This is a genomic window from Cyanobium sp. FACHB-13342 (genome assembly GCF_014697415.1).
In the GTDB taxonomy this organism is placed as follows: Bacteria; Cyanobacteriota; Cyanobacteriia; order PCC-6307; family Cyanobiaceae; genus Cyanobium_A.
The window spans coordinates 105,955-160,236 of sequence record NZ_JACJRT010000009.1 but is presented as its reverse complement, the minus strand read 5'-3'; the positions used below and the strand labels follow the sequence as shown (position 1 = coordinate 160,236).

Sequence of the window (54,282 nt, the reverse complement as noted above, 5' to 3'; positions counted from 1 at the left end):
CCCTTCCCGCTCGACGACTTCCAGCTGGAAGCGATCGACGCCCTCAACCAGGGCCACTCGGTGGTGGTGAGTGCCCCCACGGGCTCCGGTAAAACCCTGGTGGGGGAGTACGCCATCTACCGCGCCCTGGCCCATGGCCAGAAGGTGTTCTACACCACGCCCCTGAAGGCCCTTTCCAACCAGAAACTGCGCGATTTCCGCCACCAGTTCGGCGCCGACAAGGTGGGCTTGCTCACCGGCGATCTGAGCCTCAACCGGGAGGCCCAGGTGGTGGTGATGACCACCGAGATCTTCCGCAACATGCTCTACGCGGAAGCCGATTCAGGCGATGACCCCCTCGAGGGCGTGGAAGCGGTGGTGCTGGACGAGTGCCACTACATGAACGACTCCCAGCGGGGCACCGTGTGGGAGGAATCGATCATCCATTGCCCGCCGCCCATCCAGCTGGTGGCCCTATCGGCCACGGTGGCCAATGCCGGTCAGCTCACCGATTGGATCGAGCGGGTGCATGGCCCCACCCGGCTGGTGTTCAGCGACTACCGGCCGGTGCCCCTGGCCTTCAGCTTCTGCAGTGCCAAGGGCCTGCACCCCCTGCTCAACGACGAGGGCACGGGGCTGCACCCCAATTGCAAGGTGTGGCGCGCCCCCAAGGGCAGCCACCGCAAGGGCCCGAAAACGCCCAAGCCCCCCCAACCCGAAGCGCCGCCGCTCGGTTTTGTGGTGGCCCAGATGGCGGAGCGCGACATGCTGCCCGCCATCTATTTCATCTTCAGTCGCCGCGGCTGTGACAAGGGGGTCAAGGAGCTGGGCAAGGCCACCCTGGTCACGCCGGCGGAGCAGGCCCGCATCAAGGCCAGGCTCGATGCCTTCGTGGCGACCACCCCCGAGGCCGTGCGGGAGGGTGGCCACGCCGAGGCCCTGCTGCGGGGCATCGCGGCGCACCACGCCGGTGTGCTGCCGGCCTGGAAGGAGCTGATCGAGGAGCTGTTCCAGCAGGGGTTGATCAAGGTGGTGTTCGCCACCGAAACCCTGGCCGCCGGCATCAACATGCCGGCCCGCACCACGGTGATCTCGGCCCTCTCCAAACGCACCGAGCGGGGCCACCGGGCCTTGATGGGCAGTGAATTCCTGCAGATGGCCGGCCGGGCCGGCCGCCGTGGGCTCGATTCCCAGGGCTATGTGGTGACGGTGCAGAGCCGCTTTGAGGGCGTGCGCGAGGCGGGCCAGCTGGCCACGGCCCCCGCCGATCCCTTGGTGAGCCAGTTCACCCCCAGCTACGGCATGGTGCTCAACCTGCTGCAGCGCTACGACCTGGCCAAGGCCAAGGAGCTGGTGGAGCGCAGCTTTGGCCGCTACCTGGCCACCCTGGATCTGGCCGAGGACGAGGCCCGCATCGCCCAGCTGATGCAGCAGCTCGAGAGCCTGGAGGACGGCTCCGGCGAGGTGCCCTGGGACGACTTTGAGGACTACGAGAAACAGCGGGGCCACCTGCGCGAGGAGCGCCGCATCCTGCGGATCCTGCAGCAGCAGGCCGAGGAAACCCTCGCCCACGAGCTCACCCTCGCCCTGCAGTTCGCCAGTGAGGGCACCTTGGTGAGCCTCAAGGCCCCCCAGCTGCGCGGTCGGGTGACGCCGGCGGTGATCGTCGAGAAGGTCAAGGGGCCAGGCCAGTTCCCCCTGCTCAAGTGCCTCACCGACGACAACGTGTGGCTGTTGCTGCCCTGCGGTGCCGTGGTGGCCCTCCATGCCGAGCTCAGCTGCCTGCAGGTGAGCCAGGTGGACGCGCCCGAGCTGCGCCATGCCGGCGAGCTGCGCCACGGTGACCAGGCCAGTGGTGGCCTGGCCCTGGCGGTGGCCTCCATGGCCAGCCGGCATGACATGGTCACTCCCCAGTACGACCTGGCCGGCGAGGTGCAGGCCCATGCCCGGCTGGTGCACGAGCTGGAGGAGCAGCTGGAGTTGCATCCGGCCCACCGCTGGGGCGACCGGCGCCAGCTCAAGAAGCACCGCCGGCGCATGGAGGAACTGCAGCTGGAGATCGACGAGCGCCAGCGGCTGCTGCACTTCCGCTCCAACCGCCACTGGGACACCTTCCTGGCCCTGATCGAGGTGCTGCGCTTCTTTGGGGCGCTGGCGGGGGCCGATGGCCTGGAGCCCACCGAGGTGGGCCGTACCGTGGCGGCCCTGCGCGGCGACAACGAGCTGTGGCTGGGGTTGGCCCTGATGAGCGGCCATCTCGATGAGCTCGATCCGCCCCAGTTGGCGGCCGTGTTTGAGGCCATCTCCACCGAGGTGAATCGGCCCGATCTGTGGTGCGGCTTTCCGCCGCCCCCCGCCGCCGAGGAGGCCCTGCACGATCTGCGCGGGCTGCGCCGCGAGCTGGAGCGCCAGCAGGAGCACGCCAAGGTGACCTTCCCGCTCTGGTGGGAGCCAGAGCTCACCGGCCTGGTGCACGCCTGGGCGAAGGGGGCCAGCTGGAGCGACGTGATTGCCAACACCTCTCTCGATGAGGGCGATGTGGTGCGGATCCTGCGCCGCACCGTCGACCTGCTGGCCCAGGTGCCCTACTGCGAGGCGATCAGCGAGCAGCTGCGCACCAAGGCCCGCGCCGCCCTCAAGGCGATCAACCGCTTCCCGGTGTGCGAGATCGAGGATCTGCTGGCCAGCGGAAACGGTCAGCTGGATCCGGCGATCGAGCGCCCGATGCCGTGATCAATCCCGCCCGGATTCGCATCATTGCCATCGGCAAGGTGCGCAAGGGCTGGGTGAGCGAAGGGGTGGCGCTTTATCTCAAGCGGTTGCCGGGGCTTGAAGTGTTGGAGCTCCGCGATGGTGGCATGGCCCGCGAGGCCGAAGCGATCACCGCTGCCCTGCGGCCGGAGGAGCAGCTGGTGGTGCTCACCGAGGAAGGCCAGAGTTTTGATTCAGTGGCCTTTGCCCAGCGGCTTGAGGGCTCAGGTTCCGTGCGCCTGGCCTTGGTGATCGGCGGCGCTGATGGGATTGATCCAGCCCTCAAGGCCCGTGCCAGCTGGCGCCTCAGCCTTTCACCGATGACCTTTCCCCACGATCTCGCCCGCCTGCTGCTGCTTGAGCAGCTCTACCGGGCCCTCACGATTCAACAGGGCGGGCCTTATCACAAGTGAAGCGTCCTTGATCCTGTACAGAACGCACGGAATCAAGAACGGTGTTCGGGTGGCTTCGTTGGTTTGGGAGGGCGCCTCTCGGTTGACGCCCTCGCTCACAGCTCGTGCGTCGCTGCCTGCTCAGATCCCCAGCCGCTGCCAGATCACGCCCAGGTTCTCCTGGTGCAGGTCGGTGGAGAAGCACTCGGCCAGTTGCTCGGCGTTGAGGCGGCTGGTCACCTCGGTGTCGGCCTCGAGGTTGGCGCGGAAGTTGCCCCCCTCGGTGTTCCAGGCGGTGTGGGCGTTGCGCTGCACGATCCGGTAGGCGTCTTCGCGGTTGATGCCGCTCCCCACCAGGGCCAGCAGCACCCGCTGGCTGAACACCACGCCGCCGTAGACGTTCATGTTGCGGCCCATGTTGGCGGGGTAGACCCCCAGGCCCTTCACCACGTCCGTCATCTCCCGCAGCATGAAGTGCAGGGTGACGGAGCAGTCGGGCAGCATCATGCGCTCCACGGAGCTGTGGCTGATGTCGCGCTCGTGCCACAGGGCGCAGTTCTCCAGGGCCGCCACCACGTAGCTGCGCAGCACCCGGGCCAGGCCGCCGATGCGTTCGCTGCGGATCGGGTTGCGCTTGTGGGGCATGGCCGAGCTGCCCTTCTGTCCCTTGGCGAAGTTCTCCTCCACCTCGAGCACGTCGGTGCGCTGCAGGTTGCGGATCTCGGTGGAGAACCGCTCCAGGGCGGCGCCCACCAGGGCCAGGGTCTGGATGTATTCGGCGTGGCGATCGCGGGAGATCACCTGGGTGCTGGCCGTATCCGGCTCCAGTCCGAGCTTGGCGCAGGCGATCGCCTCCACCTGGGGATCGGTGTTGGCGTAGGTGCCCATCGCCCCGGAAATCTGGCCCACGCTCACCACCGTTTCGAGGCGCTCGAGGCGCTCCTGGTTGCGCACCACCTCCGCCAGCCAGCCGGCCACCTTGAACCCGAAGGTGATCGGTTCGCCGTGGATGGCATGGGAGCGGCCGATCATCACGGTGCCCTTGTGGGCGCGCGCCAGCTCCCGCAGGGCATCGGCCAGCTTGTCGAGCTCCGTGCGCAGCAGCTGCACCGAGGCCTTCATCTGCAGGGCCACGCCGGTGTCGAGCACATCCGAGCTGGTCATGCCTACGTGGATGTAGCGGCCCGCATCGCCCACGTGCTCATTCACGTTGGTGAGGAAGGCGATCACGTCGTGCCGCACCTCGGCCTCGATCTCGAGGATGCGCTCCACGCTGAAGGAGGCCTTCTCCTTGATGGTGGCCACGGCTTCGGCTGGCACCCGGCCCAGCTCGCAGTTGGCCTCCGTGGCCGCGATCTCCACATCCAGCCAGCTCTGGAACTTCGCTTCCTCGCTCCAGATGGCGCCCATCTCGGGCAGGGTGTAACGCTCGATCAAGGCCGCGCCTGGCTCACATCCAGACCAATGTATGGGGGCGCCCCCTGGAGTCTGGTCAGGCCGCCGTGGTGAGCTGGCGGTGGGAGACTTCCCAATGCACCAGTTGGCCCCAGGCCTGCTGCCGCACCCAGCAGCGGCCCCCGCGGCACTGGATCAGCTGGAAGGGCGGCAGGTCAGGTGGTTGGTTGCGCAGTTTGACAAAACTGCCGGGGTAGAGCAGCTCCAGCACGTTGTTGGCCATGGCCGCTGCAGATCGTTGGGGACCATCCTCTGACGGGTTTTGGTGGGAGTGCCCCGTTGCTTGGAATGTGTTCCGTTTGCGTTGTGGTTTGATCACAAAAGCGCGAGTGCCATGGCCCGCAAGCAACGTCTGGATCTGGAGCTCGTGGCCCGCGGCTTGGCCGTCAGCCGTCAGCAGGCCCAGCAGCTCATTCGCGCCGGACGGGTGCGCCTGGGTGACCGGGTGCTCGACAAACCCGGCACGGAGGTGCTGCCGGAGGCGGAGCTCCAGGTGCAGCGGCCCCCCCGATTCGTCTCCCGCGGCGGTGAGAAGCTGCTGATGGCCCTCGACACCTTCCCCCTGACGGTGTCCGGGCGCGTCTGCCTGGATGGGGGCATCTCCACCGGCGGCTTCAGCGATTGCCTGCTCCAACACGGGGCGTCCCGCATCTACGGCATTGATGTGGGGTACGGCCAGACCGCCTGGAGCCTGCGCAGCGATCCCCGGGTGGTGTTGCGCGAGCGCACCAACCTGCGCCATCTCAGCCCCGCTGATCTCTACGGGGCCGACGACCCCTGGCCCGACCTCGCGGTGGCCGATGTGTCGTTCATTTCCCTGGCCCTGGTGCTGCCAGCCCTGCTGGGGTTGCTTCAGCCCGATGGCCAGGCGGATCTGGTGCTGCTGGTCAAGCCCCAGTTTGAGGTGGGCAAGGCCCGGGTGGGCAAGGGCGGGGTGGTGCGCGATCCCGCTGCCCATGGCGATGCCATTGCGGGCGTGATTGGGGCGGCCGCGGCCCTGGGGCTGCACGCCTGCGGGCTGGTGGCGTCGCCGATTACCGGCCCGGCGGGCAACCATGAATATCTGCTCTGGCTGCGGCGCCGGGATGTTGGATCTCAGGTTGATGAGCAGGGCGCCACGGTGAGTCCTGACCACATCAAAGCCCTGGTGGCCAGCACGCTGGCCACCAGGGCGACTCCCTCTGACCGTTGAAACCGGCTCAGATGGCTCCGCTGTCGCGGTCGCCGGTGCGGATGCGGATCACCGAGTCGATCGTGCTCACAAAGATCTTGCCGTCGCCGATCTCGCCGGTGCGGGCGGCGTCCTGAACGGCCGTGACCACGGTGTCCACTTTGTCGTCGTCAACGACGATTTCCAGTTTGAGTTTTTGGAGGAATTCCACGGTGAACTCCGAGCCGCGGTAGCGCTCCACCTGGCCCTTCTGACGGCCAAAACCGCGCACCTCGCTCACCGTCATGCCAACGATCCCCGCATTCACGAGCGCGATCTTGACGTCCTCGAGCTTGAAGGGACGAATGATGGCCTCAACTTTTTTCATGGGAACAGCTCGGGCTGAATAGACAGTCTCTCAGGAAATCCCTGCCGTTGGGAGGGAGTTGCTCCATTAGGCCCGAGCTTTGCGGGGGTCGTCGTAGCGGTTGTTACAGGCCTGATCAACCGGTGGTGCGTGGTGTTCTCCCTAGGATCGCCGCCTGGCTCTGGCCGACTTGGCCTTTCCGTTCCCATGTCCTCCAGCCCCGCCACTGCCGGCGCTTCCTCCCTCACCCAGACGCCCCTGTACGGCGAGCGGGCCATCGCCGACGCCGCGTTGATCTGCTTCGACAATCCCAGGCCCGGCCGGCCTTACGAGATCTCCATCGAACTGCCGGAATTCACCTGCAAGTGCCCCTTTTCGGGCTATCCCGACTTCGCCGTGCTGCGATTGCTGTACCAGCCCGGCCCCCGGGTGGTGGAGCTCAAGGCGATCAAGCTCTACGTGAACAGCTACCGCGACCGCGCCATCTCCCATGAGGAGGTGGCCAACCGGATCCTCGACGACCTGGTGGCGGCCACCGATCCCCAGTGGATGCAGCTGGAGGCTGATTTCCATCCCCGCGGCAACGTGCACACGGTGGTGCGGGTGAGCCATGGATCCAGATTGCCCTGTTAGAGCTGGGCCAGCAGCTGGGGGAGTTCCGCCGCAAAGCCCGTGAGGTTGCGGTTGCAGAGCCCGGCCACGTGCAGTTGGCCACCCTGGCCGGAGGGGGCCTCGGCAATGGCCCAGAGCTGGCGGGTGGCGAGCAGGCTGAGGCCGCCGCCGGCCAGGGCGATGGCGAAGCCCGCGTAGACCAGCGGCACCCCGGGGTCGCGCTTGAGCAGGATGCCGCTCGCGGGAAGCACGCTCTCCACCCGGATGGGCAGACCCTTCACCTCCACCGGTTCACCGCCGGGGGCGATCTGGCTAAGCAAGCTGCCGTCGGCGCCGTAGACATCCACGGGGCCCTGTTCACTGCCCAGGCTGAGCAGCACGGGCTCGCTGCCATCGGGGCGGGTCGGCAGCACCAGCCCCCACACCTGATCGCCCAGTTGGGGGAAGCTCTGCAAGGGCAATTGGAGCAAGGGGCTCTTGCCGAGCTGCACCGTGATCGCGGCCAGGGCCCAGTCGGCCTGGTACAGGGTCACGCCCTGGAACCGCAGGGGGTGGTTGACGCTGATCTCGGCCTGCTTCAGCAGGGCCCCGTCGCTGCCGTCCCCGTCGAGGATGCGCAGCTGGGAGGTGAATTGCTCAGGCCTTCCGGCCGGATCCCGCTGGATGGAAAAGCCATCGAGGGCCAGGGTGAGCTGGCTGCTGCCGCGGCTGTCCATCAGTTCCAGGCTGCGGCCAGGGGCCAGGTATTGCTCGGCACGCTGGCCGGCCACGGCCCCCCAGGCCGCCCCCAGCATCAGCACCACCATGCCGGCATGGACCAGCAGGGGACCGACCCGGCCCAGCACGCCCTTGCGGGCGGCAAGGCGCCCGTCCTGGAGTTGGATCTGCCAGCCCTCGTTCTGCAGCAGGGTGGCCAGGTTGTTCAGGCTCGTGCCGGGGCTCTGACTGGGCAGGCTTTCGGCCACGCTCAGCTTGCTGAGCTGGCGCGGTGAGCGGTAGTCGATCCAGCGCAGGGCGGCCTGCAGGGCCGGCCACTGGCGCCGCCAACTGCACAGCAGTAGGGCCAGGGCCAGCCAGGCCAGCAAGCCCAGAAACCAGCCACTGGAATACACGTGGTCGAGTTGCAGGGCCATCACCCCATCGCCGTTCAGCACACCCAGCCAGGGTTGGGGGTCATAGAGCCGGTGGTAGAACGCGGCCGTTTCCCGCTGGGGAATGGCGGTGCCCACGCCGCTGGCGATGGCAATCACCAGCAGCAGCACGATTGCCAGGCGCAGATCGGAGATCCAGCCCAGCAGCCTGGTGAAGCCTTTGGTGAAGCCCGTCATCGCCAATTGGCCACCAGGGTGAGGGCCCCGGTGGTGACCAACACCACGCCACTGATCGGCGGCACCCATTGGCCGATGCGGCGCAGGCTGAGCAGGCCCGGCAGGCTGGCGGCGGCGGTGCCGGCCAGCAGCAGGGGCACCACCTGGCCCGCTCCGAAGCTGGTGAGCAGCACCATGCCCACCAGGGGCTTGCCGTTCTGCGCCATCCAGGCCAGCAGAACCGCCAGCACCGGGGTGGTGCAGGGGGTGGCGGCCAGTCCGAAGGCCAGGCCCGCGGCGATCGGGGCCAGGGGGGCCGGCACCTTGCGGCGCCAGAGATCCGGATCAGGTCCGGCGGGCAGGCGCAATTTGAGCAGGCCGAGCAGGTTGAGTCCCATCAGCAGAGCCAACACCGCCACGACGGTGGGAATCAGGCCCGGAATCTGGCCATAGATGCGGCCTAGCAGCCCACTCACCAGACCCAGGAGCACCAGGGCACCGACGATGCCGGCGGCAAAGCAGAGACTGCGCTGCCAGGGGGGCTGGCTGGGCCGACTGGCGTCAGGGGCGGCACTCGCCCCAAAGCCGGCCAGATAGGCCAGGGTGACCGGCAGCAGGGACAGGGAACAGGGACCCAGGCTGGTGAGCAGCCCACCGGCGAACACCACCGCCAGTGTGGTGGGCGTGGGACTGGCCAGGGATTGCTGCAGCAGGGCTTCGCTGCTGCGGGCCCAATCGGCCAGTTGGGGCCCGAGGCTGATCATGTCCCCAGCCTATCGGGCAGCTGCGGTGCGCCGGCGTCGGGGGGTGGGGGCGAGGCCGCCAGCTTCCAGGGAGCAGCGGATCAGCAGACCGCACACCAGCAGGCTGGCCATCAGGGAGTTGCCCCCGTAGCTGATCAGCGGCAGGGGCAGGCCGGTGGTCGGCATGGAGCCACTGGCCACGGCGATGTTGAGGATCGACTGGCCCACCAGCAAGGTGGTGCAGCCGATCGCGATCAGGCGCTGTTGGTTGCTGCGGCAGCTCAGGGCCACCCGCAGGCCCACAAAGCCGAAGAGCAGGAGGAACAGGAGCAACACGACCGAGCCCACAAAGCCGAACTCCTCGGCGAACACCGCGAAGATGAAGTCGGTGCTTTGGATCGGCAGATACTGCAGCTTCTGGGTTGACAGTCCAAAGCCCTCCCCCAGAAATCCTCCTGAGCCGATGGCCATCAGGCTCTGTACCAGTTGGTACCCATCGCCCTGGGCATCGCGCCAGGGATCGAGGAACGACACCACCCGCAGGCGCTGGTATTCGTTCACCAGGATGCTGGCGGTGCCCAGCACTCCCCCCCCAGCGGCGGCCCCCAACAACAGGGGCAGGGAGAGGCCAGCGGCCAGGGCCATCAGCCAGAGCAGCAGGCCGCTGAGGGCGGCCGTGCTGAGGTTGGGCTGTTTGAGGATCAGCAGGATCAGGGCCCCAAACACACCGAGCCAGAGCAGTTTCTGGTCGGCCCCGATGCGCCGCCAATGGGCGAAGAGGGCAGCTCCCTGGAGCACCACGAATGGTTTCACGAGCTCGGAGGGCTGTACTTGGATCGGCCCAACCACCAGCCAGCGGCTGGCCCCATTCACGGTGCTGCCCATCACCAGGGTTGCGGCAATCAGCACGATGCCCACCCAGAGCCCCAGGGGTGCCAGGTGCAACCAGCGGCGCAGGCTCGTGCGCAGACCCAGCCAGAGCAGCCCCCAGCTCGCCCCCATCCAGATCAGCTGGCGTTTGAGATAGAAGGCCCCATCCCCCATTTCCCGCTCGGCCACCCACCAGCTGGCAGAGGTGAGCACCAGAAGCCCGATCACGCTCCACAGGGCCACCATGCCAAGCAGGAGGCGTGCTTCTGCGGGCCACTGGTGCCAGGGAAGGGGCAGCAATCCGGCGCCATTGGCCCCCCGGCTGGGGGGGCGCTTGTTGGCTGGGGCGCTGCTGCGGGAGGGGTCTGCGGTGCGGGCCAAAGCAGGGAGTGGGGGTGGCCTGGGCGGCACCATCCTGAGGCCCCATTGAGCCGTGTCCGGGGGGTGGTTGTCGACCCCTGCGCCGCAATCGGTGGCCAACAAAAAAGCCCGGCCGGAGCCGGGCTTGAAGGGTTTGTCGTCGCGAACGTCGCTGAACGAGTGCTCAGTTGCCGACGTTTTGCTGGCGCCGGCCCGTAGCCAATTCCACTTTGAGGATCTTGCCGCCCTGCTTCATGATTCGCTGCTGCTCAGCGAACCAGCTGTCGAACGGCACCCACTTGGTGAAGTAGGTGTTCTGAAGCTCGCGCTGGGAGCGGCTTTTCTCCGGGCAGGGGATGCAGGCCGTGATCTTGAACAGACGCATGGGAGTGATCCTCGGGGTGTGCCGATGGCAGGGATCAGTTGCCCAGGCCGGAGCAGATGTAGTCGAAGTAGACGGCCATTTCACGACCGGCATCAGGACCCACCAGGGCGGCGGTGGTTTCCTTCATGGCCTGAATCGACTGCACGGTGGCACCGATGGGCACACCCAGGGAGTTGTAGGTCTCCTTGAGGCCGTTCAGCACCCGCTCATCGAGAATCGAAGTGTCACCCGCCAGCATGGCGTAGGTGGCGTAGCGGAGGTAGTAGTCGAGGTCGCGGATGCAGGCCGCATAGCGACGGCAGGTGTACATGTTGCCGCCGGGACGGGTGATGTCCGAGTACAGCAGCGACTTGGCCACGGCTTCTTTGATGATGGCCGAACCGTTGGCGCTGATGGTGGCAGCAGCCCGCACCCGCAGCTCACCGCTGGCGAAGTACTGCTCCAGGCGGCCCATGGCTGAGCCGTCGAGATACAGGCCTTGAACGTCGGCCTGGTTGATGACGTTGGTGATGGCGTCTTGCATGAATCCTGCTGGGTGCGGAGAGGCGAAGTGCGGAGAAGCGGACGTGCTTAGGAGAGGGCGCCGACGACGTAGTCGAAGTAGAAGCCAGCCTCTTCGGCGTCAGAGCCGGTGAGCAGGCCCATGGCCGCCGACTTCATTTCACGCACGGATTCCGCCATGGCATCGAGGGGCACTCCCAGGGAGCGGTACATCTCCTTGGCGCCGATGATGCCGATCTCCTCGATGGGCGTCACGTCACCGGCAATGATCCCGTAGGTCACCAGGCGCAAGTAGTAGTCCATGTCGCGCAGGCAGGACGCGGTCATTTCCTCGCCATAGGCGCTGCCGCCAGGGGAGATGACGTCGGGGCGCCTCTGGAAGAGGGCGCCGCCCGCGGTCTTGACGATGCGCTCGCGGCTCTCGCTGAGAACCTGAGCAACGCGGAGACGACGTTGACCAGCGCCCACGAAGGACTTGATCTGGTCGAGTTCGCCAGGGCTGAGGTAGCGGGCTTCGGCGTCCGCGTTGATGATCGAGTTGGAGACGATGCTCATGCAGTTCTGCCTCGAAACAAGCGGCCGCCTTGACGGAGACCGGTATCCGGTGGGTAAGGGAGTGATCGACTCGCGCCGATCGCCCAAGCATTCTGTGGCAACGGGTCGCGCAGCCTCGGGGTGCGGTAACAGTTCTTCACGGCGTTAGCGGGCGGGAAACCCCTTGTCCCGCAATGGCTTTGGCGCCTGTTGCTGATAGAGCGCCGCCGCAGCAATTGTTCACCATTCAGTCGCGCTGATTGGCTCGCTCGTTTCACGATGCGACCCGATCTTTGCGGCCATTGTTATTTCTTTTCATCAAAAAACCTCCCGGTTGGTATCCGGGAGGTTTGCATTGCCGATGGGCTGGCTGGCGGCGGGCCTGGGGCTCAGATGGCCGCCTTGGGACCGGGGGTGAGGCCGGCGTTGCCGCCGTAGAGCTGGGCGGTTCGATTCACGGTCGCCAGTGGAATGCCATCGGCGGTGGCCAGTCCTCGGATGTAGGGCACCGTGTCCTGACCGAAGGCTTGCGCGTATTCCTGGCTGCTGAGCAGAGCATCAATCGCTGCCTGTTGGCCGCGGTTGGCTCTGGTGGCTAGGAAGACGCTGACTTCCTGGGGCTGGGCGGCCCGTCCGAGCAGGGCAAGGTAGGCCGCTGCCGCTGCCCGCAGCGGTGCCATGCGGTTGAGGCGTTGCTGGAACAGGTCGCTGCCGGCGATCTGGGTGACCAGCTCCGCCACCGTGAGCTGCTGGTTGCGGAATTGGGATTCGGCATCATTCAGCCGTTCAGCGGCGAAGGGAACCCGGTTGAGCAGTTGCTTGTACACCGTCTCGAGGGCTTCTTGAACCTGGGTTTCGGTGGTGGTGCGGCCGAGTCGGACGGGGCGTCCGACGCTTTGGCGCCGGCCGAAACCTTGGGGCCGGCCCGGTTGAATCGCCTTGGCCATGGCGGCACCGGGCTGGCTGGCGAGACCGCTGGTCTGGCCACTGCTCACGGCCGCCCGCCATTCGCCACTGATCAGGGGCCGGGTGGTGGAGGTGGAGGGAGCACCCGCCGGGGTGGAGCTCCAGAAGCCGGTTGAGGTGGCCGGGGTCTGCTTCCAGCGGCGGTTGGGCGCCGGAGCCTGGCGGACACTGCCGGGGCCTGTTGGAACGGGGGTGGTCGGCGCTGCCATGGTTTCGCCGCCGGCGATCTGGGCGCTCCAGCCCCCCATCACCACGCGCGGCCGATCAGCCAGGTTTCTGGACACCACGTCCGTCGTGGTTCGCAGGCTTTGCGGCGCTGCCACGTCGGGACGCTTTCCGGCGCTGAGGTCGGCGTAGGCCGCCGCATTGAAGGGGCGGTTCAGGCCAGGCACCTTCCGGGCATTGCGGTCTCCAGCGGTGATGAACCGCTCATAGGGCACCGTGTCTTCGCCGAAACAGTCGTTGTATTCACGGCTGGACAGCATTTTGTCGACCACGCCGTAGAAGCCAGAGCGGGCGGCGGTGTCGAAATAGGCGTCGATTTCCCAGCGGCCAAAGGTGGGACGCCCCAAGATCCTGCGGTGCATCACCTCGATGGCTTTGGTGATGTAGAGGCCGCTCCAGTAGCGGCGCCGGAACGCGGTGGAACGGGCCACCTGACGCACAAACTCGCGCAGGCTGATGTCGCCATTCTCGAGTTTGATCTCCTCCACCTTGTTGCGTTCGCCGGCGTAGCCGGCGTTGCCCAGGATCTGCACGTACACGGCGTTGATGACCGCCTGGGTGCTGGCTTCGGTTCCGCGGACGCTGGGTTGGCCGCCGCGGCGGGGCACGGAGCTGCCGCCGGTGGCGATCTGCTGCAGCCGTACCACCTTCGGACCCACCCGGCGGGGCTTGGCTTGGCGGAACTGGACGCTGTCCATCTGGCCAGGCTGGGAGAGGCCGTTGCCGATCAGGATCCGACGGCTGTCATAGCCGTAGGGCACGGGGCGGGTGGCCACCGATGCGGTACCTGAGGGGAAGATGGCGCCGTAATTGAGGGCGAGGGGATCGTTGCCGCCGCCATAGGCGTGCTGATCCGGGAAGGGCTGGCGGTAGGAGGCGTAGAGGGTGACGTACTGGGGTGCGCCTTCAAACGGGGCACTGAAACGGAACAGCTTCCGGTTGGAGCCCCAGCCGGCGCTCTCCTGGGCCTCTTCGCCCAGATCGCGCAGGTAGGGAACGGTTTCTTCCCCGAAGACGCGGGCGTATTCCAGGGTGTTGATCAGGGAATCCACCAGACCGTTGAGGCCCTGGGCGCTGACGATGTCGAAGTAGCGGGTGAACTCCTCCCGGGAGCTGATGCCCCGACCCAGGAAATGGCGGAAGGCCAGCTCCACGGCCCGGCTGTTGGAGAAGCGGCCGTAGAACTGCTGGCGGTACTCCTTGCTGTGGCCGAGGGCGCGGATGAATTCCCGCATGGAGAGTTGGCCCTGGCGCACCTGGGTGGCCTCCACCGGGCAGGGCATCTGGCTGTAGGCCTTGGCGATGTCGCGCTCAAATACCTGGCGGTAGGCGGCCCGGATCACTTCGGCCTTCTGGGCGCCGCTCAGCCGCGGACGCATGATGAAACGCTGCTTGCCATCGGCAGCCAGGGCGTAGGTGGCGGGCAGTTGCAGGCCCTGGTTCTCTGGGCTGCCGAGGCGCTGACGGGTGGAGGGGGTGGCCACCTCCAGCTCGGCGATCAGCACGTTGAAGTACTGGATCACCAGTTGGCGGGCCTGGGGATTGTCCTTGCAGAGGCCTGCCGCTGCAGCGCGCATCTCCTGAAGGGCCACGTTGGTAGCGGCTAGAGAGCAGGCCTTTTCCAGCACATCGCGAAGGCCGCGGGTGTTGACCGCCAGGATGCTCGGATCGCCGGCCACCAGGGCATAGCCCACGTAGCGGAGGAACCAGGCCATGTCGCGCAGCGACTTGCGCATCCGGTCGGTGCCGTAGCGCCCCACGGCGATCGGACTGAAGCCCGTGGGCAGCACGACGCGCACGTCCGCATCGCCACCGGCACCCTCCAGCAGCCGCGAGATCAGGTTGCCGTTGGAACTGCCCGTGCCCTGGGCAAAGGTCTGGACCGAGCGCTGGAAGGCGGCCTGGTCAGCGGCGAGGGGCGTGGCGTCGCCGCCGCCGCCGCTGGCACCGATGCTCAGGGGGGCATCGAGATAGGAGAGCGGCGTACCGCCGGAGAAGATCCGGTTGGCCGCCTTGGCCACGATGAAGTCGGCGTTTTCCGAAATGCGGCGAGCGGCTTCGAGCCGCTGCTGTCCGCTCTGGAAGAACGCGATCAGGGTGTCGAGTTCCCCGCCGTCGGGGAAGCGGTCCTGTTGCTCCGCCTGACGGACGCTGGAGAGCGGCAGGGTGTCGTAGCGCTGGGGTGAAACCCTGGTGCTGCCGCTGCTGGCGGTCACGGTCATTGACGAGAGCGAACCGGGCTGGGCCACGTTACGGCTGCCCCTCTGGGCCTTCGTCGGGCCATGAACAAATGTTTGCAGCCGCTTTGGCCGCTGGGCCGTCGAGGGGGCACCGGGTCGTGAAAAGCTCGGCCCGTTCCCGCTGATGCCCCCGTGCCCGCCAGTGATGCCGCCACGCCGGTGGTGAGCGCCTTCTACGACCGCTTCCCCTATCCGGGCGACCCCCTCCAGGACGGGCCGCCCCCCGGCTACAACTGGCGCTGGTGTGTCGATAGCGCCTGGGTCGCCGCCTTCGGCGCCCTGCCGCCCCGTCCGGCGACGGGCCGGCGCACCTGGCGGATCCTGGATGCCGGCTGCGGCACCGGCGTCAGCACGGACTACCTCTGCCATCTCAATCCGGGCTCCTCGGTGCTGGCGGTGGATATCAGTCCCGGCACCCTCGAGGTGGCGCGGGAGCGCACCCGGCGCTCCGGAGCCGCCGCCCAGGTGCACGAGCTGCGCGTGGAGGAGCGCAGCCTGCTGGATCTGGCGGGCGAGGGCCCGTTCGACTACATCAACTCGGTGGGGGTGCTGCACCACCTGCGTGAGCCGGAAGCGGGTCTGAAGGCCCTGGCCGGGCTGTTAAGGCCGGGTGGGCTGCTCCATCTTTTTCTCTATGCAGACGGCGGCCGCTGGGAAATCCATCGCACCCAGAGGGCCCTGGCGCTGTTGGGGGCGGGCACGGGCGAGGACGGGCTGCGTCTCGGTCGTCAACTGCTGGCGGAGCTGCCCGAACCCAATCGACTGCGCCGCCATCACGAGCAGCGTTGGGCCCTCGACACCACGGCCGACGCCAACTTCGCCGACATGTATCTCCACCCCCAGGAGACGAGCTATAACCTCGAGCGGCTGATGGCCTTCGTGGCCTCAGCGGGGCTGGACTTCGTCGGGTTCTCCAATCCCGAAGTCTGGTCGCCGGCCCGTCTGTTGAGGGGCGAGCTGCTGGACCGCGCTCTGGCCCTCTCCCCGCGCCAGCAGTGGGCGCTGGTGGAGGAGCTCGACCCCGACATCAGTCACTTTGAGTTTTTCCTCAGCAAGGGCCCGGTCGCCGTTGCGGATTGGAGCTCCGATGCGGCCCTGCTCGCGGCCCGGGGTGAGGTCAACCGCTGTCTCTGGGGCTGGCCCTCCACCAGCCTGATGGGCCCCGACCTGATGCCGCTCAGCCTCAGCGAGGAGGGGCTGGACCTGATGCGGGCCCTGGAGGCGGCCCCCGCCCTGGCGATTGGTCAGCTCCCCCTGGAGTGGCCCATGGCGCAACGGCTTGCGGTGGCGCGAGAGCTGTTGGAGCAACGGGTGTTGCTGCCGGTGCAGTGACCCGAGCGTGATAAATTCCGCTCGCCTTTTCAGGGGTTGAACGCACTTGCCGGTTTCCCTCCCCTGTTCCTCGATTCCCGACCCCGGGCCAGCCGCCATGGCTGCTCCCCTGGTGACGGTGGATCTGGTTCAGATGGATGGCCCCAGCACCGCGTCTCCCCTGGCTGTGGTTCCTCCCGCAGCTGCCGATCGGGCCACGCCCGATCCCAGTAACGGCATGGACGACTACTTCCGGCTGCAACGCCGGCTGTTGTTGGCCACCCTGCTGCTCTCCGCAGTGGCCGTGGTCGCCACCGCCGTCGTTGGGTCCCTCGCAACGGCCTTCAGCCTGTTCGTGGGTGCCATGGCCGGCCTGCTCTATCTGTGGCTGCTCAGCCGCAGCGTCACCCGGTTGGGAGAGAATTCCCGCCGCATGAGCAAGGCCCAGCTCTTGGTGCCGGTCGCTCTCGTGCTGGTGTCGTCCAGGGTTCCCCAGCTCTCGACCCTGCCGGCCCTGTTGGGCTTCCTGCTCTACAAGCCGGCGGTGATTTTGCAGGCAGTCTTCGACACCTGACGCTCCATCCCGTTCCGTCGCCCCGGCGACCCCGAACCCCCCTCGCTGGCTCCGATGCCTCTCCTTCTCCCCTTTGCCGAACTGGAGGTTGGTCAACACCTCTATTGGCAACTCGGCAACCTCAAAATCCACGGCCAGGTCTTCCTGAGCTCCTGGGTTGTAATCGGTGCCCTGTTGGCCCTGGTGGTGGTAGGCACCCGCAAGCTGGAGCGGGATCCCCGCGGCACCCAGAACTTGCTGGAGTTCCTCTGGGACTACATCCGCGACCTCTCCCGCGAGCAAATCGGTGAGAAGGCCTACCGCGACTGGATGCCCTTCATCGGCACCCTGTTCCTGTTCATCTTCGTGAGCAACTGGGGCGGTGCCCTGGTTCCTTGGAAGCTGATCCACCTGCCCAGCGGCGAACTCGGTGCGCCTACCGCGGACATCAACACCACGATTGCCCTGGCTCTGCTGGTCTCCCTGGCCTATTTCTATGCCGGTCTGAGCCGCAAGGGTCTGCGCTATTTCGAGTACTACGTGGAGCCGACGCCGATCATGCTCCCGTTCAAGATCGTCGAAGATTTCACCAAGCCCCTCTCCCTCTCCTTCCGTCTGTTCGGAAACATCCTGGCCGACGAATTGGTGGTGGCGGTGTTGGCGTTTCTGGTGCCCCTGATCGTGCCCCTGCCGGCCATGTTCCTGGGACTGTTCACCAGCGCCATCCAGGCTCTGATCTTCGCCACCCTCGCCGCCTACTACATCGGCGAGGCGGTGCACGAAGAGCACCACTAGGCGCTCTTCGTCTGGCGGAGCTGCTCCGGCGCTCTGCTAAATCTCCCTCGCGCAGGTCCGGATGCACCCCGGGCCCATTCCTTCGGGGATGTCCCAGGCGCAGGGTTTCAATCCCGGTCCACTACGCGCTGTCAAGGCGCCTCCCATCCCCCACTCCACCATGGATTCCATCACCTCCGCTGCGTCTGTTGTGGCCGCTGGCCTGGCTGTCGGCCTCGGTGCCATCGGCCCCGGCATCGGTCAGGGCACCGCAGCTGGCGGCGCCGTTGAAGGCATTGCACGTCAGCCCGAAGCCGAAGGCAAGATCCGCGGCACCCTGCTGCTGTCCCTGGCCTTCATGGAAGCTCTCACCATCTACGGCCTTGTGGTCGCTCTGGTGCTGCTGTTCGCCAACCCCTTCGCTGGTTGATCGTTGCGTGAGTGGACGGAAGGTGGGGGCCTGAGCCCCTGCCCTCCCAATCTCACCACCGCCCATCCCGCCCGACCGTTCCAGCGCCCTCGCCCCAATGACCAGCTGGCTTCTGCTCGCCGAAGCAGGTGTCCCGGAGGGAGGTCTGTTTGACCTCGATGCCACCCTGCCGCTGATGGCGGTGCAGGTGGTTCTCCTCACCTTCATTCTGAATTCGCTGTTCTTCCGCCCCGTTGGCCGGGCCGTGGAGGAGCGCGAGAGCTTCATTTCCACCAGTCGTGCCGACGCCAAGCAGAAGCTGGCCCAGGTTGAGCGGCTGGAATCCGACCTCAAGGAACAGCTCAAGGACGCGCGCCAGCAGTCCCAGAAGCTGATCCTGGAGGCCGAACAGGAGATGGATCGTCTCTATCGCGATGCCTTGGCGGCTGCGACGGCCGATGCCAATGCTTCCCGGGAGCAGGCTCGCCGCGAGATCGATGCCCAGCGGGATCAGGCGATGACCCAGCTCATTAAGGATGCCGACAAGCTCGGTGACCTGATCGTGTCCCGCTTGCTGGCCACCTCATGACAGTCCTGCTTCCCACCCTGCTCGCCAGCCATGGCGGTTTTGGTCTCAATCTCAATCCCTTTGAGACCAACATCATTAACCTGGCGATCGTCATTTTCGGGCTCTGGAAGTTCCTGCCCGGATTCCTCGGCAGCATTCTGGAGCGCCGTCGCAACGCCATCTTGAGCGACCTCCAGGACGCCGAGCAGCGTCTGGTGTCGGCCACCTCTGCTCTGGCCAAAGCCCAACAGGATCTGGCCGCCGCCCAGCAGAAAGCTGACCAGATCCGCGCCGATGGCCAGGCCCGTGCCGAGGCCCTACGCCTCGAAAGCGAGAAGCGGACCATTGAGGAAATGGCACGCCTCAAGCAGGGTGCCATTGCCGACCTCAGCGCCGAGGCAGCCCGGGTGACCGACCAGCTGCGCCGTGAGGCTGCCAACCGTGCCATCGCCAAGGCCCTCTCCACCCTTCCTGGAAAGCTCGATGCCGATGCCCAGGCACGGTTGATCGACCAGTCCATCACGACCCTGAGGAAAGCCTGATGCCCCTCCTCAACTCCATCGCCACCCCCTACGCCGAAGCGTTGCTGCAGGTGGCCGAATCCCGCAAAGAAACCGACGCGGTGGCTGAGCAGGCGAAGGATCTGCTGGCTGTCCTCAACTCCAGCCCCGAACTACAGGCCGCCCTGTCCTCCCCGGTGTTGGAGCCCGACGCCAAGAAGGCCGCTCTGGCAACCCTCTTCAACGACCGGGTCACCCCGACGGTGCAGAACCTGCTCAAGCTGCTGGCCGACCGCCAGCGCCTGCCGATGTTGGATGCGGTGTTGATCCGCTTCCTGGAGCTTTACCGCGAGCTTCGCAACATCACCCTGGCCAAGGTCACGTCGGCCGCCGTGCTCACCGAAGAGCAGCAGGCCGAGCTCAACAAAAAAGTGCAGGCGATCGCCGGCTCCAAGGCCGTGGAGTTCGACCTTGTGGTCGACCCCAGCCTGATCGGTGGCTTCATCGTCAGCATGGGATCCCAGGTGATCGACGCCAGCCTCTCGGGCCAGGTGCGCCGTCTCGGCCTGGCGCTGGCCCAGGTGAGCTAGCTCCGCTGCAACACCGGCCCTCCGGTCCCCCTTCTCGCTTCAACGCCTTCCCTTCCATCAGCTCCCCCTGTGGGGACTTCCTCCCATGGTTTCCATCCGCCCCGACGAGATCAGCGCCATCCTCAAGCAGCAGATTGAGGACTACGACAAGTCGGTTTCGGTCAGCAACGTCGGAACCGTGCTGCAGATCGGCGATGGCATCGCCCGTGTGTACGGATTGCAGCAGGTGATGGCCGGCGAGCTGGTCCAGTTCGAAGACGGCACCGAAGGCATCGCCCTCAACCTCGAGGACGACAACGTCGGTGTGGTGCTGATGGGCGAAGGCCGCGGCATCCAGGAGGGCAGCACCGTCAAGGCCACCGGCAAGATCGCCGCCGTGCCCGTGGGCGACGCCATGCTGGGCCGGGTGGTCAATTCCCTGGGTCAGCCCATCGACGGCAAGGGGGACATCGCCACCACCGAGACGCGCCTGATCGAATCGATGGCGCCTGGGATCATCCAGCGCAAGTCGGTGCACGAGCCCATGCAGACGGGCATCACCGCCATCGACGCCATGATCCCCATCGGTCGGGGCCAGCGGGAGCTGATCATTGGCGACCGCCAGACCGGCAAAACCGCCATCGCGATCGACACGATCATCAACCAGAAGGGCGAAGACGTCGTCTGCGTCTACGTGGCCGTGGGTCAGAAGGCCGCTTCCGTGGCCAACGTGGTGGAGGTGCTGCGCGAGAAGGGTGCCCTCGACTACACCATCGTGGTGGCCGCCAGTGCCTCCGAGTCGGCCGCCCTGCAGTACCTGGCTCCTTACACCGGCGCCGCGTTGGCGGAGTCGTTCATGTACAAGGGCAAGGCCACCCTGGTGATCTACGACGACCTCACCAAGCAGGCCCAGGCCTACCGCCAGATGTCGCTGCTGCTGCGCCGTCCCCCCGGTCGTGAGGCCTACCCCGGCGACGTGTTCTATTGCCACAGCCGCCTGCTCGAGCGCGCCGCCAAGCTGAGCGACGCCATGGGCAAGGGCTCCATGACCGCCCTGCCGATCATCGAGACCCAGGCCGGTGACGTGTCGGCCTACATCCCCACCAACGTGATTTCGATCACCGACGGCCAGGTGTTCCTCAGCTCCGACCTGTTCAACTCCGGCCTGCGCCCCGCCATCAACGTGGGCATCTCGGTGAGCCGGGTGGGTGGTGCCGCCCAGACCAAGGCCATCAAGAAGATCGCCGGCACCCTGAAGCTGGAGCTGGCCCAGTTCGACGAACTGGCTGCCTTCTCCCAGTTTGCCTCCGACCTTGATGCCGCCACCCAGCAGCAGCTGGCCCGAGGCAAGCGCCTGCGCGAGATCCTCAAGCAGCCCCAGTTCAGCCCCCTGATCCTGGCCGAGCAGGTGGCCGTGGTGTATGCCGGCGTCAAGGGCATGATCGACGAAGTCCCGGTGGAGTCGGTGGTGCAGTTCTGCCGTGAGCTGCGCGAGTACCTCAAGACCAACAAGGCCGACTACATCTCCAAGGTCCAGACCGAGAAGCAGCTCAGCGACGAAGCTGAAGCCATGCTCAAGGATGCGATCAACGAGGTGAAGTCGACCATGCTCGCCTCCGTTTGAGGAGGGGCATTACCGATGGCAAACCTCAAGGACATCCGCGACCGGATCAGTTCGGTCAAGAACACCCGCAAGATCACCGAGGCCATGCGTCTGGTGGCTGCCGCCAAGGTGCGGCGGGCCCAGGAGCAGGTGCTGCGCAGCCGGCCCTTCGCCGACCGCCTCGCCCGCGTGCTGGAAAACCTCCAGTCGCGCATGCGTTTTGAAGATGCCGATGCTCCCCTGCTGGAGCAACGCGACGTGGGCACGATCACCCTCCTCTCGGTGACCGGTGACCGCGGCCTCTGCGGTGGTTACAACGCCAACATCATCAAGCGCACCGAACAGCGCTACGCCGAGCTCACCGGCCAGGGCTACAAGGTGGACCTGGTGCTGATTGGCCGCAAGGCGATCACCTATTTCCAGAACCGGGCGAGCCTCTACACCATCCGGGCCACCTTCACCGGCCTGGAGCAGGTGCCCAAGGCCAGTGAGGCCATGGGCATCGCCAATGAGGTGTTGGCTGAATTCCTCTCCGGCACCACCGACCGCGTCGAGATCATCTTCACCAAGTTCATCAACCTGGTGAGCTCCAAGCCGGTCATCCAGACCCTGCTGCCCCTGGATCCCCAGGGCATCGCCATCCCCGAGGACGAGATCTTCCGTCTCACCACCCGCGATGGCCAGCTGGGCGTTGAGGTCGGTACGGCCTCCAACGTGCAGCCCAAGCTGCCCTCGGACATCGTGTTCGATCAGAGCCCGGATCAGCTGCTCAACGCGCTGCTGCCCCTGTATCTGGAAAACCAGTTGCTGCGCTCCCTCCAGGAGGCGGCGGCGTCCGAGCTGGCCAGCCGGATGACGGCCATGAACAACGCCAGCGACAACGCCAAGGCGCTCGCCAAGACCCTCACCCTCGATTACAACAAGGCCCGCCAGGCCGCCATCACCCAGGAAATCCTGGAAGTGGTGGGCGGTGCGGCCGCGATGAGCTGAGCGAGTCCAGCGCGCGGGGCGCTCCCCCAACCCCGGATCTCCTACCCCGGATCTCCCCAGTGGTTGCGCACGCCCTGCGTGTGCCACAGCCAGGGATTTTCGGGGCTTTTTGCTGGCTGACCGGGTTGGGGATCGGCGCCCCCGAGCCTTGTTCAGGCTGGCTGGGATGCTGGATCCGAACGCCTGTGCTTTGGAGGAGCCCATGTTGTCGCCGTTGCCTGCCGGCATGGGCCTGACGGTCGAGCCCCTGTTCCCTGTGGCCCTCGGCCGGGTGCAGCTCCAGCCCGACCCCCTCGATACGGCGTTGCAGATCCAGGCTCTGCATGGGCTGCGGGGCGAGGCCGGCTCGAATCCCGATCCCGGCTCCGCCTGGACCGGCGATCTCAACGGCGTCTGGCAGCTGCATCGGCACCCGGTGTTTGCCCCCTTGATTGCCGAGCTCGTGGATCAGGCGGAGGCCTATCTCCAGCAACTTGGTTTTGATCGCTCCCAAGTGGCCCTGCACATTCAGCGCTGCTGGCCGGTGCTCAGTGAGGAGGGGCAGGTGGTGGGGCGCCATCACCATCCCAACGCCCACCTCAGCGCCATCTACTACCTCAATGGGGATGGCAGTGGCCGCAGCGGTTGTCTGCGCCTCTGGCCCCAGCGGCAGGCCAATGAGCTGGTGCCGGGGATGGCCGTGGGGCACGGTGGTCCGCTGGGCCCCTCCACCTGGACGCTCCCCTGGGTCGATGTGGCCCCCAGGGCCGGGCTGCTGCTGCTGTTCCCCAGCTGCCTCGATCATGCGGTGCTGCCCAACGGGGATCCCGATGATCTGCGCTGTTCCCTCAGCCTCGATTTCTTCCTGACGGCCCCCCCGGCCGAGGCCGGCTCCCCCCCGCCGGAATACCTCGCGCCCCATCCCAGCCAATGGCAGGACTGCTGAGGGTCGCTGCAGGGCGGGTGGAGGCGGGCTGGGAAGATGGGGCATCGCTGTTCCGATCCGGCCCTCCCGTGACCGAACCCCACACCTTCACGATCACCGCCGAATTCGAAGGCTCCCAGCACACCTTCCCCTGCCGCAGCGACCAGACCGTGCTGGCGGCGGCCGAGGCCGCCGGCGTGCCCCTGCCCAGTTCCTGCTGCTCTGGGGTCTGCACCACCTGCGCGGCCCTGATCAGCGAGGGCAGCGTGCACCAGCCCGACGCCATGGGCGTCAAGGCGGAGCTGCAGCAGCGGGGGTTTGCCCTTCTGTGTGTGTCCTTCCCCCTGGCTGATCTCAAGCTGAAGGCGGGCCAGGAAGACGCCCTCTACGAAGCCCAGTTCGGTCAATACCAGAAGTGAGTCGATCGGCGGTGCGATTGCAGCCCGTCACGCTGCGTCTGCAGCGGGTCCCTGGTCCCCTGATGCCCCAGATCGAGCGGGCTCTGGAGATCCATGGCGATCCCCTGCGCTGGGCTATCACCGGTGTGGAATCTGGCGAGGAGCCGCTGCTGCCGGGATCGGTGCTGCTGATCGAGGCGGTGGTGCTGGCATGACGGCGGGCCGACCCCTGCCCACCCTGTTGGTGATTCCCACCGGCATCGGCTGCGAATTGGGGGGCTATGCGGGCGATGCCCTGCCTTCTGCCCGGCTGCTGGCGGCCGCCAGTGGCTGCCTGATCACCCATCCCAACGTGATGAACGGGGCGGCCCTTTATTGGAGCGACCCCCGCATCCACTACGTAGAGGGTTCGGCCCTGGATCGTTTCGCCCGCGGCACGATCGGTCTGCGGCCGGTGCGGCGCCAGCGGGTGGGGCTGCTGCTCGATGCGGGGATCGAGGAGGACCTGCGCTGGCGCCATTTGCAGGTGGCGGAGGGGTGCCGGGCCAGCCTGGGCCTGGAGATCGGCCCGGTGGTGACCACCGAGGCGCCCCTGGACGTCAGCTTGAGCCAGGGGGCCAGCGGAGCCAGTTGGGGCCAGCTGGGTCGTCCGGAGGTGCTGCTCCGGGCAGGTCAGCAGCTCAAGGCGGCCGGGGCCACGGCCATCGCCGTGGTGGCCCGCTTCCCGGACGATTCCGGCAGCGAGGCGCTGGCGGCCTATCGCCAGGGCTCCGGGGTGGATGCCCTCGCCGGGGCTGAGGCGGTCATCAGCCATCTGTTGAGCCGGGAGCTGGGGCTCCCCTGCGCCCATGCACCCGCCCTGAGCGCGCTGCCCCTGGATCCGGCCCTGGATCCCCGGGCGGCGGGCGAAGAGTTGGGCTACACCTTCCTCGCCTGTGTGCTGGTGGGGCTGAGTCGGGCACCGGATCTGGTGCCGTTGCTGCCCGGGGTGTCCGAGTCTTCTGGTCTGCCGGCCCCCGCCGCGGACCTGCTCCAGATCGGTGCGGTGGGAGCGGTGGTGGCGCCGGCGGGAGCCCTGGGAGGGGCCGCCGTGTTGGCCTGCGCCGAGCGGGGCATCCCCCTGATTGCCGTCCACAATCCCTGTGTGCTGGACGTGTCGGCGGAAGCCCTCGGGCTGCCGGCGCTGAAGGCCGGCTGCTATGCGGCAGCGGCGGGGTTGCTGGTGGCCCTGCGTGAGGGGATTAGCCCCGCGGCCCTGCAGCGCCCCCTGGCCCGGTTGGTCTGAGCGCTGGGCTCCCTTCGGGGCGGCGGGGCGTCAGCGCAGGCAGGCCATGGGATGGCGGGGAGCCACCCCCAGGGCCCGGGCCACGCCGGGATGGCAGACCGCCCCATCCACCGTGTTGAGGCCCGAGAGCAGCTCCGGTCGGTCGGTGATGGCCTCCACCAGCCCCCGCCCGGCCATCACCAGGATGTAGGGCAGGGTGACGCTCACCAGCGCTTCGGTGGAGGTGAAGGGCACGGCGCCGGGCATGTTGCCCACGGCGTAGTGCTGCACCCCGTGCAGGGTGTGCACCGGCTCGGTGTGGGTGGTTTCGCGGCTGGTGGCGATGCACCCCCCCTGGTCGATGGCCACATCCACAATCACCGAGCCCGGTTGCATCTGCCGCACCAGGTCTTCGCTCACCAGGGTGGGGGCCCTGCCCCCGGCGGTGAGCACCGCCCCGATCAGCAGGTCGGCTTCCGGCACCAGGCGTTCGATCAGGCTGCGGTTGCTCACTAGGCTCACCAGGCGCCCGCTGCGGTGGGCTTCCAGGCTGCGCAGTTTCTGGGGCGAGCGGTCGAGCAACAACACCTCGGCGTCCATGGCGGCGGCGATCCGGGCCGCATTCCAGCCCACACTGCCCGCCCCCAGCACCACCACCCGGGCCGGCCGCACGCCGGTGCAACCGCCCATCAGGATCCCCCGTCCGCCGTGGGGTTGTTCCAGCAGGTGGGCCCCCACCTGGGCGGCCAGGCGGCCGGCGATCTCGCTCATCGGCGCCAGCAGGGGCAGGCTGCCATCTTCGAGCTGCACGGTTTCGTAGGCCACCGCCGTGGTGCCCGCCTCCAGCAGGGCCTGGCCCACCTCCGGGTAGGCCGCCAGATGCAGGTAGGTGAACAGCACCAGGTCGGACCGCAGGTAGCCGAATTCCTGCGGCTGCGGCTCCTTCACCTTCACCACCAGGTGGGCGCCCCAGGCTTCCTCAGCGCTCACCAGCCGGGCGCCGGCCGCGGCAAAGGCTGGGTCTGCGAATCCGGCCCCGAGGCCCGCACCGGCCTGAATCCGTACCTCGATGCCCTGGCCCGTCAGGTCGCGCACCGCATCGGGGGTGAGGGCCACCCGCTGCTCATCGCGCTTGATTTCCGCCGGCACGCCAATGCTGGCCATCGGTGCCTTGAGGCCCGGGCCTGGGCTTGGGGCTGCCATGGATGTGCTGCGGAGATGTCCCTCCAGATTGGCCGCGGCGACCGGCATGCGCCAGCCACGGGCCTAGGCCCTGCCCGGGGGCAACACCCACCAGGCCCGCAGTGCCCCGAGCAGCAGCAGCCCGGCAACGGTGAGGAGCATGCCGTTCTGCTGACCCACCACGCTGGTGAGGTAGGCGGCGGTGATCGCCGTGACAGCCAGCAGGGAGGTGCCGCCCACCAGCCAGCGGCGGCCGCGGGAGTTGCCCGGCAGGGCTACCTGCAGGCTGGAGCAGGCCACCAGCCCGTACACCAGCAGGAAGCACAACACCGAAAAGCCACCGAACAGGCCGAAGATCTGGCTGATGCTCAGGTTGTGCTGCACGACCAGGGCACCCCCCGCCACCAGGGGCAGGCCGAGGCTCAGCAGGGCGTTGGCGGGCGCGCCGCTGCGCGGATGCACCCGGGCCAGCACCTCGGGCAACAGGCCCTGCTCCGCCAGCCCAAAGCCCAGTCGGGCCAGGGCGGTGAGTGATCCCAGGCAGGTGCCGAACAGACACAGCAGCGCCCCCACCTTGATCCACGCTCCCGCCCCCGGAATCCCCAGCTGCTCCGCCAGGGCACTGAGGGGATCCAGACCTTGACGCACGGAGGCCGGCAACCAGGCCAGCCCCTCCGGCAGAAAGGCACCCCAGATCACAAACAGCACTCCGGCGATCAGCACGGCAGTGCGGATGCTGCGCGGGATGGCCCGCTCCGGTTGCAGCGCCTCGCGGCCGAGGTTGGCCGCGCTCTCAAAGCCGATGAAGCTGAGCACGGCCACCATCAGGCCAGAGCGCACCTGGCCCGCCGTGTCGGCGAGGGGGTTGATCGCCCGCAGATCCGCCGCTCCCCAGCCCTGGTGCACGATCACCAGGGTGAGGGTCAGGATGATCAGCGCCGAAATCGACTCGGTGAGCAACATGGCGCGGGTGGAGAGCTGCACGTCCCGGCGCGCCAACTCCAGACAGCCCAGCCCGCCCAGCAGATAGGCCAGCAGCCGTGGCGCCTGCCAGCCGAGGTGCAGGACCAGCTGCTCGAGGAAGAAGCCAAAGAACACCAGGCAGCCGAGCAGGGTGGCGCCGTAGCCCAGCAGCAGGGCCCAGCTGGCTGTGGCGCCGATACGGAGGCCAAGCCCCGCGGCCACGTAGCCGGCGATGCCGCTGGGGCTGCCCGGCAGCTGGCGGAACAGCACCAGGGTTTCGCCCACCAGCACCACCAGCACCAGGGCCAGGGCGTAGCTGATCCAGGTGGCAGGCCCGGCGCTGCGCATCGCCTCCGGGATGTTGAACACGGCGGTGAGGGTGAGTCCCACCGTGCCGACGGCCTGGGCGGTCACCGCCACCGGTCCCAGGCAGCGCCGCAGCTCGTTCGTCACAGCGCGGCGATCGGCATCCGCCAGCCGCTGCCGAAGGCGCGGCTGCTCACCTTCAGCAGGGGGGCCGCCTGGCGCCGTTTGAATTCGGCCCGGCGCAGCAGCTGCAGGATCCGCTCGGCGTCGGCGCGATCCACACCCGTGCCATCGGCCAGGCCCTGGCTGGCGAGCTCCTCGGGGCTGCGCAGGTCTTCGATCAGGGCTTGGAGGATGGGGTCCAGCAGCGCGTAATCCGGGAGGGAGTCGCTGTCGCGCTGGTCGGGACGGAGCTCGGCGCTGGGTGGTTTCTCGCGGATGGCGCGGCCCACCAGCTCGCCCTGGGGCGGGAGGCCCAGCTCGGCGCGGCAGGGTGCGGCCGCTGGACTGTCAAGCCAGGCGCAGAGGGCAAACACCGTGGTTTTGTAGAGGTCCCCGATCACCGCCAGGCCGCCGTTCATGTCGCCGTAGAGGGTGCAGTAGCCCACGGCCAGCTCCGATTTATTGCCGGTGGAGAGCAGCAGCTGGCCCTGCTGGTTGGCCACGGCCATGAGCAGGGTGCCGCGGATGCGCGACTGCAGGTTTTCGGCGGTGAGCCCAGCGGGAGGCCCCGCCAGGGCGGGGTGGAGGGCGGCATCAAAGCCCGCCATCAGCGGAGCGATCGGCAGGGTGTGGGTGCCCATCCCCAGCCGCTGGGCCAGGGCCGTGGCGTCCGCGAGGGATCCGGCCGAGCTCCAGGGCGAGGGCATCAGCAGCCCCTGGACGTTGTCTGGCCCCAGCGCCGCGGTGGCGATCACCGCCACCAGGGCCGAATCGATCCCCCCACTCAGCCCCAGCAGGGCCTGGGCGAAGCGGCACTTGCGGGCGTAGTCCTGCACGCCCAGCACTAGGGCCCGAAACAGTTGGTCGTTGGCCTCCGGCAGCTGCGCCGCAGGGGGGCTGGGGGCCGGGTTGACTCCAGGGGTGTCCCAGACCGCCACCTGTTCGCGGCAACAGGCCAATTGGCGCACCACCGTGCCGCTGGCCGCCACCACAAAGCTGGCCCCGTCGAAGACCAGTTCATCGTTGCCGCCCACCTGGTTCACGTACACCACTGGGCATTGCAACCGTTGGGCGGCCCGGGCGGCGAGGCGATGGCGCAGGGCCGCCTTGGCCTGGCCAAACGGGGAAGCCGAGAGGTTCAGCAGCAGGTCGATTTGGCGCGGAAGCAGTTCGGCGACGGGATCGGCACCGGCCAGGCGGTGGCCCTGCAGCTCCTCCTCCACCCAGAGGTCTTCGCAGATGGTGAGACCCAGACGCCAGCAGCGCCCCTGGTGCTCCAGGTCGAGCACTGAGGCCTGATCCCCCGCCCGGAAGTAGCGCTGCTCGTCGAAGACGTCGTAGGTGGGCAGCAGCCGTTTGCGGGCGACGATGCGCCACTGGCCCGCCCCAATCAGGGCGATGGCGTTGAACAGGTTCGGTCGCTCGGTGGCGCCGGCCGGCTCGGCCACCCCGACCAGCACGGCCAGATCCGGCCACTCCAGGGCCAGGGCATCGGCCAGCCGCTGCAGCTCGGTGGCCTGCTGGATGAGCAGGCTCGGCCGCAGCAGCAGGTCGCGCGGCGGGTAGCCCCAGAGGGAGAGCTCGGGGGTGAGCACCAGATCAGCCCCCTGGGCGGCGGCCTGGCGGCAGGCGGCCAGGATCCGCTCGCCGTTGCCCGCCAGGTCCCCCACCAACGGATTGAGTTGGGCCAGGGCGAGGCGCATCAGGGGCTTTCGAGGCGGCAGGGGAGGCTCGAGCGGGTCAACCCGTAGAGATTGTGCTCCAGCAGGAGTGGCACCAGGGCGGCGGGGATCTGGCTGGGGTCCGGGTTCTGACGCACCGCCGAGCTGGCGGTGGCGGGCACTTCCAGGTTGAGGGTGATCACCCGCCCGCCGAGGGTCTCAAGGGTTTCCAGGCTGCCGGGTTGCAGCGGGAAGCCGGCCCGGGGGGCAATGGCCAGCACGCAGCGCTGGAGCACCGCCTGGGCTTGCTTCCAGCCAGCCACCTGGGAAGCCAGGTCGCTGCCCACCACAAACACCAGGTCGCGGCCGTGCCAGCAGGCCGCCGCCCGCTCCAGGGTGGTGATCGCCCACGGGCTGCTGAGCTCCTGCTGGTGATGGAGCCGGGGGTTGCCGATGGCGGCCACCAGTTGGCCCAGCAGGGCCGCCCGTTGTTCCAGCGGCGCCCCGTGCTGCTTGAGGGGGTTGTCGCTGGCCCAGGTGGCCACCGTGGGATAGAGCTGCAGCAACCCCTCCAGCAGGGCCTGGTGCCCCCGAGTGGGCGGGTCGGCGCTGGTGCCGAACAGGGCGACCGGCCCTTCTCCCGTCTGGATGCCCCCGCTGCTCATGGCAGCAGGGCCTGCAGGTTGGCGGGAGGATGGGGGCGGTCGCCCAGCCACCGGCGCACCTGGGGATCGCTGTGGGCCAGGCGGCGCAGCAGGGCACCGGGGCGGCCCCCGCTCTGGGCGCCCCGCAGCAGTTCGGCGGCGGCCAGCCGTCCCGTCAGCCGGGTGGTGTGCACGGCCAGGGCCGCCTGGGCCAGGGCCACCGGCGCTGCCGGGGCGAGGCTCAGCCCCCCGGTGAACGGCGCGGCCAGCAGCAGCAGTTGGCGCAGGCCCCCCAGGGCCAGCTGGATGCCGAGCTGGGCCCCACCCAGCAGGGCGTTGTGGCCCGACAGGCGCCGCAGCAGCTGGCGCGCGCCGGACCCGTGCATCGGCAGGCCATAGAGCTGGCAGAGCTGCAGCACCAGGGCCGTGTCGCAGGCCAGGCCGCCGGCCAGATCCAGCAACACCAGCGGGTTGGCGGCCACGCCGGTGGCCTTGAGGGCGGCGAAGCGGCCAATCAGGGACTGGGCGGCCCGGCGGCTGACCCCCAGGCGCCAGCGCTGCAGGGCCTGGTGGAAGCGGTCAGCGGCGCCCAGGGCATTGAGGGCCAGCAGCAGTTCACCGTGCTGCTCCAGCAGGGACACCAGGGCCCGCCGCAGGGGTGCCACCCGGGGCGCCTGGACGACGCTGCGGACCCGTCCATCGGCCAGCAGCTCGGGCTGGCGCGGTGCGGCGGCGACCGGGATCAGTTCCAGGTGCCGGGCCGCGGCGGGCAGGCGCCGCTGGATGCTGGCGACCAGGGCGGCCTGTTCGGCTTCGCTCCAGCAGTCACAGCGATTCAGCACCAGCAGCAGGGGCTTGCCGCTGGCCAGCAGGGGCGCGAGGGCGTCGAGTTCAACGCTGGTGAGGTCGCCGTCGAGCACCAGCAGCACCAGGTCGGAGCCGAGGGCCACCCGGGCCGCCAGCCGGGCCCGGGCCGCGGCGGCGATCTCATCGATGCCGGGGGTGTCCACCAGCTCCACCCGCTGGAGGCCGTCAATGGGCTGGTGCCAGGTCCGGGCGTCCTGGTGGCGGGTGCAGCCGTGGGCCACGTCGGTGGCGAAGGCCTCCTCCCCCAGCAGGGCATTGAGCAGGCTCGACTTGCCCACCCCCACCCGGCCGAACACGGCCACCCGCAGGCAGCGTTGGCGCAGGCGCTCCAGCTGGCGATCGAGGGCCTGGTGCTGACCGGTCAGCTGGCTCTGCTCCCGGCCGCTGAGCTGCAGCTGGCTGCGCCACTGCTCCAGCAGCAGCCGGCAGCGCTCCGGGGTGGTGGGCACGGCAGTGGCGCCAGGGGCCGGTCTCATGGACGGGCTCCCTCGGCCGCGGGCTGGGGTCGCCGCCACCAGCCCGCCAGCACGGCCAGCACCGACTCGGCGCCGATCACGCCCACAAAGCCCCCGAATTCATCCACCACCACCCGCACGCCGGTGCTGTTGCGGCGGAAGCCCGTGAGCAGCCGGTCGGCCCGGATCATCTCCGGCACGTAGTCGACGGGCTCGCTCAGGGAGGAGGCGCTGCGGCCCCCCTCGCCCTGGAGCAGGGCCGTCAGCAGCCGCTCCCGGCTGGCCACCCCCAGCACCTCGTCCACCTCTTCGCCCAGCACCACCCACCACTCGGCATTGTTGGCCAGCAGCTCCCCACGCAGCTGCTCGAGGCTCGCCGCCCCCTCCAGGGTGGGGGCGGCCACCCGTGGGGTCATCAGATCCCGGGCGGTGAGGTCGTTGAGCTGGAACACCTTGGCGATCATGGCCGCCTCATCGGCCTCGATCTGGCCCTTCTGGGAGCCCAGGCGGGCCAGCAGCCGGATTTCCTCCTCGTCGGTGCTGATCTCGTTTTCGGCGGTGATCGCCGGCAGCAGCCGCTCCAGCAGCAGCACCAGCGGCAGCATCAGCCGGGCGATCACCGCCAGGGTGGGGGCGCTGGCCAGGGCCACCGGCATGGCGAGGCGGCTGCCGAGGGCCTTGGGCAGGATTTCGCCCAGCAGGATCACCAGCACCGTGAGCCCCACGGAAAACAGGGGCAGGGCCACCCCTTCAACGCCGTGGCGTTTGAACACGATGGCGGCATAGCCGCCCAGCATCAGGCTGCCGAAGATGTTGAAGCCGTTGTTGGCGATCACCAGCACCGACAGGGTGCGCCCCAGCCGCTGGCGCAGCTGCTCCAGCCGCCGAGCGCCGCGCACGGGTTTGCTGCGGGCTGCCAGTTCATGCACCCGCACGGGGTTAACGGTCAGCAGGGCCGCCTCCACCCCCGAGCACAGGGCCGATCCGGCGATCACGACCAGCACCAGCAGCGCCAAGGCGAGCAGGTCGTTCATTCCGCCGGATTACCGCTAGCCATCCCCCTATTCAATCGTCTCTGCCAACGCCTGTCCTGGGGCCTGCCCCAGACTGGTACCCAGCCAGGGCCCGCAGGCCACCCTCCATGCACGATCCCTCGATCTTTGCCCAGCGGCGCGGGCGCTTCTTTGAGCAGCTGGGAGGCGCGGCGGCGGTGATCCCGGCGGCGGCTCTGGCGGTGCATCACGCCGACTGCGAGTGGCCGTTCCGCCAGAACAGCGACTTCTGGTATCTCACCGGCTTCGATGAGCCGGAGGCGGTGGCCCTGTTCCTGCCGCACCGCCCTGAGGGGGAGCGCTTTGTGCTGTTCGTGCAGCCCCGCGAGGCCAGCGCCGAAGTGTGGAACGGCTTCCGCTGGGGGTGTGAAGGGGCCGTGGCCACGTTTGGCGCCGATCTGGCCCATCCCCGCAGCGAATTGGAGCAGCGTCTGCCGGAGTACCTCAAGGGGGCCGAGGGCATTGCGTTCCGGGTGGGCAAGCACCCCAAGGTGGAGCCCCTGGTGCTGGCGGCCTGGGCCGGCCAGCTGGATCGGGCCCCCCGCAGCGGCTCCGCCGCCCTCGGCCTGGTGGCCCCCTGCCCCCTGCTGCATGAGCTGCGGCTGCGCAAGGGGCCCGAGGAGCTGGAGCGCATGCGGGAGGCGGCCCGGATCTCGGCGGAGGCCCATGAACTGGCCCGCCAGGTGGCGCGGCCGGGCCTGCTGGAGCGCCAGGTGCAGGCGGTGATCGAGCAGCACTTCCTGGAGCAGGGCGCCCGCGGGCCGGCCTACGGCACGATCGTGGCCGGCGGCGACAACGCCTGCGTGCTCCACTACACCGCCAACAGTGCCCCGCTGAACGACGGCGACCTGCTGCTGATCGACGCCGGTTGTTCCCTCTCGGATTACTACAACGGCGACATCACCCGCACCTTCCCGGTGAATGGCCGCTTCAGCGGCGAGCAGCGGGCCCTCTATGAGCTGGTGCTGGCGGCCCAGGAAGCGGCGGTGGCCTCGGTGGAGCCGGGGTTCACCGCCGAGGGGGTGCACGACACGGCCCTGCGGGTGCTGGTGGCCGGTCTGCTCGACCTGGGGCTGCTGGCGGGCTCGGTGGAGGGGGTGATCGAGCAGGGGGCCTACCGCCATCTGTACATGCACCGCACCGGCCACTGGCTGGGGCTCGATGTGCATGACGTGGGGGCCTATCGACTCGGGGAGCACCATGTGGAGCTGGAGCCCGGCATGGTGCTCACGGTGGAACCGGGTCTCTATGTGAGCGATCGGCTGCCGGTGCCCGACGGCCAGCCTGCCATCGAGGAGCGCTGGAAGGGGATCGGCATCCGCATTGAAGACGATGTGGCCGTGACCAACCACGGCCATGAGACCCTCACCGCCGCCGCCCTCAAAGCACCGGCGGCCCTGGAGCGCTAAGCCCTCAGGCCAGCAGGGTCTCCAGGTGCCGCTGCAGGGTGGCGGTGGCCGGGATCACCCCATCGGCGCCGGCTTCCAGCAGCTTGGCCTCGTAGCTGGCACGGGCCTCGGGGTGCCCGTGCAGGTGGGGCGGCGCCACGGCCAGCGCCAGAAACCGCTGGCCGGGACACTGGGTCCGGGCCCGTCGCACGGTGAGCACATCGGCCACGGTGTCGCCTAGGTAGGCCACCGGCGGGGCGCCGGCACCGAGGCTGCCGCCCGCCAAGCGACTGGCGAGCCGCAGCAGGCCGCTGGGATCGGGCTTGTCCGGCGCATCGCCCATGGCGATCAGGGGCGGATCCTTCAGCCCTAGCCGGCTTTCCAGCACGTAGCGGCAGGAGGGGGGCTCTGCCCCACTCACGAAGCCGAAGGGCACGTTGGCCGCCTCCAGGGCGGCAAAGAAGGGCGGCTGCACCAGCAGCGGCTCGTCGCCGATGAACCCTTGCCAGAGGCTGGGGTCGCCGTTGGGATCGCCGCCGAAATAGAAGCTCTCAAACACAGCCACCACAGCCTCAAAGGCCGGCAGGGGCGCGTGGCCCGACCGACGCAGCAGTTCCAAAGAGGCCTCCCAGTCGTTGTTCCAGCAGCCTTCGCTCTTGAGGGCGTCGATGGCGGCGGGATCGGGCCGCTCGCCCTGGAAGTGGTGCACCGTCTCGACGATCGCCCGGCGGTAGCTGCCGCTCACGTCGCGGATCACGCCGTCGATGTCGAACAGCACAACGACCTGGGGGCGGGTGGGCATTGGGGTTGGCTGGGGTGTGGGGGTGGTGAAGCGGTCTCAGGGTTGGGCGTCGCGTTCAAACTGGGCGCTGGCGGCTTCGGTGGCGTCACAGTGCACTAAGGCCGCAGCCAGGTCGGCACTGATCGTGAAGGTGTTCAGGCCTTCAGCGGCCAGTTGGCTGAGTTCGCCCGGCTGACGCAGGCTGGCGACCAGCAGCCGGACACTGGAGCCCAGACCCGACAGGCTCCGCTGCATGGCGATCACCGCGGCGGCCCCGTCGCGCCCCTGGTCGTTGATCCGGCCCAGGTAGGGGGCGATGTAGGCAGCCCCGAGGGCCGCGGCGATCAGCACCTGGTGGGGCTCGTAGCAGGCGGTGAAGGTGATGGGGATGCCGTCGCCCACCAGGTGGCGGGCCACCGCCGCGCCCTGCGGGGTCACGGGCAGTTTGACCGCAATCCGGCCCGGGGCCAGGGCTGCCAGGGCCCGGCCGCAGTGCAGCATGTCGGCGGCGGAGGGGCCCCAGGCCTGCAGGTGCAGTTCCTGGATGCCGTGGGCCAGGGCCACGGGGGCGAGCTGGGCCAGCCCCTCCAGGCTGCAGGGCTGGCCGGCCCGGTGCAGCAGGGTGGGGTTGGTGGTGACCCCGTGGAAGAGCCCGCTGGGCAACCACTGCTGCCAGGCCTGCGGGTCGGCCGAATCGAGAAACAGGCGCAGGGCCATGGCCGGGGGCCGGCAGGGCGGCTGGTAGGTTAGTTGTTTGACGTGTTGCCTTGAGCGCCGACCCCATGCCAGCCACCGAGAGCGCTCCAGGCGCTGTTGTGACCGACGTGCCCGAGGTGGCCGCGGCCGCTGAAGACACCACCACCCAGGGGCGTCCGGTGATGCGTGGGGGCAGTGCAGCCCTGGCCACGGCCACCATCGACGAAGATGGCGTTCCCTCCGGGTACACCCCCAAGGCCGACGAGGGCCGTTTCCTGCTGAAGATTCTCTGGCTGCCCGACAACGTGGCTCTGGCGGTGGACCAGATCGTGGGCGGCGGCCCCAGCCCCTTGACGGCCTACTTCTTCTGGCCCCGGGAAGATGCCTGGGAAACCCTCAAGACCGAGCTCGAAGGCAAGAGCTGGATCACCGACAACGAGCGCGTTGAGGTGCTCAACAAGGCCACCGAGGTGATCAACTACTGGCAGGAGGAGGGCAAGGGCAAGAGCCTCGATGAGGCCAAGCTCAAGTTCCCCGATGTCACCTTCTGCGGCACCGCCTGATTGCCGGGGCTGCCCAATCCACAGTGCGCCCCCGCGTGGGGCGCTTTTTTGTGGGTCTGCCCCCGCGTGGGGCGGTGGGATGGATCGATCCAATCCATCAAAGGTCCATGAAAAAGCGCCCTGGGGGGCGCTTGGGAGGAGGGGCTTTCTGGTACGGGATGGGGCCGTATGGGGGCAGCTAGCTCCTGGAGTTTTCGGCCTTTAGCCAGCCTTGGTGGCCTGGAATCGGGCGCGGGCGGCGGCGAGGGCCTGCTGGGCCTTCACCTTTTCGGGGCTGTTGGCCTGGCCCTCAAAGGTGGCTGCGGCGCTCTGGGCCGCTTCGAAGGCGGCTTCAGCGGCGTTGGCATCAATGCTGCTGCCCAGCTCGGCGCCGTTCACCAACACAGTGACTTCGTCCGCTTCCACTTCGGCGAAGCCGCCCATCAGGGCGATCGTGGACCAGTTGCCGCCGGAGCGCAGGCGCATCACGCCGGTGTCCAGGGCGGCCAGCATGGTGACGTGCCCGGGCAGGATGCCCACCTGACCCGTGGTACTGGGCAGGATCACCTCTTCGGCGGTTCCATCAAAAACGCTCTGATCAGGGGCCAGAACGCGCAGGGTGAGACTCATGGGGGGAGGTCCTCAGAACGGGGAGGGGATCAACCCTTGGCTTCGGCGAGGATCTTGGCGGCCTTGGCCTTCACCTGGTCGATGTTGCCCACCAGGTAGAACGCCGCTTCCGGCAGATCGTCGAGTTCGCCGGCGAGGATCTGGTTGAAACCGGCGATGGTTTCTTCCAGTTTCACGTATTCACCTTTTTGACCGGTGAAGATCTCGGCCACAAAGAAGGGCTGGGAGAGGAACTTCTCGATCTTGCGGGCGCGGTCCACCGTGCGGCGGTCGTCTTCGGACAGTTCGTCCAGACCCAGAATCGCGATGATGTCCTGCAGCTCCTTGTAGCGCTGCAGGGTGGACTGCACGGCCCGGGCGGTGCGGTAGTGCTCGTCGCCGACCACGGCGGGCTGGAGCATGGTGCTGGTGGAATCCAGGGGATCCACAGCGGGGTAGATGCCCTTGGAAGCCAGGCCGCGGCTGAGCACGGTGGTGGCGTCCAGGTGGGCGAAGGTGGTGGCCGGAGCAGGGTCGGTCAGGTCGTCGGCCGGCACATAGACGGCCTGGATCGAGGTGATCGAGCCTTCCAGGGTGGAGGTGATGCGCTCCTGCAGCATGCCGACGTCGGTGCCGAGGGTGGGCTGGTAGCCCACGGCCGACGGCATGCGGCCCAGCAGGGCCGACACTTCCGAGCCGGCCTGCACGAAGCGGAAGATGTTGTCGACGAACAGCAGCACGTCCTGCTTGTTGGCGTCGCGGAAGTGCTCGGCCATGGTGAGGGCCGAGAGACCGACGCGCATGCGGGCGCCGGGGGGCTCGTTCATCTGGCCGTAGCAGAGGGCCACCTTCGATTTGGAGAGGTCGTTGGGGTTGATCACCCCGGACTCCTTGAACTCCTCGTAGAGGTCGTTGCCTTCACGGGTGCGCTCACCCACGCCGGCAAACACGGACACCCCGCCGTGCTCCTTGGCGATGTTGTTGATCAGCTCCTGGATCAACACGGTTTTGCCCACGCCGGCGCCACCGAACAGGCCGACCTTGCCGCCTTGGCGGTAGGGCGCCAGCAGGTCGATCACCTTGATGCCGGTTTCGAACACCTTGGGCTTGGTCTCCAGCTCGGTGAGGCTGGGGGCAGCCCGGTGGATCGAGGCCGTTTCGGAGGTGGTGACGGGGCCCTGCTCATCGACGGGCTCGCCGAGCACGTTAAAGATGCGACCCAGGGTGGCTTCACCCACGGGAACGGAGATGGGAGCGCCGGTGTCCAGGGCTTCCATGCCCCGCACCAGGCCATCCGTGGTGCTCATGGCCACGGCCCGCACCCGGTGGTCACCGAGGAGTTGCTGCACCTCGGCGGTGAGGGCAACTTGCTGGCCTGCGGAGTTTTTCGCCTCGATCCGAAGCGCGTTGTAAATCTTGGGCAGCTTGCCGGCCGGGAATTCAACGTCGAGAACCGGGCCAATCACCTGCCGGACGATGCCTTTGGTGCCGGTGGCGGTAGCAGCTGCCATAGGGAGGGAAGACGCAAGGAGTGCTGAGGAGGGAACCATCCCACCTGAAGCGGCGCAACCTTACCACTGCGCCTGGCGCCCTTGACCAGTCTGGAAAGGACGTAGTGGGGGGTTCGGTCACCCGCACAGGCCAGGCCTGGCGGGAGCGCCGGGTGCCCGCATAAGTTGGCACTCAACGGGCCTGAGTGCTAATTCGCCGCTTCGGCGCACTCCCGCTCGCTGTTCTGTGGCGTCTTTGGCGCCATGTCGCTGCTGTCGCAATTCATCCATGGCTGCTGTTTCTCTCAGCGTCTCCACGGTTAAGCCCCTCGGAGACCGCATTTTCATCAAGGTGTCGGAGTCGGAGGAGAAAACCGCCGGCGGCATCCTGCTGCCCGACACCGCCAAGGAAAAGCCCCAGGTGGGCGAGGTGGTTCAGATCGGTCCCGGAAAGCGCAACGACGACGGCAGCCGTCAGGCTCCGGAGGTCAGCGTGGGGGACAAGGTGCTTTACAGCAAGTACGCCGGCACCGACATCAAGCTCGGCAGCGACGAATTCGTGCTGCTCTCCGAGAAGGACATCCTGGCCATCGTCAACTGAGCCAACCGAGCGCACCGAGTGATCACCCGTTGTGATCGCTCACGCCGCCTCCCGTTTCCCGAACCAACCCCATACCGACATCGCCTTCCATGGCTAAGCGCATCATCTATAACGAGAACGCCCGCCGGGCCCTCGAAAAAGGCATCGACATCCTGGCTGAGGCCGTTGCCGTCACCCTGGGCCCCAAGGGGCGCAACGTGGTGCTGGAGAAGAAGTTCGGTGCTCCCCAGATCATCAACGACGGCGTCACGATCGCCAAGGAGATCGAGCTCGAGGACCACATCGAGAACACCGGTGTGGCCCTGATCCGCCAAGCCGCCTCCAAGACCAACGATGCCGCCGGTGACGGCACCACCACCGCCACCGTCCTGGCCCACGCCATGGTGAAGGCCGGTTTGCGCAACGTGGCTGCGGGCGCCAATGCCATCACCCTGAAGAAGGGCATCGACAAGGCCTCCGACTTCCTGGTGGGCAAGATCAAGGAGCACGCCAAGCCGATCAGCGATTCCAGCGCCATCGCCCAGGTGGGCACCATCTCCGCCGGCAACGACGAAGAGGTGGGCCGCATGATCGCCGACGCCATGGACAAGGTCGGCAAAGAGGGCGTGATCTCCCTCGAGGAGGGCAAGTCGATGACCACCGAACTGGAGGTCACCGAGGGCATGCGCTTCGACAAGGGCTACATCTCGCCCTACTTCGCCACCGACACCGAGCGCATGGAAGCGGTGCTCGAGGAGCCCTACATCCTGCTCACCGACAAGAAGATCGGCCTGGTGCAGGATCTGGTGCCCGTGCTCGAGCAGATCGCCCGCACCGGCAAGCCCCTGCTGATCATCGCGGAGGACATCGAGAAGGAAGCCCTCGCCACCCTGGTGGTGAACCGCCTGCGGGGTGTGCTGAACGTGGCGGCTGTGAAGGCCCCTGGCTTCGGCGATCGCCGCAAGGCCATGCTCGAGGACATCGCCGTGCTGACCAACGGTCAGCTGATCACCGAAGACGCCGGCCTCAAGCTGGAGAACGCCAAGCTGGAGATGCTGGGCACCGCCCGCCGCATCACCATCAACAAGGACACCACCACCATCGTGGCCGAAGGCAACGAGGTGGCCGTGAAGGCCCGCTGCGAGCAGATCCGCAAGCAGATGGACGAAACCGACTCCTCCTATGACAAGGAGAAGCTGCAGGAGCGTCTGGCCAAGCTGAGCGGCGGTGTGGCCGTGGTCAAGGTGGGCGCTGCCACCGAGACCGAGATGAAGGACAAGAAGCTGCGCCTGGAAGACGCCATCAACGCCACCAAGGCGGCCGTTGAGGAAGGCATCGTTCCTGGTGGTGGCACCACCCTGGCCCACCTGGCGCCGGCCCTCGAAGAGTGGGCCAAGGCCAACCTGTCCGGCGAGGAGCTGATCGGCGCCCACATCGTGGCCTCCGCCCTCACCGCTCCGCTGATGCGCATCGCCCAGAACGCCGGCGTCAACGGCGCCGTCGTGGCCGAGAACGTGCGCAACAAGCCCTTCAACGAGGGCTACAACGCCGCCACCGGTGAGTACGTCGACATGCTGGCCGCCGGCATCGTCGATCCCGCCAAGGTGACCCGCTCCGGTCTGCAGAACGCGGCTTCGATTGCCGGCATGGTGCTCACCACCGAGTGCATCGTGGCCGACATGCCGGAGAAGAAGGATGCAGCCCCCGCCGGCGGCGGCATGGGCGGCGGCGACTTCGACTACTGATCTCGATCGAGATCTCTGTTCGGGTTCGATCCTGCAGATTCCGTTCAAGGAGGGCTTTGCCCTCCTTTTTTTATGGGCCACGCCGGTCAGCTGTATCAGTTGCCACCAATCGCGCTGCATCGGTAGCCGTTGCTACCAGATCCATCTGGGTGGCTGGGCAGGTTGCCGCTTTCGTGCCGCCAACGCCGAGGCCCCCATGCCGTTTCTTCTGCTGGTTGATCCGGCCCTTCGCAGTGCCAATAACGGCTTTGTGCTCACCAGCGCTGCGCTCGTGCTGATGATGACGCCCGCCCTGGCCCTTTTTTACGCCGGCTTTGTGCGCAGCCGCAATGTGCTGAACACGATGGTGATGAGCTTTGCCGCCATGGGTCTGGTGAGCGTGCTCTGGGTGCTGTTTGGCTACAGCCTGGCCTTCTCGCCTGGCCAGGGAGTGTGGGCTCCCTTCATTGGCGGGCTGCAGTGGGCGGGCCTCAGCAACTGGTCGGCTCCCTATGGCGATGGTCAGCTCAGTCAGGGAGCGGTGGCCTTCTTCCAACTCACCTTCGCGATCATCACGCCGGCGCTGATCTCCGGTGCGGTGGTCGAGCGCATGAACTTCCGGGCCTGGCTGGCCTTTGTGCTCCTCTGGAGCAGCTTCGTTTACCTGCCCCTCGCGCACATGGTGTGGGGGCCTGGTGGTTTTCTGGGGCCTGAGGGCCTCGGTGCCCTTGACTTTGCCGGTGGGCTGGTGGTGGAGATGGCCTCTGGTGTGGGGGCTGCGGTCACCGCAGCAGTCGTCGGGCGACGCCGCAACTATCCCGCCCACAACTCGCCGCCCCACAACGTGCCCTTCATCCTGCTCGGCGCTGGTCTGCTGTGGTTCGGTTGGTTTGGTTTTAACGGTGGCAGTGGCCTGGTGGCCGGCAATCTCGCGTCCTTGGCCTGCCTCACCACCAATTCCGCCGGCGCGGCGGCAGCGTTGGGCTGGATGGTGATCGAAACTCTCCAACGCGGTAAGCCAACGGCGGTGGGTGTGGCCACCGGCGCGGTGGCGGGCCTCGTGGCGATCACCCCAGCAGCGGGTTTTGTGAGCCCGATCAGTGCCTTGCTGATCGGTTTCGCGGCGGCGCTGGTGAGCAACTGGGCCCTGCAGCTCAAGAACCGCTCCGGCCTGGATGACAGCCTTGATGTTCTGCCGGTGCACGGCGTGGCGGGATTGCTTGGCATCGTGCTGACGGGTGTGTTCGCAGTGAAGGCCGTGAACCCTGCCGGTGCCGATGGGCTGGTGGCTGGACACGCGGCACAGCTATGGATTCAGCTCAAGGCCGCTGGGTTCACCCTGCTGTGGGTGGGGGTGGGCACGTTCGTGATCCTCCAAGCCCTGAGAATGGTGATGCCGCTGCGGGCCAGTGAGAGCGATGAACGCCAGGGCCTCGACATCAATGCCCATGGCGAGGAGGCCTACAACACCGAATTCACGGTGTGACGCCTAGCTGTTGGCTGTGGGTTTGAAGGTCAGGGCCACACCGTTGTTGCAGTAGCGCTTGCCGGTGGGCTTGGGGCCGTCGCCGAACACATGACCCTGGTGGCCGCCGCAGCGCTGGCAGTGGTATTCGGTGCGGGGGACGAGCAGTTTGAAATCCACCTGGGTGGCGATGGCGTTGGGCAGGGGCTGCCAGAAGCTGGGCCAGCCCGTGCCGCTCTCGTATTTCGCCTTGGAACTGAACAGGGGCAGGGAGCAGCCGGCGCAGACGAACGTGCCGGGGCGCTTTTCGCTGTTCAGGGGGCTGGAAAAGGGGCGTTCCGTGCCCTCCCGGCGCAGCACCTGATAGGCGGCGGGGCTCAGGCGCTGTTTCCAGGCGGCATCACTGAGCTGCCAGGTTGGATCCTGGGCCTTGGCAGCGGCGTTGGCTCGGGAGGTTCCGCTGAAAAAGGCGCCGAGGCTGGATCCCAGGGCCACCAGCAGATTGCGGCGCGGCATCGACATCGTTGGCTCAGTTCAGCCAGCCGGCGCTCAGCACCACGGCCAGTCCGAGAAAGATGGCCAGAAGGGTCCAGCTGATGCGGTTGAGGGTGGCTTCGGCGCTGCGGGCGCTGGTGAACATCGAGCCACCACTGGCGGCAAGCCCGCCCATGCCGTCACCCTTGGGGCTATGCAGCAGCACGCTGATGATCAGCAGCACACCGCTGCCGATCCACACCCAAGACAACACCGACGTGATCAAAGGTTCCTCCCCTGGTGAGCGCAGGCTAGACGCCCAGGCTCTGGGGGATGCGGTTGGTGTCCGCGGTGGTCGCGGCCGGCAGGATCAGCGACTCGCCGCTCATGGTGGCTGGCTTGGGCAGGTGGAGGATTTCCAGCAGGGTGGGAGCGATGTCTGCGAGTCCGCCGCTGTCGCGCAGCACCACATTGGTGCCATGGCCGGGCAGTTTGCGCTTCTCACCCTCCACCAGGATCACGGGCACCGGGTTGGTGGTGTGGGCCGTCCAGGGCCGGCCATCGGGCCCTTCCATCACCTCGGCATTGCCATGGTCGGCCGTGATCAACAGGGTCCCTCCCATGCGGTTGGTGGCCTCCATCAGCCTCCCGACACAGGTGTCCACGGTGGTGATGGCCTCCGTGGTGGCCTCCATCTTGCCGGTGTGTCCCACCATGTCAGGGTTGGCGTAATTGATCACCACTAGGGCGTAGACGCCTTTCTGGATCGCGGCGATGCAGCTGTCCGTGAGCTGGCCCGCCGACATGGCGGGGGACTGGTCATAGGTGGCCACCCTCGGCGAGGGCACGAGGTGCCGGTCTTCGCCGGGGAAGGCCTGCTCAATGCCCCCGTTCATGAAATAGGTGACGTGGGGATATTTCTCCGTTTCGGCGGTGCGGAACTGACGCAGTCCCGCCTCTGACACCACCTGCCCCAGCAGCCCGTCGAGGGATTCCGGGGGAAAGGCGACCGCTACGGGCAGCCCTTTTTCGTATTGGGTGAAGGTGACCACATCGATCGGGCTGATGGGTTCCCGGGGAAAGCCATCGAATTCGCTCAGCACCAGGGCCCGGATCAGCTGCCGCACCCGGTCGGGCCGAAAGTTGAAACACACCACACCGTCTCCGGCCTTGATCAGCCCCTCCGCCAGACGCACCGGTTCGAGGAACTCATCGCCGATCTCCTTGGCGTAGGAGGCGTGGATGGCGTTGACCGGGCTCAGTTCGGAGATGGGCGCCGGTTCGGTGTAGAGGCGGTAGGCCTTTTCCGTACGGTCCCAGCGGTTGTCGCGGTCCATCGCCCAGTAGCGGCCGCAGAGGGTGGCGATGCGGCCCACACCCGCCCGGTTGATCTGCTCTTGCACCTGGGTGACGAACCGCGGTGCGCTGCTCGGGTCGGTATCCCGGCCATCGGTGATCACGTGCACGCACACGTCGTCGAGGCCTCGCGCGGCGGCCCAGCTCAGCAGACCGCCCAGGTGTTTGATGTGGCTGTGTACCCCCCCGTCGGAGCAGAGGCCAATCAGGTGCAGGGTGCCGGCCCGATGGTGCAGGCCGTCGGCGAGGGCATTGAGGGCGGGGTTGTCCGCGATGCTGCCGTTCTTGACGGCCTGGCTGATCCGCACCAACTCCTGACGAATGATCCGGCCGGAGCCGATGGTGAGATGGCCCACCTCGGAGTTCCCCATCTGCTCGTCGGGCAAGCCGACGGCGCCGCCGCTGGCCTCGATCAGGGTGTGGGGGTAGGCATGCCAGAGGGCATCCATCACCGGGGTGTTGGCGGCCCGGATGGCGTTGTGTTCGGCCTCATGGCTGTAGCCCCAGCCATCCAGAATGGCGAGAACGACCGGAGCAATAGCGGAGGCGTCCCGGAACGTGGGAGAGGGCCCTTCGGACAGGGTGAATTGCTGCTGGGAGGGAAATGCTGTCACCCGTCTCACCTAGCGACCGACTCGCCTAGCGACGTTGATTCAACGCCTGCCAAGCCCAACCTACAGTGCGATTGTGCGGCGATCCCGCCTGATCCCGGCCGGGTCAGGCTTTGGCCACACTGGTTGTCCTAGGCCGATTCGCCGAGTCTCTTCATCCGTGGCTGAACCGATGCACCGGCTTGAGTTGCTCTCCGCCCTGGATCTCGGCCGCACCCTTGATCGCCTGGCCTCCCAGGTGTTGGAAAGTGCCATCGACAGCCGCTCGCTGCTGTTGCTTGGCATCCCGACCCGGGGCGTGGCGCTGGCTGAGGTCCTGGCCCAGAGGTTGGCGGCGATGACGGGCCATCCGATTGACCAGGGCACGGTGGATCCCACCTTTCACCGGGATGATCTGGAACGGGTGGGCACCCGGCTGGGCCAACCCACCGACTTGCCTGTGACCCTCGATGGACGCCAGGTGGTGCTGGTGGATGACGTGATCTTCACCGGGCGCACCGTGCGAGCGGCCCTAGAGGCCCTGCAGGCCTGGGGCCGGCCGAAGCGGGTGAGCCTGTTGGCCATGGTGGATCGGGGCCATCGGGAGTTGCCGATTCAGCCCGATTTCTGCGGTCGGGTGGTGCCCACCCGGCGTCAGGAATCGATCCAGCTGTGTCTGCAGGCCATCGACGGAGAGGAAGGGGTCTATCTGCTTCGCCCAGAGCCCTAGGCCGCCTCGAGTTCGTCGCCGCGGAAGTGGGCGCGAAATTTCCCAAAAGCCACGATCACCGGCAGGGTTGGGCTGATCACCCGACCTTTCCAGTCGTTGAGGACGGTCACCACTTCGCCCTGCTGGCCCTGGAGGTCGAAGGCTTCGCCGCGGTGCTGGGGATGGTGGTAGACGACCACGCTCTGGGAGACCTTGACCTGATCACCTGGCTGCATGGCCTCGGAGCTTCGTCGCGAGGTCAATTTTGTCATGCGCCAGCCGCCCCTGGGGATCCCCCCAGGCGGTCAGCGCTGACAGGCTGTCTCCGGCCCGGCTTCCACCACCGTCCCGCCCAGGGCCCGGCAGGCGTCCTGGAAGGCTGCCCATTCGTTCATGCCCTTGGCGATCCTCTGCTGCACTTGGGCGTCGAGTTGGTCGGCGGGAACGGTGTGGGGCAGCTGCCCGTGGGCGTCGTATTCGCGCTCCTGTCCCGCCAGGCCTTCAATGCCCGTCTGCACCGTGGCCTGTAGCGCCCGGCTCTGGGTTTTCCACCAGGGATGGTCGATGCGGGTGAGGGCATCGAGGGCTTCCCACCAGCGCCGTTGACCACTCAGGGCCTTGGCCCGTTCGAACTGGAGTCGGTTGCGGGTCCAGTTTTCGCGGAACTTGTCCCCCAGGCTGTTGCCATCGGCCCGGCGGTCGTCGCCCATCACGGCCAGGAGTGCCAGAGCGGCCGGCAGGTCGCCGTCCTGAAAGCGGCTCAGGGCCCGCTGCTGCAGGCTCTGCTGCCAGCGGTCCAGCTGGTCGCGGTCGGCCGGCCGACCGGCCTGGGAATTCACGAGTTGCAGTTGCAGCTGCAGGGCCGCGCCCCACTGCTGTTGCTGCCAGAGGCGGGCCGCCTGGCGCCGCCGGCAGCTTCCCTGTTCCGCCGGTGCCTGACCTCCCAGCCAGCGCAGGGCTTCCAGCTGGTCGCTGTAGCGAAGGCAGGCCTGCAGATTTCCGCTCCTGGCCGCCTGCTCCAGCCGTTGGGGCAGCTGTTGCTCCCACCAGTAGGTCGCCCCGAGGCCAGAGGCCACCAGGCCCAGGGTGAGGCCCAGCCAGAAACGGGGCAGCCTGTGGCGGCGCAGGGCCAAGGCGAGAGGAAGGTCGGATCACCCCGTTTTATGGGGCTGGGGGCCCCGCCGCCCTCGCCAGGGGGCAGCGGCTCCGGCGTCCACTCCTGGGCCCCCGATCCGCGGCGGCCCCAGGCGGTGGGTGGGGTTCAGCGCACGGGGCCGAGCACCTGCGGCGGGGTGCGTTGGCCGCTGCGCAGGTCCGTGACCTCCAGCAGCAGTTGGCCCTGGGGATCGATCCCGAAGCCCAGGCGCAGGCAATCCTCGCCGGGCTGCCCTGGCGTGGCCAGGAGCAGGGCCGGGGGCTGCTGACTCCAGGGCTGGACCCGGCCCGCGCCGGCCGGCCGGGGCCGCAGCACCGGCAAGCCACCCTCAAACACCACTTCGCTGCGCTGCTCGTTGTCCGGTTCCCCGAGCACCAGCTCCAGGGAGCGCTGGTCCGGGCTGCTGCAGGCCAGCACCACCTCCAGGGGACGGTCGCTGGGCCAGGTTTGTCCGGCGACAAACAGGGCCTGCCAGTGGTGGCGGCCCGAGCGTTGGTCCCAGCAGCGCAGCGACACCCCATGGCGCAGGATGTCGCGCACCTGGACGCCGGGGGTGAGGGCCAGGGCGCCGAGGGCCACGGCCTCCACCGGCCGCTCGTTGCGCAGGGGAATCCCGCTGCAGCGTTCTGCCAGCCACTGGCGGATCAAGGGCAGTCGGCTGCTACCCCCCACCGGCAGCACCGCCGTGATCTGCTTCAGGGCCAGGCCCTCGCGGCGGGCGGCGGCCAGCACCTCCTCAAGCAATCCATCCAGCTGGGCCACCAGGCCCCGATCCCGCAGCAGGGCCTCGAGCTCGCTCCGGTTCAGCCGCAGGGGCTGGGGGGGCAGGCCTGACCCGGGGGGGCTCCAGAGCACCAGGGCTTCCTCCTGGCTGCTGAGCTGGCACTTGAGGGCTTCGGCAGCGGCCAGTAGATCGCCACTCAGGACAGCTCCTGGGCAGAGATGGGCCGCAATCCAACGGTCGAAATCTCGCCCCCCCAAGGCGAGGCCGGCCTTGCCAATCACCCTGGCGCAGCGCAGGGCCTGGCGACTCGAGCCCAGGTCGCGGCCGGCGAAGCGCAGCAGCTGGGCCATGGGTGCGGGCCGGCCCTCCCCCCCCTCCAGGGCCACCAGGGAGAGGTCGATCGTGCCCCCGCCGAGGTCGACCACCAGCACGGTGCTGCCGGCGGGCAATCCGGCGCCGATGGCTGCGGCGGTGGGTTCATCCACCAGGGCCAGTTCCGCCACCTCCAGCTCGCGGCACACCTCCTGCAGCCATTGGCGGTAGCGGAGATAGCTATCGATCGGGGCCGTGAGCACCAGCCGCTGGGGGGCCAGATCCGCGGGCAGGGCAGCCCAGAGTTGGCGCAGCAACAGGGCGCCGGCCTGTTCCGGGCTGAGGGGCAGGGCGATGGCTGGGGCCGGAGCCGCGGGATCGCCCCCACCCTGGGGGGTGGCACCGATTCGCCGTTTGAAGTCGCGGTGCAGCTCGGGCCCCTCGGCGTGGGCCAGGCCCGCCTCCAGCACCTGGCGCCCGATCAGGGGCCTGGATCGGCAGGGATCGCTCAGCCACAGCAAGGTGGGAACCACCACGGGCTCACTGTTGCTGTAGGGGGGCAGGGCGAGGAGTTGCGCTGCGGCACCGGGCCCTTGGTAGGCCACCACAGTGGTGCTGCTGCCCAGATCGATCGCCAGGGTGCCTCCCATGGTGGTCTTCTAATCGGGACGCGGCACTTGCTGACCTAGATTGGTTGAATTGGAGCGGTGTTCATGCAGAGCGGCCTTGATGTCAATCCCAAGGAACTGGCCCAACGGGCTGAAAGTCTGATTCGCCATTCCAGCAACCGCTACCTCACCACGGTGCGCATTGCCTTCCGGGCCAAGCAGCGCCGTTTTGATGACTTCGATGGTCTGCTCGACGACTCCATGATCAAGCCTGTGCAGCGCGCCATCATTGAGCTGAGCGACGAACAGGACCAGCCCGATCTGCTGCCCGGCTGACCGTCGCCGCATGCAGGTTCAGGAAGGGGAGGGGTGGCGTTGGCTGGTGGACCCGGCCCGCCACCCCTTTTCCGTGTTGGTTGGTGGCCAGGGCTGGGCCGTCGAGCTGACCGCCGACGAAGCCCGAGAGCTGCAGCAGGGGTTGGTCCGGTTGGCGCGGGAGCACCGAGGGCTGGCCGACCAGCTGATGGGCGAGGAGGCGATCAGTCTGGAGCTGGAGCGGGGACCGCTCTGGATGGCGCTTGACGGCGACCGGGACTCCTGGACGTTGCGCTTCGTGCTCACGCCGGCAGCGGCGAGCCGCGCCGTGGAGGGGAGCTGGGCTGCCGGGGCCAGTGCAGCACTGGTGGCGGCCCTGGACCCGGGGGTGCCTGCCGACGCGGCGGGCCAACTGTGGGCAGCTCCTCACGGTCTCGCCTGAGACCCAAGGGCGGTAGCCCCATGATCAGCACTGCTGATGAAGGTGGGATTCCCGCGCAGCCCCCAGATCGGCCGTTGCTTTGCCCAGTTTTTCCCCAGGTTCGGCGTCCGGGATGACGCGGGCGCCGGGGTGTTGGGGAAAACCCTGCCGCAGGGGCCTTTCCCCTTGACAGGTTGGGGCGGTTTCCTCCCGGGCGACTGCGGCTGGCCCCCAGCGGGCCCAATCCCTGTAGGGGCCTACAATCTCAGTCTGCGAGTTTCGCGGCTTGGGGCCCTGGGTCCGATTTGACGGCTTCGGCTGGATGTGGAGAACTGGTGCCAATCCGACCCCACCCCCCATGGAATTGCAGGCCAGTGACCAACCCTTTGCGGGCGTTGATCCGGCCACGGTCAGTTTCCAGGCTGAGGTGCCGGAGGTGCTGCTGGCTTCGATGCGCGGCTTCATTGAGCAGCATCCCAACTGGGATCAATACCGGCTGTTTCAGGCCGCCCTGGCTGGTTTTTTGGTGCAGAACGGTCTCAAGAATCGGGACGTCACCCGCTGCTATCTGGCCAATCTTTTCCCAGCCCAGCCGAGCTTCAGAGGACGCTGATCCCGCTCGGTTCGCCCAGATCGCCCAGTCCGAAAAGTTGCTGATAGGCGGCCGTCAGGGTGCAGCCCGCCACAGGCAAGGCCACCACCAGGCCTACCAGGAGCACCAGGAAGCCGGCCAGAACCATCCCCAGTAGCACCAGGGTCAGTCCCAGGGCATGGAGCCAATGGGGGTCTGTTGCGGCCCGACCGCGGCGAAAGGCCCCCACGGGACCCAACCCACCAAGCACGGTGAGGGGCAGGCTCATGATCTGGTCAGCGCTGAGGTACACGATGACGGCCCAGCCCGCCAGCAGCGGCAAGGGGGCGAGCAGGGGCTGAATCAAGGTGAGCAGCCAGGAGCTGGCCTGGGCCAGGCGCACGATGACGGCCAGCACCACCAGGATCAGCAGCACGGTGCCGAAACAGCGCAGCATGGCCCGGCCGTCCACCCGGATGAGGTCCCCCAACTGGGGCCGGCGACCCTGGAGGGCCAGCTCGGCGCCACGGAGTAGGCCCACGACCAGCCACAGGCCGGTGAGCGCGTAGAGGATCCAGGCCATGGCGGCCAGAACGATCGAGATCGGATCCGGTTGGCCCAGCAACGAGATCACCAGCCCGCTCTCGTAGCGGTAGAGCAGCTGGGCCAGCAGGTTGGCACCACCGCTGAGCAGGGTGAAGCCCATCAGCACCCAGGGGCAGTGGGCAAAGGCTGCCCAACCCCGCTCCACGGCGCCGCGGATTGCCAGGGGGGGCGGGCTGGTCGGTGCCGCTTGGCTCACGGGGCGTCCAGCAGCTGCAGCAGCCGTTCGGCACTGGCGGCACTGACCGGCAGGATCGAGAGGCGGTTGCCCCGTTTCACCACCCCCAGCTCGTCGGGGCTGAAGTTCTCCCGCAGCGTGTCGAGGCTCAGCAGGCGCTCAAATTGGCGCACATAGCGCAGCTTCACGCAATCCCAACGGGGCTTCTCGGGGGTGGCACCGGGGTCGAAATAGTTGGATTTGGGATCAAACTGGCTGGGATCGATCAGGTGGGTCTCGATCACTTCCATCAGGCCAATGATTCCCGGTGGTTTTGTGTTGGAGTGGTAGAAGAATGCCTGGTCGCCAATCTCCATAGCCCGCATGAAATTACGGGCTTGATAGTTGCGAATGCCATCCCACAGGGTTGTGCCTTCCCGTTGCAGGTGGTCGATCCCGTAGACCTCAGGTTCGCTTTTCATCAACCAGTACGCCATGGGCGTTTGTAGCGGACGGCTCGCCTGGAAATGGTAAGGGCGGCGTTGTCGAGGCTTGCCTGTCCCGCGGCCCTAGAGCCCAGAGACCAAGCGACGGAAGTGATCCCCACGGGCTTCAAAATCGCTGTATTGATCAAAGCTCGCGCAGGCCGGGGAGAGCAGCACCGCTTGGCAGCTATGGGTGCGTGCCAGTTGGGCGGCCAGGGCCACGCCGGTGTCCAGGCCCTCACAGCAGTGGACTGCTCCAGGAAAGCCGGCCGCTGCGAGGAGCTGCTGGAATTGCGCCTGGGCCGCACCGAACAACACCACGGCGGCGGCTTTCTGGCCCAGGGCCACCAGCCAGCTGTTGGGGTCGCCCTGCTTGGCTTCGCCCCCCGCCAACACCACCAGGGGGCCTGCCAAAGCCTGGAGCGCCACCTCGGCCGCGTCGTAATTGGTGGCCTTGCTGTCGTTGTAGTACGTGATCCCCTGGTCTTCGCGCAGGCGCTCGAGTCGGTGGGGCACCCCGGGGAAGGCCCGGAAGGCCTCCTCCATCTGGGCTCCGGACAGGCCAGCCATCCGGCCAGCAGCGGCGGCCAGCAGCATGTTCTGGCGGTTGTGGGCTCCGGGCATGGCCAGGCAGTCGGCGGCCATCAGGGGGGTGGCGCCGGAGGGGCCGGCGTGCATGACCTGGCCCCCCTCGATCCAGAGGCTGGGGGTGATGGAGTGAGGCAGGCTCGCGCGCGGGCCCGCCGTGATCCAGGTGGCCCGCTCCCAGCGGTCAGCATGGGCCTGCAGATCGGCGTCGTCCGCGTTGAGGATGCGCTCCCTGGAGCGCTCCAGTAGGCCCCGTTTGATGGCGCGATAGGCCTCGAGCGTGCCATGGCGCTCCAGGTGATCCGGGGTGAGGGTCGTCCAGATCCCCACCTGGGGGGCCACCTGAGGGGCCGCTTCGATCTGGTAGCTGCTGAGCTCCATGACCAACCAGTCGGGTTCGGGGAGGTTGGGTTGGATCCTTTCCAGCACCAGCTCAGCCGCGGAAAAGCCGACGTTGCCCCCCATCGGTGCGTCGAGGCCCGCATGCTGGAGCAGGTGGCTCACCAGGTGGGTGACCGTGGTTTTGCCGTTGGTGCCGGTGATGCCGATCCAGGGCACGTTGGAGCTGGCCTGCCAGGCCAGCTCCAGGTCGCCAACGGTGGGGATCCCCTGCTGGCGCAGCCACTCCAGGGTGGGGTGATCCCAGCGAATGCCCGGGCTCACCACCACCGTCGCGGGGCGACTGGCCAGGGCGGTGAAGGTGTCGGGATGGAGGGGGGCTCCAAGTTGGACGGCGATGCCCAGCTGGCGCAGATCGGCGGCCCTGGCTTCGAGGTCTGGTCCCTGCTGGTTGTCGATGACGAGCACCGCCCGGCCGGCCTGACGCAACAGCTTGGCTGCCCCAATTCCGGATCGCGCCAGACCGACAACCACGGTCAAATCGCTTGCCGTGACTGCCATCTCAGGAAATGCAGTTGAATTGAAATGGGCGATACTGGAATCGAACCAGTGACTCCTACCGTGTCAAGGTAGTGCTCTACCTCTGAGCTAATCGCCCCAGAAGCCAGCTGAGTTTACAGAACGGCCCCCCGCCGCCGCCTCCGGAATCGGGCCTTGCCGCTTGTGACGTTCAACTGCGGGTGCTGGCGGCATTGGCGAAGACGCGCTGCAATGCAGAATCTGCATCGCTCGCTTTTTGCTCGCGCCCTCCCAGCTCGGAGTTAGGAGTCGCTCGTCGGCCGGGTCAAGCCTCGGACGTGGTCATCGCCCAGGTCTGTGGAGGGTTTTCGGGGCTGGCTCGAGTTGGGGATTCACCCTTGTGGAGCTGCTGGTTGTGGTGATCATCATCGCCATTCTGGCCGGGCTGAGCGCGGGGGCTGTGATCCGCTACAGCAACAAGGCGCGCGTCTCATCGGCCAAGGCGGTGGTGGCCTCGGCGGCTCGGGAATGTCTGCGCTGGATGTTGGATTCGGAAGGGCAGCCATTGGTGCTCGGCACCTCGGCTGGCGAGGGCTTCACCCTGAGCCAAGCTCCCGAATGTGGTTCATCTGAAATGGTGAAGTTCAACGTCACGATCGATGTGCTGCCGGGCTCGTCCTTTGGAGTCGAGGTCAACCCGGATGGCACCCTTCAGCGCGTGTGTACGGGCTCAGTTGATTGCCAGGGTGGACGCTGGTAAGCCTCAACACCGCACCAGCTCAATCCGCCACCGCTCCCGCTTGGTGGCCTGCACCGCCTCGAGGCGAAGTTCTCCCCGACCTTCGAGCTGCACCCGATCCCCGGCCACCAGGAGGCGGCTGGGGCTGGAGATGGTCTGCCAGTTGACCCGCACACTGCCCTGGCGGATCAGCTCAGCCATGCGGTTGCGGGAGATTCCGAATCCGGCCGAGGCCACCGCATCCAGCCGCAGTGAGGCCTCCACCGTCTGGAAGCGGCGAGGTTGGCGCGGGGCGGGCAGCTGCAGTTGATCCAGCGGCCGGGCCTCCAGCCGCACCTCCACCGTTCGCACCCTGGTGGTGCGGCCATCGAGCGCTGCTGCCTGCTGGGCGGTGACCACGGCCTGTGCCCCCCGGTCGCCCCGCACCCAGATGTCGCCGAGCGCGCCCTCCGCCAGGCCAAGGGCCAGCAGGCCGGCACGGAAATCGGTGCGCTCGGCGGGATCGAACAGGAAATTGCCGCTGATCTCCAGACCCATCAGGCCGGCCGTCCCATCCTCCAGATCTAGGGCTGCGTCCTGCCGCTGAACCAGCAGCCGCTGCCGCTCGGCCCCGGGATAGCCCCCGGTGCTCGTCAGGGTCAGCTCGGCCAAAGCGCCAAACCGTTCCGAGGCTTCCTCCCGCACGCCCCCGTCCACAAACCCCGTCCACACCGGTTCCCAGGTGCGCAGGGCCTGGTCGGCGGCGGCGAGCACGGCGGCCAGCTCCGTTGGATGCTGGCTCCCCACCAGCAGGTCGCGCTGCGGCAGCATCAGGTTCGGGCCTGCTCAGCCATCGCCCAGACGCACCACCGCCAGGGGCTTGGCCTGTTGGAGGCTGATCCAGGGCATCTCGACGCCGTTGGCCGTTTCGGCTAGCAGCAGCCAGTGGCCCTCCTCCACCCGGTTGCGCAGGCTGCGGATCCGGTCATCCTCCTCGGAACGCACACTGGCCGCGGCGGCGAAGCTGCCCATCCAGCCCGAGCCCATGCCGAGCAGGGCGCCGATCAGGTGCTGGCTCCAGGCGCCGGCGAAGGCGAAGGTGTCCAGGTCGGTGATGTAGGTGAAGGTGAGGCCGGCCAGGAAACCGAAGGGGATCAGCCAGCGGGCCATCGAGCGCTGGCGGTTGCGGCGGGCCACCGCCGGATTGAGCCGAGCCACCTCCGCCAGGGTCTGCTCCCCTTCGCCGATGGCCTCCAGCTGCACCATCGGCGGCTGCAGGGCCGCCAGGCGATCCCGCAGCTGATGCAGCCGTTTGCGGTCGTTCAGCACCACCACCACACTCGTGCCCACGCTGCGCTCTGCTCCTTCGGGTTGGGGGGATTCTCGCCGCTCACTACACTGCACCGCCGGCTCACCCACCCCACCGCCGGGCATGACAAAGGTTCTCGTTTCGGATCCCATCGACCAGGCGGGGATCGACATCCTGTCCCAGGTGGCCACGGTGGATGTGCGCACCGGGCTTCCGCCGGAAGAGCTCAAGGCGATCATCGCCGACTACGACGCCCTGATGATCCGCTCGGGCACCACGGTGACCGCCGACATCATTGAAGCTGCCGACAAGCTGCGGATCATCGGCCGCGCCGGCGTCGGGGTGGACAACGTGGATGTGCCGGCGGCCACCAAGCGGGGTGTGCTGGTGGTGAATTCCCCCGAGGGCAACACCATCGCCGCCGCCGAGCAGGCCCTGGCCCTGATGCTGGCCCTCTCGCGCCATGTGCCCCATGCCCACGCCAGCACCATGGCCGGCGGCTGGGACCGCAAGAAATACGTGGGCAATGAGCTCTACAAGAAAAAGCTCGGCGTGGTGGGCCTGGGCAAGATCGGCTCCCACGTGGCTCGGGTGGCCAAGGCCATGGGCATGGATGTGATGGCCTACGACCCCTTCGTGTCCGCGGAGCGGGCCCAGCAGATGCAGGTGCGGCTGATGCCCCTGCCGGCCCTGTTTGCCGAGGCCGACTTCATCAGCCTTCACCTACCCCGCACGCCGGACACCGAGAACCTGGTGAACGCGGAGTTGCTGCGCACCATGAAACCCACCGCGCGCCTCGTCAACTGCGCCCGCGGCGGCATCATCGACGAGGCGGCTTTGGCCGAGGCGGTGGAGAACGGCACCATCGGCGGCGCGGCCCTCGACGTGTATGCCAATGAGCCCCTCGAGGCCGGCTCGCCCCTGCGCCAGGTGCGGGAGCGCCTGATCCTTACCCCCCACCTGGGCGCCTCCACCGAAGAGGCCCAGGAGAACGTGGCGATCGATGTGGCCGAGCAGATCCGGGATGTGTTGCTGGGCCTGCCGGCCCGCAGCGCCGTCAACATCCCTGGCCTCAATGCCG

General features: G+C 67.8%; 59 protein-coding genes and 1 tRNA gene (2 of these 60 cut by a window edge). 28 read left to right on the top strand and 32 right to left on the bottom strand.

The genetic code is table 11. The features are described 5' to 3' along the window. On the top strand, window positions 1–2,712 hold the 3' portion of the coding sequence (locus tag H6G16_RS08890; RefSeq protein WP_190389953.1) for a DEAD/DEAH box helicase. 36 nt of this gene lie to the left of the window's left edge; the window shows 2,712 of its 2,748 coding nt (coding positions 37–2,748); its start codon lies off the left edge, out of view; its stop codon occupies window positions 2,710–2,712. Beyond that, window positions 2,712–3,143, top strand: a complete 432-nt coding sequence (locus tag H6G16_RS08885; RefSeq protein ID WP_190390004.1) for a 23S rRNA (pseudouridine(1915)-N(3))-methyltransferase RlmH — start codon at window positions 2,712–2,714, stop codon at window positions 3,141–3,143. The genes H6G16_RS08890 and H6G16_RS08885 overlap by 1 nt, the downstream gene beginning before the upstream one ends. Before the next feature lie 120 nt (window positions 3,144–3,263). Here H6G16_RS08885 and purB read toward each other — a convergent pair whose 3' ends face one another. Both purB and H6G16_RS08875 read right to left on the bottom strand, forming a co-directional pair. Then, complete coding sequence (gene purB, locus H6G16_RS08880; protein ID WP_190389952.1) at window positions 3,264–4,559, bottom strand: adenylosuccinate lyase; 1,296 nt, start codon at window positions 4,557–4,559, stop codon at window positions 3,264–3,266. 55 nt (window positions 4,560–4,614) lie between these two features. After that, window positions 4,615–4,800 (bottom strand): hypothetical protein, encoded by a 186-nt coding sequence (locus H6G16_RS08875; protein ID WP_190389951.1) that lies wholly within the window; start codon window positions 4,798–4,800, stop codon window positions 4,615–4,617. A 111-nt stretch (window positions 4,801–4,911) separates the two neighbouring features. Here H6G16_RS08875 and H6G16_RS08870 point away from each other — a divergent pair, with 111 nt between their 5' ends. After that, the gene (locus H6G16_RS08870) at window positions 4,912–5,769 is read left to right on the top strand and encodes a TlyA family RNA methyltransferase (protein WP_190389950.1); all 858 of its coding nucleotides are present in this window, start codon (window positions 4,912–4,914) and stop codon (window positions 5,767–5,769) included. A gap of 7 nt (window positions 5,770–5,776) precedes the next feature. Here the strand turns inward: H6G16_RS08870 and H6G16_RS08865 are convergent, their stop codons facing one another. Further along, window positions 5,777–6,115, bottom strand: coding sequence for a P-II family nitrogen regulator (locus H6G16_RS08865; protein WP_190389949.1), 339 nt, complete (start codon window positions 6,113–6,115; stop codon window positions 5,777–5,779). Window positions 6,116–6,301: 186 nt separating this feature from the next. Here H6G16_RS08865 and queF point away from each other — a divergent pair, with 186 nt between their 5' ends. Next, complete coding sequence (gene queF / locus H6G16_RS08860; RefSeq protein WP_190389948.1) at window positions 6,302–6,727, top strand: preQ(1) synthase; 426 nt, start codon at window positions 6,302–6,304, stop codon at window positions 6,725–6,727. Here the strand turns inward: queF and H6G16_RS08855 are convergent. The 7 genes from H6G16_RS08855 to H6G16_RS08825 form a co-directional block, all read right to left on the bottom strand. Beyond that, window positions 6,724–8,034 carry a cytochrome c biogenesis protein ResB gene (locus tag H6G16_RS08855; RefSeq protein ID WP_190389947.1) on the bottom strand — a complete coding sequence of 437 codons (1,311 nt, stop codon included), beginning with the start codon at window positions 8,032–8,034 and terminating at the stop codon, window positions 6,724–6,726. The genes queF and H6G16_RS08855 overlap by 4 nt on opposite strands. Continuing rightward, window positions 8,031–8,777 (bottom strand): cytochrome c biogenesis protein CcdA, encoded by a 747-nt coding sequence (locus tag H6G16_RS08850; RefSeq protein ID WP_190389946.1) that lies wholly within the window; start codon window positions 8,775–8,777, stop codon window positions 8,031–8,033. Before H6G16_RS08850 ends, H6G16_RS08855 begins: the two co-directional genes overlap by 4 nt. 9 nt (window positions 8,778–8,786) lie before the next feature. Continuing rightward, window positions 8,787–10,007, bottom strand: coding sequence for an FtsW/RodA/SpoVE family cell cycle protein (locus H6G16_RS08845; RefSeq protein WP_242036308.1), 1,221 nt, complete (start codon window positions 10,005–10,007; stop codon window positions 8,787–8,789). 163 nt (window positions 10,008–10,170) lie between these two features. Next, complete coding sequence (locus tag H6G16_RS08840; protein WP_190389944.1) at window positions 10,171–10,371, bottom strand: phycobilisome linker polypeptide; 201 nt, start codon at window positions 10,369–10,371, stop codon at window positions 10,171–10,173. Between the two features lie 34 nt (window positions 10,372–10,405). Beyond that, window positions 10,406–10,894, bottom strand: coding sequence for an allophycocyanin subunit beta (apcB, locus tag H6G16_RS08835; protein WP_190389943.1), 489 nt, complete (start codon window positions 10,892–10,894; stop codon window positions 10,406–10,408). A gap of 47 nt (window positions 10,895–10,941) precedes the next feature. Then, complete coding sequence (locus tag H6G16_RS08830; RefSeq protein ID WP_190389942.1) at window positions 10,942–11,427, bottom strand: allophycocyanin; 486 nt, start codon at window positions 11,425–11,427, stop codon at window positions 10,942–10,944. A 368-nt stretch (window positions 11,428–11,795) separates the two neighbouring features. Further along, entirely contained in the window at window positions 11,796–14,819 is a 3,024-nt protein-coding gene (locus H6G16_RS08825; protein WP_190389941.1) for a phycobilisome rod-core linker polypeptide, read from the bottom strand. A 150-nt stretch (window positions 14,820–14,969) separates the two neighbouring features. On the opposite strand from H6G16_RS08825, the gene H6G16_RS08820 reads away from it, so the two are divergent. The 13 genes from H6G16_RS08820 (at window position 14,970) to H6G16_RS08765 (ending at window position 24,701) form a co-directional block, all read left to right on the top strand. Further along, window positions 14,970–16,169 (top strand): methyltransferase, encoded by a 1,200-nt coding sequence (locus H6G16_RS08820; RefSeq protein WP_190389940.1) that lies wholly within the window; start codon window positions 14,970–14,972, stop codon window positions 16,167–16,169. 46 nt (window positions 16,170–16,215) lie between these two features. Further along, window positions 16,216–16,722: an ATP synthase gene (locus tag H6G16_RS08815; protein ID WP_242036307.1), complete on the top strand. Its 507-nt coding sequence runs from the start codon at window positions 16,216–16,218 to the stop codon at window positions 16,720–16,722. 45 nt (window positions 16,723–16,767) lie between these two features. Next, window positions 16,768–17,496, top strand: coding sequence for a F0F1 ATP synthase subunit A (gene atpB / locus H6G16_RS08810; protein ID WP_190390002.1), 729 nt, complete (start codon window positions 16,768–16,770; stop codon window positions 17,494–17,496). Window positions 17,497–17,656: 160 nt separating this feature from the next. Further along, on the top strand, window positions 17,657–17,905 hold the full coding sequence (gene atpE / locus H6G16_RS08805; protein ID WP_010315318.1) for an ATP synthase F0 subunit C: 249 nt from the start codon (window positions 17,657–17,659) through the stop codon (window positions 17,903–17,905). A 97-nt stretch (window positions 17,906–18,002) separates the two neighbouring features. Continuing rightward, entirely contained in the window at window positions 18,003–18,473 is a 471-nt protein-coding gene (locus H6G16_RS08800; protein ID WP_190389939.1) for a F0F1 ATP synthase subunit B', read from the top strand. Next, on the top strand, window positions 18,470–18,994 hold the full coding sequence (locus H6G16_RS08795; RefSeq protein ID WP_190389938.1) for a F0F1 ATP synthase subunit B: 525 nt from the start codon (window positions 18,470–18,472) through the stop codon (window positions 18,992–18,994). Before H6G16_RS08800 ends, H6G16_RS08795 begins: the two co-directional genes overlap by 4 nt. Further along, window positions 18,994–19,542: an ATP synthase F1 subunit delta gene (gene atpH / locus H6G16_RS08790; RefSeq protein ID WP_190389937.1), complete on the top strand. Its 549-nt coding sequence runs from the start codon at window positions 18,994–18,996 to the stop codon at window positions 19,540–19,542. Before H6G16_RS08795 ends, atpH begins: the two co-directional genes overlap by 1 nt. Before the next feature lie 85 nt (window positions 19,543–19,627). Further along, window positions 19,628–21,145: a F0F1 ATP synthase subunit alpha gene (gene atpA / locus H6G16_RS08785; protein ID WP_190389936.1), complete on the top strand. Its 1,518-nt coding sequence runs from the start codon at window positions 19,628–19,630 to the stop codon at window positions 21,143–21,145. Window positions 21,146–21,160: 15 nt separating this feature from the next. Then, window positions 21,161–22,114, top strand: coding sequence for a F0F1 ATP synthase subunit gamma (locus tag H6G16_RS08780; RefSeq protein WP_190389935.1), 954 nt, complete (start codon window positions 21,161–21,163; stop codon window positions 22,112–22,114). A 226-nt stretch (window positions 22,115–22,340) separates the two neighbouring features. Continuing rightward, window positions 22,341–23,039 (top strand): TIGR02466 family protein, encoded by a 699-nt coding sequence (locus tag H6G16_RS08775; RefSeq protein WP_190390001.1) that lies wholly within the window; start codon window positions 22,341–22,343, stop codon window positions 23,037–23,039. 68 nt (window positions 23,040–23,107) lie between these two features. Further along, window positions 23,108–23,437, top strand: a complete 330-nt coding sequence (locus H6G16_RS13110; RefSeq protein ID WP_347238839.1) for a 2Fe-2S iron-sulfur cluster-binding protein — start codon at window positions 23,108–23,110, stop codon at window positions 23,435–23,437. Between the two features lie 62 nt (window positions 23,438–23,499). Continuing rightward, entirely contained in the window at window positions 23,500–23,631 is a 132-nt protein-coding gene (locus H6G16_RS13230; protein WP_277874990.1) for a hypothetical protein, read from the top strand. Next, complete coding sequence (locus H6G16_RS08765) at window positions 23,628–24,701, top strand: DUF3326 domain-containing protein (RefSeq protein ID WP_190389933.1); 1,074 nt, start codon at window positions 23,628–23,630, stop codon at window positions 24,699–24,701. The genes H6G16_RS13230 and H6G16_RS08765 overlap by 4 nt, the downstream gene beginning before the upstream one ends. Window positions 24,702–24,731: 30 nt before the next feature. Here H6G16_RS08765 and ald read toward each other — a convergent pair whose 3' ends face one another. The 6 genes from ald to H6G16_RS08735 all read right to left on the bottom strand — a co-directional run bounded on the left by ald (window position 24,732) and on the right by H6G16_RS08735 (window position 31,954). Beyond that, the gene (gene ald / locus H6G16_RS08760; protein ID WP_242036306.1) at window positions 24,732–25,883 is read right to left on the bottom strand and encodes an alanine dehydrogenase; all 1,152 of its coding nucleotides are present in this window, start codon (window positions 25,881–25,883) and stop codon (window positions 24,732–24,734) included. A 63-nt stretch (window positions 25,884–25,946) separates the two neighbouring features. Next, window positions 25,947–27,278, bottom strand: coding sequence for an APC family permease (locus H6G16_RS08755; RefSeq protein WP_190389932.1), 1,332 nt, complete (start codon window positions 27,276–27,278; stop codon window positions 25,947–25,949). Continuing rightward, window positions 27,275–28,996: an NAD+ synthase gene (locus tag H6G16_RS08750; protein WP_190389931.1), complete on the bottom strand. Its 1,722-nt coding sequence runs from the start codon at window positions 28,994–28,996 to the stop codon at window positions 27,275–27,277. Before H6G16_RS08750 ends, H6G16_RS08755 begins: the two co-directional genes overlap by 4 nt. Next, window positions 28,996–29,619 (bottom strand): nicotinate-nucleotide adenylyltransferase, encoded by a 624-nt coding sequence (locus H6G16_RS08745; RefSeq protein ID WP_190389930.1) that lies wholly within the window; start codon window positions 29,617–29,619, stop codon window positions 28,996–28,998. The genes H6G16_RS08750 and H6G16_RS08745 overlap by 1 nt, the downstream gene beginning before the upstream one ends. Continuing rightward, window positions 29,616–30,941, bottom strand: a complete 1,326-nt coding sequence (locus H6G16_RS08740; protein WP_190389929.1) for a GTP-binding protein — start codon at window positions 30,939–30,941, stop codon at window positions 29,616–29,618. The genes H6G16_RS08745 and H6G16_RS08740 overlap by 4 nt, the downstream gene beginning before the upstream one ends. Further along, window positions 30,938–31,954 carry a CNNM domain-containing protein gene (locus H6G16_RS08735; protein WP_190389928.1) on the bottom strand — a complete coding sequence of 339 codons (1,017 nt, stop codon included), beginning with the start codon at window positions 31,952–31,954 and terminating at the stop codon, window positions 30,938–30,940. Before H6G16_RS08735 ends, H6G16_RS08740 begins: the two co-directional genes overlap by 4 nt. 107 nt (window positions 31,955–32,061) lie before the next feature. On the opposite strand from H6G16_RS08735, the gene H6G16_RS08730 reads away from it, so the two are divergent. Next, a complete protein-coding gene (locus tag H6G16_RS08730; RefSeq protein ID WP_190389927.1) occupies window positions 32,062–33,381 on the top strand; it encodes an aminopeptidase P N-terminal domain-containing protein in 1,320 nt (439 codons plus the stop codon). 4 nt (window positions 33,382–33,385) lie between these two features. Here H6G16_RS08730 and H6G16_RS08725 read toward each other — a convergent pair whose 3' ends face one another. After that, window positions 33,386–34,162: a TIGR01548 family HAD-type hydrolase gene (locus tag H6G16_RS08725; protein ID WP_190389926.1), complete on the bottom strand. Its 777-nt coding sequence runs from the start codon at window positions 34,160–34,162 to the stop codon at window positions 33,386–33,388. Between the two features lie 36 nt (window positions 34,163–34,198). Beyond that, window positions 34,199–34,858, bottom strand: a complete 660-nt coding sequence (locus tag H6G16_RS08720) for a transaldolase family protein (protein WP_190389925.1) — start codon at window positions 34,856–34,858, stop codon at window positions 34,199–34,201. A 50-nt stretch (window positions 34,859–34,908) separates the two neighbouring features. Here H6G16_RS08720 and H6G16_RS08715 point away from each other — a divergent pair, with 50 nt between their 5' ends. After that, window positions 34,909–35,400, top strand: coding sequence for a 30S ribosomal protein PSRP-3 (locus H6G16_RS08715; protein ID WP_190389924.1), 492 nt, complete (start codon window positions 34,909–34,911; stop codon window positions 35,398–35,400). A 201-nt stretch (window positions 35,401–35,601) separates the two neighbouring features. On the opposite strand, the gene atpC is transcribed toward H6G16_RS08715, so the two are convergent. Both atpC and atpD read right to left on the bottom strand, forming a co-directional pair. Further along, on the bottom strand, window positions 35,602–36,009 hold the full coding sequence (gene atpC, locus H6G16_RS08710; RefSeq protein ID WP_190389923.1) for an ATP synthase F1 subunit epsilon: 408 nt from the start codon (window positions 36,007–36,009) through the stop codon (window positions 35,602–35,604). A gap of 29 nt (window positions 36,010–36,038) precedes the next feature. After that, entirely contained in the window at window positions 36,039–37,499 is a 1,461-nt protein-coding gene (atpD, locus tag H6G16_RS08705; RefSeq protein ID WP_190389922.1) for a F0F1 ATP synthase subunit beta, read from the bottom strand. Between the two features lie 268 nt (window positions 37,500–37,767). On the opposite strand from atpD, the gene groES reads away from it, so the two are divergent. The 3 genes from groES to H6G16_RS08690 all read left to right on the top strand — a co-directional run bounded on the left by groES (window position 37,768) and on the right by H6G16_RS08690 (window position 41,268). Continuing rightward, window positions 37,768–38,079 carry a co-chaperone GroES gene (gene groES, locus H6G16_RS08700; RefSeq protein WP_094561335.1) on the top strand — a complete coding sequence of 104 codons (312 nt, stop codon included), beginning with the start codon at window positions 37,768–37,770 and terminating at the stop codon, window positions 38,077–38,079. A gap of 89 nt (window positions 38,080–38,168) precedes the next feature. After that, on the top strand, window positions 38,169–39,803 hold the full coding sequence (gene groL, locus H6G16_RS08695; protein ID WP_190389921.1) for a chaperonin GroEL: 1,635 nt from the start codon (window positions 38,169–38,171) through the stop codon (window positions 39,801–39,803). Window positions 39,804–39,999: 196 nt separating this feature from the next. After that, window positions 40,000–41,268, top strand: coding sequence for an ammonium transporter (locus tag H6G16_RS08690; protein WP_190389920.1), 1,269 nt, complete (start codon window positions 40,000–40,002; stop codon window positions 41,266–41,268). Window positions 41,269–41,271: 3 nt separating this feature from the next. Here the strand turns inward: H6G16_RS08690 and msrB are convergent, their stop codons facing one another. The 3 genes from msrB to gpmI are packed head-to-tail and all read right to left on the bottom strand — an operon-like array spanning window position 41,272 to window position 43,616. After that, the gene (gene msrB / locus H6G16_RS08685) at window positions 41,272–41,763 is read right to left on the bottom strand and encodes a peptide-methionine (R)-S-oxide reductase MsrB (protein WP_190389919.1); all 492 of its coding nucleotides are present in this window, start codon (window positions 41,761–41,763) and stop codon (window positions 41,272–41,274) included. A 13-nt stretch (window positions 41,764–41,776) separates the two neighbouring features. Then, complete coding sequence (gene secG / locus H6G16_RS08680) at window positions 41,777–42,007, bottom strand: preprotein translocase subunit SecG (protein WP_094560118.1); 231 nt, start codon at window positions 42,005–42,007, stop codon at window positions 41,777–41,779. Between the two features lie 25 nt (window positions 42,008–42,032). Then, the gene (gene gpmI / locus H6G16_RS08675; protein WP_190389999.1) at window positions 42,033–43,616 is read right to left on the bottom strand and encodes a 2,3-bisphosphoglycerate-independent phosphoglycerate mutase; all 1,584 of its coding nucleotides are present in this window, start codon (window positions 43,614–43,616) and stop codon (window positions 42,033–42,035) included. Window positions 43,617–43,860: 244 nt separating this feature from the next. Here gpmI and pyrR point away from each other — a divergent pair, with 244 nt between their 5' ends. Further along, entirely contained in the window at window positions 43,861–44,397 is a 537-nt protein-coding gene (gene pyrR / locus H6G16_RS08670) for a bifunctional pyr operon transcriptional regulator/uracil phosphoribosyltransferase PyrR (RefSeq protein WP_190389918.1), read from the top strand. Here the strand turns inward: pyrR and H6G16_RS08665 are convergent. The 3 genes from H6G16_RS08665 to H6G16_RS08655 form a co-directional block, all read right to left on the bottom strand. Further along, entirely contained in the window at window positions 44,394–44,612 is a 219-nt protein-coding gene (locus H6G16_RS08665) for a ferredoxin-thioredoxin reductase variable chain (RefSeq protein WP_190389917.1), read from the bottom strand. The genes pyrR and H6G16_RS08665 overlap by 4 nt on opposite strands. Before the next feature lie 69 nt (window positions 44,613–44,681). Further along, window positions 44,682–45,509 (bottom strand): hypothetical protein, encoded by an 828-nt coding sequence (locus tag H6G16_RS08660; RefSeq protein ID WP_190389916.1) that lies wholly within the window; start codon window positions 45,507–45,509, stop codon window positions 44,682–44,684. A gap of 128 nt (window positions 45,510–45,637) precedes the next feature. Further along, on the bottom strand, window positions 45,638–47,218 hold the full coding sequence (locus H6G16_RS08655) for an Hsp70 family protein (RefSeq protein WP_190389915.1): 1,581 nt from the start codon (window positions 47,216–47,218) through the stop codon (window positions 45,638–45,640). 63 nt (window positions 47,219–47,281) lie between these two features. On the opposite strand from H6G16_RS08655, the gene H6G16_RS08650 reads away from it, so the two are divergent. The 3 genes from H6G16_RS08650 to H6G16_RS08640 all read left to right on the top strand — a co-directional run bounded on the left by H6G16_RS08650 (window position 47,282) and on the right by H6G16_RS08640 (window position 48,525). Further along, window positions 47,282–47,512, top strand: coding sequence for a DNA-directed RNA polymerase subunit omega (locus tag H6G16_RS08650; RefSeq protein ID WP_190389914.1), 231 nt, complete (start codon window positions 47,282–47,284; stop codon window positions 47,510–47,512). 10 nt (window positions 47,513–47,522) lie between these two features. Beyond that, complete coding sequence (locus H6G16_RS08645; RefSeq protein ID WP_190389913.1) at window positions 47,523–47,933, top strand: DUF1818 family protein; 411 nt, start codon at window positions 47,523–47,525, stop codon at window positions 47,931–47,933. A gap of 337 nt (window positions 47,934–48,270) precedes the next feature. Further along, entirely contained in the window at window positions 48,271–48,525 is a 255-nt protein-coding gene (locus tag H6G16_RS08640) for a DUF2811 domain-containing protein (protein WP_190389912.1), read from the top strand. On the opposite strand, the gene H6G16_RS08635 is transcribed toward H6G16_RS08640, so the two are convergent. From H6G16_RS08635 to H6G16_RS08620, 4 genes are all read right to left on the bottom strand, one after another. Continuing rightward, on the bottom strand, window positions 48,512–49,285 hold the full coding sequence (locus H6G16_RS08635; RefSeq protein WP_190389911.1) for a hypothetical protein: 774 nt from the start codon (window positions 49,283–49,285) through the stop codon (window positions 48,512–48,514). The genes H6G16_RS08640 and H6G16_RS08635 overlap by 14 nt on opposite strands. Next, a complete protein-coding gene (locus tag H6G16_RS08630) occupies window positions 49,282–49,740 on the bottom strand; it encodes an EVE domain-containing protein (protein WP_190389910.1) in 459 nt (152 codons plus the stop codon). The genes H6G16_RS08635 and H6G16_RS08630 overlap by 4 nt, the downstream gene beginning before the upstream one ends. A 72-nt stretch (window positions 49,741–49,812) precedes the next feature. Beyond that, a complete protein-coding gene (gene murD, locus H6G16_RS08625) occupies window positions 49,813–51,216 on the bottom strand; it encodes a UDP-N-acetylmuramoyl-L-alanine--D-glutamate ligase (RefSeq protein ID WP_190389909.1) in 1,404 nt (467 codons plus the stop codon). 25 nt (window positions 51,217–51,241) lie between these two features. Further along, window positions 51,242–51,313: transfer RNA gene (locus tag H6G16_RS08620), tRNA-Val, on the bottom strand. 138 nt (window positions 51,314–51,451) lie between these two features. Between H6G16_RS08620 and H6G16_RS08615 the strand changes: the two genes are divergently transcribed. Further along, the gene (locus H6G16_RS08615; RefSeq protein WP_277874989.1) at window positions 51,452–51,934 is read left to right on the top strand and encodes a type II secretion system protein; all 483 of its coding nucleotides are present in this window, start codon (window positions 51,452–51,454) and stop codon (window positions 51,932–51,934) included. A 3-nt stretch (window positions 51,935–51,937) separates the two neighbouring features. Here the strand turns inward: H6G16_RS08615 and H6G16_RS08610 are convergent, their stop codons facing one another. Both H6G16_RS08610 and H6G16_RS08605 read right to left on the bottom strand, forming a co-directional pair. Next, the gene (locus H6G16_RS08610; RefSeq protein WP_190389907.1) at window positions 51,938–52,723 is read right to left on the bottom strand and encodes a photosystem II S4 domain protein; all 786 of its coding nucleotides are present in this window, start codon (window positions 52,721–52,723) and stop codon (window positions 51,938–51,940) included. Between the two features lie 15 nt (window positions 52,724–52,738). Beyond that, window positions 52,739–53,242 carry a hypothetical protein gene (locus tag H6G16_RS08605; RefSeq protein WP_190389906.1) on the bottom strand — a complete coding sequence of 168 codons (504 nt, stop codon included), beginning with the start codon at window positions 53,240–53,242 and terminating at the stop codon, window positions 52,739–52,741. 82 nt (window positions 53,243–53,324) lie between these two features. Between H6G16_RS08605 and serA the strand changes: the two genes are divergently transcribed. Next, a protein-coding gene (serA, locus tag H6G16_RS08600) for a phosphoglycerate dehydrogenase (protein ID WP_190389905.1) crosses the window boundary here: on the top strand, window positions 53,325–54,282 show its 5' portion. 629 nt of this gene lie beyond the right edge of the window; 958 of the gene's 1,587 nt are visible here — the first part of the coding sequence; its start codon is at window positions 53,325–53,327; the stop codon falls past the right edge of the window.

Bases quoted from the DNA above. Each gene is read 5' to 3' on its own strand.
- H6G16_RS08745 (WP_190389930.1), bottom strand. From the start codon at position 29,619: ATGAGCAGCGGGGGCATCCAGACGGGAGAAGGGCCGGTCGCCCTGTTC.
- H6G16_RS08610 (WP_190389907.1), bottom strand. From the start codon at position 52,723: ATGCTGCCGCAGCGCGACCTGCTGGTGGGGAGCCAGCATCCAACGGAG.
- msrB (WP_190389919.1), bottom strand. From the start codon at position 41,763: ATGCCGCGCCGCAATCTGCTGGTGGCCCTGGGATCCAGCCTCGGCGCC.
- H6G16_RS08690 (WP_190389920.1), top strand. From the start codon at position 40,000: ATGCCGTTTCTTCTGCTGGTTGATCCGGCCCTTCGCAGTGCCAATAAC.
- atpH (WP_190389937.1), top strand. From the start codon at position 18,994: ATGCCCCTCCTCAACTCCATCGCCACCCCCTACGCCGAAGCGTTGCTG.
- H6G16_RS08850 (WP_190389946.1), bottom strand. From the start codon at position 8,777: ATGATCAGCCTCGGGCCCCAACTGGCCGATTGGGCCCGCAGCAGCGAA.
- H6G16_RS08870 (WP_190389950.1), top strand. From the start codon at position 4,912: ATGGCCCGCAAGCAACGTCTGGATCTGGAGCTCGTGGCCCGCGGCTTG.
- H6G16_RS08840 (WP_190389944.1), bottom strand. From the start codon at position 10,371: ATGCGTCTGTTCAAGATCACGGCCTGCATCCCCTGCCCGGAGAAAAGC.
- H6G16_RS08775 (WP_190390001.1), top strand. From the start codon at position 22,341: ATGGGCCTGACGGTCGAGCCCCTGTTCCCTGTGGCCCTCGGCCGGGTG.
- queF (WP_190389948.1), top strand. From the start codon at position 6,302: ATGTCCTCCAGCCCCGCCACTGCCGGCGCTTCCTCCCTCACCCAGACG.
- H6G16_RS08780 (WP_190389935.1), top strand. From the start codon at position 21,161: ATGGCAAACCTCAAGGACATCCGCGACCGGATCAGTTCGGTCAAGAAC.
- H6G16_RS08855 (WP_190389947.1), bottom strand. From the start codon at position 8,034: ATGACGGGCTTCACCAAAGGCTTCACCAGGCTGCTGGGCTGGATCTCC.
- H6G16_RS08640 (WP_190389912.1), top strand. From the start codon at position 48,271: ATGGAATTGCAGGCCAGTGACCAACCCTTTGCGGGCGTTGATCCGGCC.
- H6G16_RS08720 (WP_190389925.1), bottom strand. From the start codon at position 34,858: ATGGCCCTGCGCCTGTTTCTCGATTCGGCCGACCCGCAGGCCTGGCAG.
- atpD (WP_190389922.1), bottom strand. From the start codon at position 37,499: ATGGCAGCTGCTACCGCCACCGGCACCAAAGGCATCGTCCGGCAGGTG.
- H6G16_RS08830 (WP_190389942.1), bottom strand. From the start codon at position 11,427: ATGAGCATCGTCTCCAACTCGATCATCAACGCGGACGCCGAAGCCCGC.
- atpC (WP_190389923.1), bottom strand. From the start codon at position 36,009: ATGAGTCTCACCCTGCGCGTTCTGGCCCCTGATCAGAGCGTTTTTGAT.
- H6G16_RS08740 (WP_190389929.1), bottom strand. From the start codon at position 30,941: ATGAGACCGGCCCCTGGCGCCACTGCCGTGCCCACCACCCCGGAGCGC.
- ald (WP_242036306.1), bottom strand. From the start codon at position 25,883: ATGGCAGCCCCAAGCCCAGGCCCGGGCCTCAAGGCACCGATGGCCAGC.
- H6G16_RS08750 (WP_190389931.1), bottom strand. From the start codon at position 28,996: ATGCGCCTCGCCCTGGCCCAACTCAATCCGTTGGTGGGGGACCTGGCG.
- H6G16_RS13230 (WP_277874990.1), top strand. From the start codon at position 23,500: ATGCCCCAGATCGAGCGGGCTCTGGAGATCCATGGCGATCCCCTGCGC.
- H6G16_RS08730 (WP_190389927.1), top strand. From the start codon at position 32,062: ATGCACGATCCCTCGATCTTTGCCCAGCGGCGCGGGCGCTTCTTTGAG.
- apcB (WP_190389943.1), bottom strand. From the start codon at position 10,894: ATGCAAGACGCCATCACCAACGTCATCAACCAGGCCGACGTTCAAGGC.
- H6G16_RS08765 (WP_190389933.1), top strand. From the start codon at position 23,628: ATGACGGCGGGCCGACCCCTGCCCACCCTGTTGGTGATTCCCACCGGC.
- H6G16_RS08825 (WP_190389941.1), bottom strand. From the start codon at position 14,819: ATGACCGTGACCGCCAGCAGCGGCAGCACCAGGGTTTCACCCCAGCGC.
- H6G16_RS08665 (WP_190389917.1), bottom strand. From the start codon at position 44,612: ATGCAGCCAGGTGATCAGGTCAAGGTCTCCCAGAGCGTGGTCGTCTAC.
- H6G16_RS08645 (WP_190389913.1), top strand. From the start codon at position 47,523: ATGCAGGTTCAGGAAGGGGAGGGGTGGCGTTGGCTGGTGGACCCGGCC.
- pyrR (WP_190389918.1), top strand. From the start codon at position 43,861: ATGCACCGGCTTGAGTTGCTCTCCGCCCTGGATCTCGGCCGCACCCTT.
- H6G16_RS08875 (WP_190389951.1), bottom strand. From the start codon at position 4,800: ATGGCCAACAACGTGCTGGAGCTGCTCTACCCCGGCAGTTTTGTCAAA.
- groL (WP_190389921.1), top strand. From the start codon at position 38,169: ATGGCTAAGCGCATCATCTATAACGAGAACGCCCGCCGGGCCCTCGAA.
- atpE (WP_010315318.1), top strand. From the start codon at position 17,657: ATGGATTCCATCACCTCCGCTGCGTCTGTTGTGGCCGCTGGCCTGGCT.
- groES (WP_094561335.1), top strand. From the start codon at position 37,768: ATGGCTGCTGTTTCTCTCAGCGTCTCCACGGTTAAGCCCCTCGGAGAC.
- atpA (WP_190389936.1), top strand. From the start codon at position 19,628: ATGGTTTCCATCCGCCCCGACGAGATCAGCGCCATCCTCAAGCAGCAG.
- H6G16_RS08735 (WP_190389928.1), bottom strand. From the start codon at position 31,954: ATGAACGACCTGCTCGCCTTGGCGCTGCTGGTGCTGGTCGTGATCGCC.
- H6G16_RS08795 (WP_190389938.1), top strand. From the start codon at position 18,470: ATGACAGTCCTGCTTCCCACCCTGCTCGCCAGCCATGGCGGTTTTGGT.
- H6G16_RS08650 (WP_190389914.1), top strand. From the start codon at position 47,282: ATGCAGAGCGGCCTTGATGTCAATCCCAAGGAACTGGCCCAACGGGCT.
- H6G16_RS08655 (WP_190389915.1), bottom strand. From the start codon at position 47,218: ATGGGAGGCACCCTGGCGATCGATCTGGGCAGCAGCACCACTGTGGTG.
- H6G16_RS08725 (WP_190389926.1), bottom strand. From the start codon at position 34,162: ATGCCCACCCGCCCCCAGGTCGTTGTGCTGTTCGACATCGACGGCGTG.
- H6G16_RS08800 (WP_190389939.1), top strand. From the start codon at position 18,003: ATGACCAGCTGGCTTCTGCTCGCCGAAGCAGGTGTCCCGGAGGGAGGT.
- H6G16_RS08630 (WP_190389910.1), bottom strand. From the start codon at position 49,740: ATGGCGTACTGGTTGATGAAAAGCGAACCTGAGGTCTACGGGATCGAC.
- murD (WP_190389909.1), bottom strand. From the start codon at position 51,216: ATGGCAGTCACGGCAAGCGATTTGACCGTGGTTGTCGGTCTGGCGCGA.
- H6G16_RS08865 (WP_190389949.1), bottom strand. From the start codon at position 6,115: ATGAAAAAAGTTGAGGCCATCATTCGTCCCTTCAAGCTCGAGGACGTC.